54 protein-coding genes (1 of these 54 running past the window's edge) are annotated in these 57,671 nt (G+C 41.6%); 28 read left to right on the forward strand and 26 right to left on the reverse strand.

Annotation, left to right across the window (positions count from 1 at the left end; genetic code table 11):
* The first annotated feature begins 345 nt into the window (after positions 1–345).
* Positions 346–2,094, forward strand: a complete 1,749-nt coding sequence (locus tag V7K45_RS07030; RefSeq protein ID WP_335001746.1) for an endonuclease — start codon at positions 346–348, stop codon at positions 2,092–2,094.
* A 202-nt stretch (positions 2,095–2,296) separates the two neighbouring features.
* On the opposite strand, the gene V7K45_RS07035 is transcribed toward V7K45_RS07030, so the two are convergent.
* Positions 2,297–2,716 carry a hypothetical protein gene (locus tag V7K45_RS07035; protein ID WP_335001748.1) on the reverse strand — a complete coding sequence of 140 codons (420 nt, stop codon included), beginning with the start codon at positions 2,714–2,716 and terminating at the stop codon, positions 2,297–2,299.
* A gap of 52 nt (positions 2,717–2,768) precedes the next feature.
* Positions 2,769–3,344: a bifunctional adenosylcobinamide kinase/adenosylcobinamide-phosphate guanylyltransferase gene (gene cobU / locus V7K45_RS07040; RefSeq protein ID WP_335001750.1), complete on the reverse strand. Its 576-nt coding sequence runs from the start codon at positions 3,342–3,344 to the stop codon at positions 2,769–2,771.
* Between the two features lie 244 nt (positions 3,345–3,588).
* Here cobU and V7K45_RS07045 point away from each other — a divergent pair, with 244 nt between their 5' ends.
* The 6 genes from V7K45_RS07045 (at position 3,589) to V7K45_RS07070 (ending at position 10,535) form a co-directional block, all read left to right on the forward strand.
* Entirely contained in the window at positions 3,589–4,416 is an 828-nt protein-coding gene (locus V7K45_RS07045) for a hypothetical protein (protein ID WP_335001752.1), read from the forward strand.
* A gap of 182 nt (positions 4,417–4,598) precedes the next feature.
* The gene (locus V7K45_RS07050; protein ID WP_335001754.1) at positions 4,599–5,531 is read left to right on the forward strand and encodes a glycosyltransferase; all 933 of its coding nucleotides are present in this window, start codon (positions 4,599–4,601) and stop codon (positions 5,529–5,531) included.
* A 24-nt stretch (positions 5,532–5,555) separates the two neighbouring features.
* A complete protein-coding gene (locus tag V7K45_RS07055) occupies positions 5,556–6,512 on the forward strand; it encodes a glycosyltransferase family 2 protein (protein WP_335001756.1) in 957 nt (318 codons plus the stop codon).
* A 2-nt stretch (positions 6,513–6,514) separates the two neighbouring features.
* Positions 6,515–7,093 (forward strand): hormogonium polysaccharide biosynthesis acetyltransferase HpsU, encoded by a 579-nt coding sequence (gene hpsU, locus V7K45_RS07060; RefSeq protein WP_335001759.1) that lies wholly within the window; start codon positions 6,515–6,517, stop codon positions 7,091–7,093.
* A 450-nt stretch (positions 7,094–7,543) separates the two neighbouring features.
* Positions 7,544–9,940, forward strand: a complete 2,397-nt coding sequence (locus tag V7K45_RS07065) for a hybrid sensor histidine kinase/response regulator (RefSeq protein WP_335001761.1) — start codon at positions 7,544–7,546, stop codon at positions 9,938–9,940.
* A gap of 118 nt (positions 9,941–10,058) precedes the next feature.
* A complete protein-coding gene (locus V7K45_RS07070; RefSeq protein ID WP_335001763.1) occupies positions 10,059–10,535 on the forward strand; it encodes a hypothetical protein in 477 nt (158 codons plus the stop codon).
* Between the two features lie 36 nt (positions 10,536–10,571).
* Here the strand turns inward: V7K45_RS07070 and V7K45_RS07075 are convergent, their stop codons facing one another.
* The 3 genes from V7K45_RS07075 to V7K45_RS07085 form a co-directional block, all read right to left on the reverse strand.
* Positions 10,572–10,970 (reverse strand): nuclear transport factor 2 family protein, encoded by a 399-nt coding sequence (locus tag V7K45_RS07075; protein ID WP_335001765.1) that lies wholly within the window; start codon positions 10,968–10,970, stop codon positions 10,572–10,574.
* Positions 10,971–11,008: 38 nt separating this feature from the next.
* Positions 11,009–12,016, reverse strand: coding sequence for a zinc-binding dehydrogenase (locus tag V7K45_RS07080; protein WP_335001767.1), 1,008 nt, complete (start codon positions 12,014–12,016; stop codon positions 11,009–11,011).
* Between the two features lie 88 nt (positions 12,017–12,104).
* A complete protein-coding gene (locus V7K45_RS07085) occupies positions 12,105–12,899 on the reverse strand; it encodes an aspartyl/asparaginyl beta-hydroxylase domain-containing protein (RefSeq protein ID WP_335001976.1) in 795 nt (264 codons plus the stop codon).
* Between the two features lie 117 nt (positions 12,900–13,016).
* Here V7K45_RS07085 and V7K45_RS07090 point away from each other — a divergent pair, with 117 nt between their 5' ends.
* Entirely contained in the window at positions 13,017–14,516 is a 1,500-nt protein-coding gene (locus V7K45_RS07090; RefSeq protein WP_335001769.1) for an amidohydrolase family protein, read from the forward strand.
* Between the two features lie 4 nt (positions 14,517–14,520).
* Here the strand turns inward: V7K45_RS07090 and V7K45_RS07095 are convergent, their stop codons facing one another.
* The 4 genes from V7K45_RS07095 to V7K45_RS07110 form a co-directional block, all read right to left on the reverse strand.
* Positions 14,521–15,453 carry a DUF4437 domain-containing protein gene (locus tag V7K45_RS07095; RefSeq protein ID WP_335001771.1) on the reverse strand — a complete coding sequence of 311 codons (933 nt, stop codon included), beginning with the start codon at positions 15,451–15,453 and terminating at the stop codon, positions 14,521–14,523.
* Between the two features lie 63 nt (positions 15,454–15,516).
* On the reverse strand, positions 15,517–15,816 hold the full coding sequence (locus tag V7K45_RS07100; RefSeq protein ID WP_335001773.1) for a protealysin inhibitor emfourin: 300 nt from the start codon (positions 15,814–15,816) through the stop codon (positions 15,517–15,519).
* A 131-nt stretch (positions 15,817–15,947) separates the two neighbouring features.
* Positions 15,948–17,027, reverse strand: coding sequence for a M4 family metallopeptidase (locus tag V7K45_RS07105; protein ID WP_335001775.1), 1,080 nt, complete (start codon positions 17,025–17,027; stop codon positions 15,948–15,950).
* Positions 17,028–17,441: 414 nt separating this feature from the next.
* Positions 17,442–18,158: a methyltransferase domain-containing protein gene (locus V7K45_RS07110; protein WP_335001777.1), complete on the reverse strand. Its 717-nt coding sequence runs from the start codon at positions 18,156–18,158 to the stop codon at positions 17,442–17,444.
* Positions 18,159–18,732: 574 nt separating this feature from the next.
* Between V7K45_RS07110 and V7K45_RS07115 the strand changes: the two genes are divergently transcribed.
* Entirely contained in the window at positions 18,733–19,935 is a 1,203-nt protein-coding gene (locus V7K45_RS07115) for a HAMP domain-containing sensor histidine kinase (RefSeq protein ID WP_335001779.1), read from the forward strand.
* A gap of 79 nt (positions 19,936–20,014) precedes the next feature.
* On the opposite strand, the gene V7K45_RS07120 is transcribed toward V7K45_RS07115, so the two are convergent.
* A complete protein-coding gene (locus tag V7K45_RS07120; protein WP_335001781.1) occupies positions 20,015–22,285 on the reverse strand; it encodes a RelA/SpoT family protein in 2,271 nt (756 codons plus the stop codon).
* Between the two features lie 371 nt (positions 22,286–22,656).
* Here V7K45_RS07120 and patD point away from each other — a divergent pair, with 371 nt between their 5' ends.
* A complete protein-coding gene (patD, locus tag V7K45_RS07125; protein WP_335001783.1) occupies positions 22,657–23,010 on the forward strand; it encodes a heterocyst frequency control protein PatD in 354 nt (117 codons plus the stop codon).
* Between the two features lie 164 nt (positions 23,011–23,174).
* Here the strand turns inward: patD and V7K45_RS07130 are convergent, their stop codons facing one another.
* Positions 23,175–23,768 carry a TetR/AcrR family transcriptional regulator gene (locus tag V7K45_RS07130; RefSeq protein WP_335001785.1) on the reverse strand — a complete coding sequence of 198 codons (594 nt, stop codon included), beginning with the start codon at positions 23,766–23,768 and terminating at the stop codon, positions 23,175–23,177.
* 278 nt (positions 23,769–24,046) lie between these two features.
* On the opposite strand from V7K45_RS07130, the gene V7K45_RS07135 reads away from it, so the two are divergent.
* The 11 genes from V7K45_RS07135 (at position 24,047) to pstB (ending at position 35,132) form a co-directional block, all read left to right on the forward strand.
* The gene (locus V7K45_RS07135) at positions 24,047–25,636 is read left to right on the forward strand and encodes a DHA2 family efflux MFS transporter permease subunit (protein ID WP_335001787.1); all 1,590 of its coding nucleotides are present in this window, start codon (positions 24,047–24,049) and stop codon (positions 25,634–25,636) included.
* Positions 25,637–26,331: 695 nt separating this feature from the next.
* A complete protein-coding gene (gene cysH / locus V7K45_RS07140) occupies positions 26,332–27,057 on the forward strand; it encodes a phosphoadenosine phosphosulfate reductase (RefSeq protein ID WP_335001789.1) in 726 nt (241 codons plus the stop codon).
* A 68-nt stretch (positions 27,058–27,125) separates the two neighbouring features.
* On the forward strand, positions 27,126–28,379 hold the full coding sequence (locus tag V7K45_RS07145) for an exonuclease SbcCD subunit D (RefSeq protein ID WP_335001791.1): 1,254 nt from the start codon (positions 27,126–27,128) through the stop codon (positions 28,377–28,379).
* 172 nt (positions 28,380–28,551) lie between these two features.
* The gene (locus V7K45_RS07150) at positions 28,552–29,181 is read left to right on the forward strand and encodes a restriction endonuclease subunit R (RefSeq protein WP_335001793.1); all 630 of its coding nucleotides are present in this window, start codon (positions 28,552–28,554) and stop codon (positions 29,179–29,181) included.
* Positions 29,182–29,275: 94 nt separating this feature from the next.
* Positions 29,276–29,494: a type II toxin-antitoxin system HicB family antitoxin gene (locus V7K45_RS07155; protein WP_335001795.1), complete on the forward strand. Its 219-nt coding sequence runs from the start codon at positions 29,276–29,278 to the stop codon at positions 29,492–29,494.
* Positions 29,491–29,658, forward strand: coding sequence for a type II toxin-antitoxin system HicA family toxin (locus V7K45_RS07160; protein ID WP_335001797.1), 168 nt, complete (start codon positions 29,491–29,493; stop codon positions 29,656–29,658). The genes V7K45_RS07155 and V7K45_RS07160 overlap by 4 nt, the downstream gene beginning before the upstream one ends.
* A gap of 456 nt (positions 29,659–30,114) precedes the next feature.
* Positions 30,115–31,272: a sulfate ABC transporter substrate-binding protein gene (locus V7K45_RS07165; protein WP_335001799.1), complete on the forward strand. Its 1,158-nt coding sequence runs from the start codon at positions 30,115–30,117 to the stop codon at positions 31,270–31,272.
* A gap of 82 nt (positions 31,273–31,354) precedes the next feature.
* Positions 31,355–32,356 (forward strand): PstS family phosphate ABC transporter substrate-binding protein, encoded by a 1,002-nt coding sequence (locus V7K45_RS07170; protein WP_335001801.1) that lies wholly within the window; start codon positions 31,355–31,357, stop codon positions 32,354–32,356.
* Between the two features lie 49 nt (positions 32,357–32,405).
* On the forward strand, positions 32,406–33,347 hold the full coding sequence (gene pstC, locus V7K45_RS07175; RefSeq protein WP_335001803.1) for a phosphate ABC transporter permease subunit PstC: 942 nt from the start codon (positions 32,406–32,408) through the stop codon (positions 33,345–33,347).
* Positions 33,348–33,353: 6 nt separating this feature from the next.
* Positions 33,354–34,253 (forward strand): phosphate ABC transporter permease PstA, encoded by a 900-nt coding sequence (pstA, locus tag V7K45_RS07180; protein ID WP_335001805.1) that lies wholly within the window; start codon positions 33,354–33,356, stop codon positions 34,251–34,253.
* A 51-nt stretch (positions 34,254–34,304) separates the two neighbouring features.
* Complete coding sequence (gene pstB, locus V7K45_RS07185; protein WP_335001807.1) at positions 34,305–35,132, forward strand: phosphate ABC transporter ATP-binding protein PstB; 828 nt, start codon at positions 34,305–34,307, stop codon at positions 35,130–35,132.
* Between the two features lie 116 nt (positions 35,133–35,248).
* Here the strand turns inward: pstB and V7K45_RS07190 are convergent, their stop codons facing one another.
* A complete protein-coding gene (locus V7K45_RS07190) occupies positions 35,249–35,719 on the reverse strand; it encodes a pentapeptide repeat-containing protein (RefSeq protein ID WP_335001809.1) in 471 nt (156 codons plus the stop codon).
* A gap of 246 nt (positions 35,720–35,965) precedes the next feature.
* Between V7K45_RS07190 and V7K45_RS07195 the strand changes: the two genes are divergently transcribed.
* On the forward strand, positions 35,966–36,391 hold the full coding sequence (locus V7K45_RS07195) for a hypothetical protein (RefSeq protein WP_335001811.1): 426 nt from the start codon (positions 35,966–35,968) through the stop codon (positions 36,389–36,391).
* A 137-nt stretch (positions 36,392–36,528) separates the two neighbouring features.
* The gene (locus tag V7K45_RS07200; RefSeq protein ID WP_335001813.1) at positions 36,529–38,643 is read left to right on the forward strand and encodes a single-stranded-DNA-specific exonuclease RecJ; all 2,115 of its coding nucleotides are present in this window, start codon (positions 36,529–36,531) and stop codon (positions 38,641–38,643) included.
* 152 nt (positions 38,644–38,795) lie between these two features.
* On the opposite strand, the gene psb30 is transcribed toward V7K45_RS07200, so the two are convergent.
* Positions 38,796–38,930, reverse strand: a complete 135-nt coding sequence (gene psb30, locus V7K45_RS07205; protein WP_335001815.1) for a photosystem II reaction center protein Ycf12/Psb30 — start codon at positions 38,928–38,930, stop codon at positions 38,796–38,798.
* Positions 38,931–39,238: 308 nt separating this feature from the next.
* On the opposite strand from psb30, the gene V7K45_RS07210 reads away from it, so the two are divergent.
* From V7K45_RS07210 to V7K45_RS07220, 3 genes are all read left to right on the forward strand, one after another.
* Complete coding sequence (locus V7K45_RS07210) at positions 39,239–39,589, forward strand: YkgJ family cysteine cluster protein (RefSeq protein WP_335001817.1); 351 nt, start codon at positions 39,239–39,241, stop codon at positions 39,587–39,589.
* A gap of 101 nt (positions 39,590–39,690) precedes the next feature.
* Positions 39,691–40,122, forward strand: coding sequence for a TMEM165/GDT1 family protein (locus V7K45_RS07215; protein ID WP_335001819.1), 432 nt, complete (start codon positions 39,691–39,693; stop codon positions 40,120–40,122).
* Positions 40,123–40,163: 41 nt separating this feature from the next.
* On the forward strand, positions 40,164–40,466 hold the full coding sequence (locus V7K45_RS07220; RefSeq protein WP_335001821.1) for a TMEM165/GDT1 family protein: 303 nt from the start codon (positions 40,164–40,166) through the stop codon (positions 40,464–40,466).
* A 197-nt stretch (positions 40,467–40,663) separates the two neighbouring features.
* On the opposite strand, the gene V7K45_RS07225 is transcribed toward V7K45_RS07220, so the two are convergent.
* Positions 40,664–41,590: a cobalamin-binding protein gene (locus tag V7K45_RS07225; protein ID WP_335001823.1), complete on the reverse strand. Its 927-nt coding sequence runs from the start codon at positions 41,588–41,590 to the stop codon at positions 40,664–40,666.
* 448 nt (positions 41,591–42,038) lie between these two features.
* Between V7K45_RS07225 and V7K45_RS07230 the strand changes: the two genes are divergently transcribed.
* On the forward strand, positions 42,039–44,267 hold the full coding sequence (locus tag V7K45_RS07230; protein ID WP_335001826.1) for a hybrid sensor histidine kinase/response regulator: 2,229 nt from the start codon (positions 42,039–42,041) through the stop codon (positions 44,265–44,267).
* Between the two features lie 110 nt (positions 44,268–44,377).
* On the opposite strand, the gene V7K45_RS07235 is transcribed toward V7K45_RS07230, so the two are convergent.
* The 3 genes from V7K45_RS07235 to V7K45_RS07245 form a co-directional block, all read right to left on the reverse strand.
* A complete protein-coding gene (locus tag V7K45_RS07235; RefSeq protein WP_442941969.1) occupies positions 44,378–44,635 on the reverse strand; it encodes a GNAT family N-acetyltransferase in 258 nt (85 codons plus the stop codon).
* A 350-nt stretch (positions 44,636–44,985) separates the two neighbouring features.
* Positions 44,986–47,958: an L-glutamate gamma-semialdehyde dehydrogenase gene (gene pruA, locus V7K45_RS07240; RefSeq protein WP_335001827.1), complete on the reverse strand. Its 2,973-nt coding sequence runs from the start codon at positions 47,956–47,958 to the stop codon at positions 44,986–44,988.
* Between the two features lie 148 nt (positions 47,959–48,106).
* Positions 48,107–49,474, reverse strand: a complete 1,368-nt coding sequence (locus V7K45_RS07245; protein WP_335001829.1) for a protein kinase domain-containing protein — start codon at positions 49,472–49,474, stop codon at positions 48,107–48,109.
* A 249-nt stretch (positions 49,475–49,723) separates the two neighbouring features.
* On the opposite strand from V7K45_RS07245, the gene V7K45_RS07250 reads away from it, so the two are divergent.
* Positions 49,724–50,374: an HD domain-containing protein gene (locus V7K45_RS07250; protein WP_335001831.1), complete on the forward strand. Its 651-nt coding sequence runs from the start codon at positions 49,724–49,726 to the stop codon at positions 50,372–50,374.
* 146 nt (positions 50,375–50,520) lie between these two features.
* Here the strand turns inward: V7K45_RS07250 and V7K45_RS07255 are convergent, their stop codons facing one another.
* The 9 genes from V7K45_RS07255 to hpnH all read right to left on the reverse strand — a co-directional run.
* The gene (locus V7K45_RS07255) at positions 50,521–51,276 is read right to left on the reverse strand and encodes a HEAT repeat domain-containing protein (protein WP_335001833.1); all 756 of its coding nucleotides are present in this window, start codon (positions 51,274–51,276) and stop codon (positions 50,521–50,523) included.
* 180 nt (positions 51,277–51,456) lie between these two features.
* On the reverse strand, positions 51,457–52,302 hold the full coding sequence (locus tag V7K45_RS07260) for a HEAT repeat domain-containing protein (RefSeq protein WP_335001835.1): 846 nt from the start codon (positions 52,300–52,302) through the stop codon (positions 51,457–51,459).
* On the reverse strand, positions 52,302–52,556 hold the full coding sequence (locus tag V7K45_RS07265) for a phycobilisome linker polypeptide (protein WP_335001837.1): 255 nt from the start codon (positions 52,554–52,556) through the stop codon (positions 52,302–52,304). The genes V7K45_RS07260 and V7K45_RS07265 overlap by 1 nt, the downstream gene beginning before the upstream one ends.
* Positions 52,557–52,638: 82 nt before the next feature.
* Positions 52,639–53,508 carry a phycobilisome linker polypeptide gene (locus V7K45_RS07270; RefSeq protein ID WP_335001839.1) on the reverse strand — a complete coding sequence of 290 codons (870 nt, stop codon included), beginning with the start codon at positions 53,506–53,508 and terminating at the stop codon, positions 52,639–52,641.
* A gap of 173 nt (positions 53,509–53,681) precedes the next feature.
* Positions 53,682–54,494, reverse strand: a complete 813-nt coding sequence (locus V7K45_RS07275) for a phycobilisome linker polypeptide (protein ID WP_335001841.1) — start codon at positions 54,492–54,494, stop codon at positions 53,682–53,684.
* Positions 54,495–55,187: 693 nt separating this feature from the next.
* A complete protein-coding gene (gene cpcA / locus V7K45_RS07280) occupies positions 55,188–55,679 on the reverse strand; it encodes a phycocyanin subunit alpha (RefSeq protein ID WP_335001843.1) in 492 nt (163 codons plus the stop codon).
* A 97-nt stretch (positions 55,680–55,776) separates the two neighbouring features.
* Positions 55,777–56,298, reverse strand: a complete 522-nt coding sequence (locus V7K45_RS07285; protein ID WP_099099077.1) for a phycocyanin subunit beta — start codon at positions 56,296–56,298, stop codon at positions 55,777–55,779.
* Positions 56,299–56,653: 355 nt separating this feature from the next.
* A complete protein-coding gene (locus V7K45_RS07290) occupies positions 56,654–56,779 on the reverse strand; it encodes a hypothetical protein (protein ID WP_335001845.1) in 126 nt (41 codons plus the stop codon).
* A 509-nt stretch (positions 56,780–57,288) separates the two neighbouring features.
* Positions 57,289–57,671, reverse strand: partial view of an adenosyl-hopene transferase HpnH gene (hpnH, locus tag V7K45_RS07295; RefSeq protein WP_335001978.1) — the 3' end only. 637 nt of this gene lie beyond the right edge of the window; only the last 383 of its 1,020 coding nucleotides appear in the window; its start codon lies off the right edge, out of view; its stop codon occupies positions 57,289–57,291.

Consider the following 57,671-nt stretch of genomic DNA (forward strand, 5'->3'; position numbering starts at 1 on the left):
TAGGACTCTCGCCAACTTTAATTAAATCCCATCCTAACTATCAAAACCTACGTTCTTACGGGGTTATTGCTGCCTAATTTTGTCCGCAGCATTGTAAATAAGAAGTTGATAAATATCAAATGATTGCTGTATTATTGGTTATGTTATGACTTCTTCTTGGGAATCGAAGTACATCTCTTAATACAAACATAAGCTTGCACTCAATACTTGATTTTGGACTGAAACAGATAGATTGTTTTTCTTAGTCAAATGGCTTTAGAAAAACTTGAATTTCTTTTCTTCTCATATCTTCGGAATAGCGCTCCAACTGAGTTAAGTCTCTATTTGCAATTAAGGAGAATGTTCATGAGTTCTTTCCGAAAAGTCTTGCAGGCACTGTGCTTTATCGTTTTTCTTGTATTCTCGCTTCCTTCAGGAATCGCTCATGGTGTACAAGTTACATCTTTGGTAGGAAGCCCTACGCAATTAACAATTACCACCTTTAACGTCGAAAACCTCGATCCTAAAAAGGAAAACGTCTCTAAGGTTGATCAAAGGTCGGCGAGAAACGTCGATGATGATGTAAAAAACGGTAAGTTTACAGGTTTGGCAAACCAAATTGTTACTAATCTTGAAGCACCAGACATTATTGCTTTGCAAGAAGTACAAGACAATGATGGAGCTGAGTTAAGTTCTGTAGTTGATGCTACTCTGACTGCTGACACTCTAATCAGTTCTATCCAATCTGTAGGAGGCCCAGCTTATGAATATCAAGAAATTCCTCCTCAGAACGGACTTGATGGAGGCCAACCAGGTGGCAATATTCGGGTAGGCTTTTTGTTCAATCCTCAACGAGTTGAGCTACAAAAGCTTGAACGCTTTGCGGACGATCCCGCTTTTTTAAACAGTCGCAAACCTTTAGTGGGTGAATTTATTTTCAACAATATTCCTATCACCCTGATAAACAATCACTTTGCGTCTAAAAGCGGAGGATCAGATTCCAACTCGAAACGGATAGAGCAGGCAACAATTGTTAACAAATTTGTCGAAAATCGCTTAACTACTGACCCAAATGCAAATATTGTCGTTCTTGGCGATCTAAACGATACTCCAGACTCCCAGCCGATCAAAATCCTTGAAGGAAATCAGCTGAACAATTTGGTAAACAAAATTCCTCAAGATGACCGCTTCTCTTATGTCTTTCGAGGGAATAAGGAACAAATTGACCAAATCCTGATTACCCCAAATTTGTTTAACAATGGAAATCCTGAGATCAATGCTGTTCACGTTAACGCAGGGATTTCTAAAGGAGTCAGCGATCACGACCCTGTAATTGCTCGATTTACTCTATCAGCGATTGGTGAGACTACTCCCATTCCATCAGTCCCAGTTACCAGTCCTGAACCACCAGTTACACTAGGCACAATTCTTTCTGGTGTTGCAGGAGACGATTTACTGGAAAAACTAGATAGCCTTTACTCCCCTCGTGCTAGCCTCGGATATGGTAGCGCTCGTGATTTGCTCTACACCAAAATAGATAACCAAGGCGGTATAGTAACAGACATCTACGCTGGTTACAGTGTTCCAATCGACCCAAATTCAGAGAAACCCAGAGATGAAGCTGCACAACGCAAAATCAATGCTGAACATGTCTGGCCGCAGAGTATGGGAGCTGAAGGCCCAGCAAAAAGCGATTTGCATAACCTCTTTTCTTCACGTGCAGAAATTAACAGCGATCGCGCAAACTTTCCATTTGGAGATATTCCTGATAATCAAACTACGTCTTGGTATCTCGATGATGATGAACTAAGTTTCAAACCGAGTCCGCAGGATATTGACAAATACAGTGAATTCAAACGGGGATTCTTTGAACCACGGGAGGCAAAGAAAGGAGATATTGCTCGCGTAATTTTCTATTTCCGCACAGTCTATCCAGAACTGGCGAATGCAAGCTTCTTTGAAGCACAAAAGGATACTCTCTGTAAGTGGCAAGCAGACGATCTAATTGATGCTGGTGAGGTAGCACGCAGTCATGCGATCGCTAAAACACCCCAAGGTAATGATAATCCCTTTGTGTTAGATTCTACCCTGCCACAACGAACCTACTGCAACTAAAAAATACAGAGGTCTTAACTCTATCCTGGTGGGAAGAGTTTTAGACCTCTGTTTTTGAGAAATTGAGCAGATAGGTTTTTCGACAGTGGTTGAAGTTGCGATTGGTTTGATAAGGAACTCCAAGAAATAAAGTATCCCGCTTGAAGTTCCTGAGTGTTAATTGTGGGATATTTTTTTATTTGGAAGTCCCATAGCAATTTTTTTATGTAATATTCTTTACAAGCCGATTGCAAATTGTTTGGAGTTGGTCTTGAGTTTTAATTGGCTCTCGCGGTGCTGGCAATTCAGTATTCGGCCAGTTAGGTAAATCATTGCAGGGACATAACAACGCCGGCATCCCGACGTTTCGCGCGGCTACTGGCATACTGCATCGGCTGCAAGGTAGCATATTCCATGCGGGCGTCAACAATTCAGCAATAGTTTCATGTGTACCCTCAAGGTAACAATCACCTGATTGCGGTGAAATAATTTTTTGCCAGCATTCTTCAAATTCTTGACTATAGCGATCGCCATTTAGCACCGATTGGGGCAAAAAGCTTGCCTCACCGTTGCCCGTAATCACTTTCTTACCTAACTGAAACCAGTAGGCAAGGTATTTTCTAACTTCTTGTTTGGTTGCCATATTACAATTCTAGATTTTAGATTTTAGATTTTGGATTAATTTGAATCAACAGTTAAGAATCTTGACTCCTGAATGTTCCAGCATCAGCTCTATTTGGCAATGGCGAACCAAGGATGCTGAGATTGAGAACATGGCCGCCAGTCACTAAATAAACAGCTTCGCTAAGTGTTGCTAGCTGGCGTACTAAAGAACCGAGGCGATCGCGGAACGCCCTCCCAAGTGGATAAGCTGGTATCACACCCCAACCCACCTCTTCTGCCACAAACAGCATATCAGCAGCAACCAATTCCACCGTCTCTAAAAACTCTGCAAGGGTATTTTCCCAGCTAGATTCATCCTGTTCTAGGAGATTGGCAACCCAAGTCCCTAAAGAATCAACTAAAAGACAAGTATAGGGTTTGGCATCAGCAAGGGTAGCAGACAGTTCCACAGGTACAGATAAAGTTACCCAGTCTTGGGGACGACGTTGTTGGTGTTCTAAAATGCGTTGGTGCCATTCTTCATCGTCTGGGTTATCGGTGGCTGTTGCTATATAAACAACTGCTTTTCCTGAATGCATAGCTAAAGTTTCTGCCCATTCGCTTTTACCAGATCGTGCTGGCCCTGTTACTAAGATGATTTTACCCAAAGTTTTTTACTGAGTATTTTAACAAAAGAGGCCGGAGGCAGTGTTTCGGCTACATACCCACGGTTACAATTGATCGCTACATTTTTTTACTTCATCGGTGAGATTTTTGGTTTCAAATAACTTTTAAGGGATAAAATTAGCACCAGCATCATTAGATGTTACAACTGGCAAAAGCCAAAAATCCCAACTACCCCATTCTTAATTATTCAATACTACTGGGGACAGCAAACTTTAGGATGTCTTTATGAACGCAGGCTTAAAACGCATTGAAGCAACTCTACACGATTTAGGGAATCGCGGCACTGCCTCTACTGCCGAAACAACTGATTCGACAACAAAACGGCCTTTCTCTTTTAGAATCAGCGTCGGAGCTAACGAACCTACAGAAAATACACAAATTCCATCCTCTGAGGATGGGGAAGTAAAGTCACAAGGACAAACAGTTGACTTAAATGTAAATACTAATAGCAATTATCCTTCTGACCAAAATTTCTTTCCTCACCATGAATCTGTGCAGACCTTTCAAGCAGAAGAGAATGGTAACAAAACACCCAGCTTACCCAAGTTGAAAACTCCGACCTTTAGTAGCCATCGCCACGGTGCGAATCCAGCATTGGCGATGAATCTATTGCAAGAAATTCAGGAAACTGTTGCTGGTTGGCAAACAGAATTGCAAAATATTTTGAAACAAATTCAGGATATTTACTTAGAAGGGCCAATTGTCAATGGCTGGTTAGAATCCAATCCCACCGAACCAGAACCAGGAGGAACTGCGACACTGCGTCATGCAGAAGTTGACCGCCTGATGAACTACGTAGAAGAAATTTGTGCTAATGGTGGAAAAGTATCTTATCAATCATCTATTACTGGCTATCGCCTCTGTGGCGTAGACGATGCTGGTAAAGTTTGGTCGCGTCCATGTCCACCGGATCAGGTTCCCAATGTTAGTATGGCGATCGCTCGTTACCAAAAGTTACGTCAACTGTTAGGGCGCAAGCAATCTTTGGAAACCCGCCTTAGTCAACTGGCGCAAACTCTTGTAGTTTTACACAGTCATATTCAACAAACGTAAAGTTTTAAAGATTATTTCCGAATAAACTCGGTTGGTAGGTCGGTAACTTTTGGTTTAGATTAACTCTCAGCAGTTATAGCGTTGGATTTAGATTTTAATCTAAAATCGTTCGACTGAGCGACTTGCCTTGAGCGGAGTCGAAAGGAGCCGAAGTCCCAAATCTCAAATCCAAAATTCAATCTATGCCAGACATCCAAATCTCTGCCATTATCTGTACTCACAATCGAGATACCTATTTAGGGGCTGCAATTGATAGTCTTTTAGAGCAAGATTTTGCTGCTGACTTTGAAATTGTGGTAGTTGATAATGGATCTAGCGATCGCACTCGTGAGGTTGTAGAAGAAAGGGCCCACAATCCGCGCCTGAAGTATGTTTTTGAACCCACCATTGGTTTATCTGTCGCCCGCAACACGGGTGCAAAGGTAGCCAGTGGTGATATTCTTGCTTATCTAGATGACGATGCCGTTGCCAGTCAGGGCTGGCTACAAGTTTTATATTCTGCCTATTACAATAATTCTAAGCTAGCGATCGCAGGTGGCAAAGTCACTCTCCTATGGCCCCCAGGAATTCAACAACCACGGTGGCTATCTCCGGGATTAGCTGCAAATTTGGGTGCATACGACTTAGGTGACAGTAATATCTACATTGAGCAACCTGGCTTAACACCCAGAGGCTTAAATTATTCCATCCGCCGCAGTTTCTTAGAAGAAATTGGCGGTTTCGATCCCCATCTCGGTCGAGTGGGTAAAAATTTATTATCTAACGAAGAACTGCAAATGACCGAATTCGCCCTACAGCGTGATTGGCAAGTTGCTTATCTTCCCGAAGCACTCGTCGCTCACAATGTAGCCCCAGAGCGCCTCCAACGCTCCTGGTTTTTAAACCGGGGCTGGTGGCAGGGTATCAGTGAATGCTATCGAGAACAACTCGCTGGTAAAGCTGGGATCGCTCAATTACAGCGAGGTAGCGAACGGTTTGTGCGAGGCTTGTATAAGGCTTTACAGTATTTCTCCGATCCAGCAGAACGGTTTGACAAACTGGTGTATGCTTACGGTCAGATTGGTTACTTAAATGCTGCTATTCAGGGTCTTTTATCTACATCAAATAAGAAATAACCAGTAACATAATTTTTACTCAATATGTCATCTAAAATACCAGTTTCAGTACTAATTCCGGCAAAAAACGAACAAGCTAACTTGCCTGCTTGCCTTACTAGCCTCAGCAGAGCAGATGAAATATTTGTAGTAGATTCTCAAAGTTCCGACAACAGTATTGAAATTGCTAAAAGTTACGGTGTAAATGTCGTACAATTCAACTTCAATGGACGCTGGCCTAAAAAGAAAAATTGGTCTTTAGATAATTTGCCTTTTCGTAATGAATGGGTGCTAATTGTAGATTGTGATGAGCGCATCACCCCCGAACTTTGGGAAGAAATTGAGCAAGCAATTCAAAATGATGAATATACAGGTTATTATCTCAACCGCCGCGTATTTTTCTTAGGAAAATGGATTCGTTATGGCGGTAAATATCCTGATTGGAATCTACGTTTATTTCAACATAAAAAAGGTCGCTACGAAAATCTCAATACAGAAGATATTCCTAATACTGGTGATAACGAAGTTCACGAACACGTGATTTTGCAAGGGAAAGTTGGGTATCTCAAAAATGATATGCTCCACGAAGACTTCCGCGACCTTTACCACTGGTTAGAACGCCACAACAGATATTCTAACTGGGAAGCCAGTGTTTATTTTAATATTCTTACAGGTAAAGATGATAGCGGTACTATCGGCGCAAATCTATTTGGTGATGCCGTACAACGCAAAAGATTTTTGAAAAAAGTTTGGGTACGCCTGCCATTTAAACCCGTTTTGCGATTTGTTTTATTCTATATAATTCAACGCGGTTTTTTAGATGGCAAAGCAGGATATATCTATGCACGTTTACTGAGTCAATATGAATATCAAATTGGCGTTAAACTTTACGAATTACGCAACTGTGGTGGTCACTTAAATACTGCAACTACGCCAAAAGAGGGAGCAGAGGAGCAGAAGAGTAGAGAAGCAGAAGCAAAGCTATTGACCATTGATTCCTGATAATGACTAATGACCCTTTCGTAGATTTACGCAAATATGACCAATCTTGGTTTGACCGGGGGCGTCCAAGTTGGTATGTTTTGTTATGGTGGTTTGTACAAGCGATCGCCTTTCCTCTAACTCCTCAACCGTTAAATATTCTACGTTGTGCTTTGCTACGATTATTTGGCGCTCGTATCGGCAAAGGTGTATTAATTCGACCCACAGCCCGCTTCACCTACCCCTGGAAAGTCACCATTGGCAACTACAGTTGGATTGGAGATAACGTAGTTTTATATAGCCTCGACCAGATCCATATCGGCGAACATTGCGTAATTTCTCAAAAAAGTTATCTGTGTACTGGTACTCACGATCTCCAAGATCCTGCCTTTGGGTTGAAAACAGCGAGTATTACCATTGAGAATGGTGCATGGGTAGCGGCAGATTGTTTTATTGGGCCAGGAGTGCAAATCGGGGCGAATGCTGTGATTGGCGCTCGGAGTAGTGTTTTTACTAATATGCCTTCTGGGCAGGTTTGTTGGGGAAGCCCCTGTCACCCCAAAACGGCTCGGATAAAACTCGATCCCTCCACAACCCCATAGATTTTTTATAGATAAACATATTAAGGGCGCGCAGCTAGCTGTGCGCCCTTAACTTTTCCATATATATCCATATATATGTATTTGTTTTTGGGAAGAGAATAAAAGTGCGATTATCTCTGAGGAACTAAACCCAACATTTCCGGGGCTTTGTTAAGTTGGGCTTTTCTTAACCCAACCGTATTGATACACACCCATTCTGTGGAAATAGTTTACTTTTAATTAAATCTTTTTAATTTCAAGTCCATAATTTGTACATATCTAAAAAAATTGGCAGAAAATATGATATACCAAATCAGCCAATAAATAGTCTAAATAGCAAAATTTTTTTGCCATTCCAACAAGTAGGCGATAAAGTGCCATCTGCCACAGATGTTCATCAACTTGCCAAAGATTTTATTTTAAAGGCAAATAAATTCGATAATTTTTAAAAAAATTTAATAAGAGGCAAGCATGAATTTTAATAAAAATGAAAAGCCTGTTGTTTTAATAGTCGATGATACTCCTGTTAATTTACAAGTATTATTTGACTTTTTAGAATATTACAGCTTTCAAGTTTTAGTATCTGAAGATGGTCAAAGTGCCATTCAGATGGCAGAATATACTTCACCTGATCTGATTTTACTAGATGTATTAATGCCGGGAATTGACGGTTTTGAAACTTGTAGACTTTTGAAAAAAAATCCAGCCACTCAAGATATTCCCGTGATATTTATAACTGCCATGAGTGACAAGGTAGATAAAGTCAAAGGTTTGAATCTTGGCGCAGTAGATTACATTACCAAACCTCTAGAATATCAAGAGGTTTTAGCTAGGGTAAATACCCATTTGCGTTTACGAAACCTCACAAAAAAACTCACAGAGCAAAATAAGCGTCTAGAGATCGAAATCTTGGAGCGCCAGCGGGTAGAGGAAAAACTACGATGTCATTCAGATGCATTAGATGAGTGGAACAATCGCTATCAAGCACTAATTCAAGCAAGTGGTCAGATTCTCTACGACTGGCACTTGCAGACCAATGAGATTAAATATGATGGCAGTGTAGAGCGAATATTAGGTTACTCTATGCCTGAGATGTTAGGAGGCTTGAACCGCTGGCTAGAATTGGTTCATCCTGACGATCGCAGCTTTTTTAATAAAGAGATTAACCGCGTTTTATCCACAAAAGAGCGATTCCACCTTGAATTTCGTGTATGTCGTAAAGATGGCACTTATATCACAGTTGAGGACAATGGGTATATCTTTTTAGACTCTACAGGCAAAGTTGCTCGAATGGCGGGCTTTCTAATTGATATTACCGAACAGCAAGCTGCGCTACGCGATCGCAAAGATGCAGAACAGAAAATCCGCGAGCAAGCTGCTTTACTTGACATCACCACAGACGCGATTATCGTTCAAAATTTGATTAACCAAATTCAATTTTGGAATAAAGGGGCTGAACATCTCTACGGTTGGATGGCAGAAGAAGTAGCGAGCAAGAATGCCAATCAGCTTTTTTATCGAAAGCAAAGTTTTTGCCAATTGAAAAACATCCAGGAAACTTTAGCTGAGAGTGGTTCGTGGCAAGGTGAGTTATATCAAGTTACAAAACAAGGCAAAGAAATCATCGTTGCTAGTCGCTGGACACTAGTAAATGACGATCGAGGGCAAGCCAAATCCATCCTAATTGTCAACTCTGACATCACAGAGAAAAAGCAACTTGAAGCCCAGTTTCTCCGGGACCAGCGCATGGAAAGTCTTGGCACCCTAGCAAGTGGCATCGCCCATGACCTCAACAATGCACTGACACCGATGATGATGACAGTACAACTTTTAGAGGCAAAGCTGCCGGATGAAAAAAGTCAGAAATGGCTCACAATTATGGAAACAAATATTAAACGTGCAGCAGATTTAGTTAAACAAGTGCTATGGTTTTCACGCGGATCTGTAGGTAACTTTAAAACCTTACAAATACGGAATTCAATTTTAGAAATCGAAAATATTATTAAGCAAACATTTTCCAGAGCTATTGAAATCCACATTGATGTTCCTGGGCAAAACCTGTGGGATGTCTTTGGTGATGCAACTCAGATACACCAAGTGCTGATGAACCTCTGCATTAATGCTCGTGATGCTATGCCTCATGGCGGTATCCTAAAGATTTCTGCAAAGAATTTCTGGGTTGATAGCCACTATGCCCGGATGAATATTGATGCTAAGGCGGGTTCTTATGTGATGATTAGCGTGCGTGATACAGGTACAGGAATTAAAAGAGAAATAATAGATAGAATTTTTGAGCCATTTTTCACAACAAAAGAAGTGGGTAAAGGCACAGGGCTTGGTCTTTCAACAGTCCTTGGCATTATCAAAAGCCACAATGGTTTTGTAAATGTAGTTAGTGAAGTGGGCAAAGGTACAGAGTTTCAAGTTTGCTTACCCGTAACGCAGACAATCGAAGCAGATAGTAAATTAGCTAGATATCAGGAATTACCAGCAGGGCATGGAGAATTAATTCTCGTTGTTGATGATGAAGATTCAATTCGAGAGGTTACTCAAACCTGGTTAGAACAAAATGCCTATAAAGTTTTAGTGGCTGGTGATGGTATTGATGCGATCGCACTATATACAAAACATCAACAAGAAATTAGTGTGGTGTTAGTTGATATGATGATGCCATGTATGGATGGGCCAACAACTATCAATGTATTGAAAAAAATTAATCCCGATATCAAAATTATTGGTGTTAGTGGATTAGCCTCCAATCATGAAATGATTAAAAACCTTGGTAATAGTGTTAAAACCCTTTTGTCCAAGCCCTACACCTCAAGCGACTTATTAATAAATTTACAGATGGTGATTAGCACAAAGTAGAGTTTGTCATTAGTCATTAGTCATTTGTCATTAGTGAATAAGCAATTTCCAATGCCCAAGCAAAATGGTCAGTAGCAGTGGTAATATGTTTTTATGGCTGCTCTAATCCTTGCTATTGATGAACAAACTATTGGATGAAACGCTGTCAATCAAAATTGCTGAACAGATAAACAGCAGAGCTAGCACTCCGTTTGATAATGCTTATAAAGCAGCATTATCTACTGAGGGAGCAAGGTATATTCAGGGATTTTTAGCTTTTGCGGGGAAGCCATATAGACCAATTGAACACAGTTGGATTGAGCTAGACGACGCCTCCGATGTCCGTATTATCGATCCCACGTTACCTCACCTAAACAAAAATCCCCAAGAAATCTGGTATTTTGCAGCACATAGTCTGACTGTTAAAAAACTGAAAGCCATCATTGAAGAATCAAAAGAAGATTATCCAGAAGACGATCCATTGCCAATTTATGGCGATCCACCTTATGAATATTACGGTGATGTAATGTTGGGTGGTCAAGACTATCTGGCAGCATATCAAGCCGCAGAGGCTAAGTGCAGAGAAATCAACGAACTCAACCCTGAGAGTAACTAATAAAAATCAATTAAATAATTCATAATTACGACTTATTTAATACGATTTACCATCGCTGCCAAAGTATTCCCTATAGCCACAAATTTTGTCTTCACGCACATCAAAAGAAACCGCTACCCGATTTCTGTAAGGCTGTCCGAATAAAAGGCCCTCGTCCCGAAACTCAAAGACAACAGTAGTTTCATTGCTGGTAACACGGTCTAAACCAGTCAGCTTCAACCCAGGACTAAAGGATTCAGAAACGTACTCGAAAAATTCTCTAGCTCGCTCTTTTCCCACGTTTAAACCGTGGAATTTCGCCATTGGAAACCAAAGGGTGAAATCTTCTGTGAGCATATCTAACAATGCTTCCCACTCTCCTGTTGCCATCCCATGTGTAAGATGCTCAAATGCCTGTTGAGCAACTTTTAAAGTATTTTCTGAATTTTGTGTCATTCTCACCCTTGATTGGATATCAACTAATACCGTGTTATTTAAAATCTCACAACTACTTTGCCACAATTCTGACCACTGAGGAGATATTCTACAGCTTCGGGAATTGATTCTATGCCGTTAAAGTGGCTGGGGTCAACGGAAACTTTGAGTTTGTCTGTGTAGAACAGGTTTAATAAGCGATCGCGTGCCTCTGCCATATATTCTTTATAATGAGGCATGAGAAAGCCTCTCACAGAAGCAGCTTTCCAAAATAGCTGGTGATAAAGACGTGGTTGTGTAATTTGTTCTACCTTTTTTGCGTATTCGGAGATAAAACCAACTACAACTAAGCGTCCCCGCACTGCCAAGTTTTCAACGCAGGTATCAAAAACCTTTTTACCTACACAGTCAAAAATTAAATTAATCCCATTAGGGTATTCTTGCTTGAGGACTTGATTGAGGTTTTCTGTGCGATAGTTGATAATGCGATCGCACCCTAATTCTCTGAGTAACTTTGCCTTCGCCTCAGAACTACAAGTACCAATGACATGATTCCCGGCTAACTTTGCCAATTGCACCGCAATATGACCGGTTCCTCCTGCTGCTGCTGTCACTAGAACCACTTCATCACTTTTCATCTCTCCCACTTGTTCCAATGCAACAAAAGCTGATACACCTGTAGGTATTAGTGTTAGCACCTCTGGCGTTGCTTCCCACACCTTTACTGCTAAGTTTGCATCGATAAGCTGATATTCTCGATAACCGCCACCACGCGCCGTAGTTATTACAGCATCATCTATTTGAAAATCTTTAACATTTTCACCTACAGCAACAACTTTTCCTACTGCTTCCACACCCAAATCAAAGGGAGGAATCAAGTTAATATATGGAACATCACCACGACACAGTAAGGTGTCAAAGCCACCGTTAACGCCAGCAAATTTGTTTTGAATTAAAAGTTCACTAGACGCAGGTTTAGAAATAGGAACTTCCACAAGTTCAATAGCAGATTTAAAATCTTGATTAAGTTGCTTTGCTATTAACTTTTTGTAAAATTTTGCGTTCATTTACCTATATTAATTTAAAAAATATAAATGTAGGGTGCATTAGCTGAAAGCATAATGCACCATCAACAATCTATGCATTACACTAAGCTTATAAAGCTTTATCCCACTCTAATTGATGAGCTAAACCATACTTGATAAAATCTTCTTCTTTAGCTTTATCGCTTTTACCAAAAACACCTAAGCTGTAAGGATTATCTTGCATCCGTTGTGTAACTTGCTCTTTCTCAAATCGGATAACTTCATCTCTAGGTTTATCCGGTTTAAAAAAGTCTACAACCAAGACAGTTCTATCATAATTAGTGTAATTATGTGGACAATGTGGATAACTATGATCTAAAACTAGGAATTTTCCTTCATGCCAATAAAGTTGATCGTGGCATATTTTCATAGCCACATCTCCCTCTGGCACGATTAATCCTAAATAGCCACGATTCATGTGAGGATTATAGTTTACATGCAGTTTGATATCCAAGCCTGGATGGAATGTTCCAAAATACACATTTCTGATGATTCCATCATCGCTAAAATTAACTTTTTCTATTACTTTAGCCAAATTTGGGAAATATTTTTCTCTTAATATAAGTGCTTTTTGTGATGCATCATCTGGGCCATAATCAGGATATTGTATTTGATGCGCCTGAATATATTTATCAATAAACATACCTTGAAATAAAATCCCAAAAGCACTGTATTTTGAATCACCTTTGGTTTTAATTGTTTGACTTTTAGGGCCCAAAATATCATAAGTTAACTTTAACTCGTCATCAGATGCATTCTTAATAAAACGTGTAAACTCATCTCTGATCGCTTGCCAGTTATCTTCAAAACTTTTGAGGAAAGTAAATTTTTTGGGGTCTATATGATACTCATTAAAACTTTCCATTGTCTTTGCTCCTGAAGATGATTTCATAAAAAACCGTTATATAATGATGGGATTTGGTCTTCATCCCGATTCGATGTTGGAATTCCTGACTAAACTCATTTTAGTGTGAGGTCTACTGTGTCTGAAACTCCCGTATTAGATAAAATTATCAAAAATGTGCGGGTAGTTCGTCCCCATCAGGATGCAATTGAACTACTTGATTTAGGCATTAAGGATGGAAAATTTGCTCAGATTGCCCCTAATATTAGCCCAGACACAGGTAAAGAGGTTTTTGATGGCAAAAACCTGCTAGGCTTTCCTGGGGTCGTGGATGCCCACATGCACATCGGTATCTATCAACCTCTGGACAAAGATGCTGTAACTGAAACCAAAGCAGCCGCAATGGGAGGCGTGACTACCAGCTTAAATTACATCCGTACAGGGCAGTATTATCTTAACAAAGGTGGCTCCTACCGCGATTTTTTTCCAGAGGTATTAGCGTTATCGGCGGGTAATTTTTTTGTAGATTACAGCTATCACATCGCACCTATAGCTAGCCAGCATATTGACGAAATACCTTTTTTGTTTGAAGAACACGGTATCTCTTCGTTTAAAATCTTCATGTTTTATGGCGGTTATGGGTTGCATGGTTTGTCAGACCAGCAAAACCTCTTTTTGATGATTAATAAAGAGGAACGGTACGATTTCGCCCATTTTGAATTTATTATGCGTGGTTTAACTCGCTTGATGGAAAAGCATCCAGAAGCGCGAGATACTATCAGCTTGAGTTTGCACTGCGAAGTTGCAGAAATTCTCAACGCCTACACCAAAATAGTTGAAAACGATTCTAGTCTTAGTGGATTACACGCTTATAGTGCAGCGCGTCCACCTCATTCTGAAGGTTTAGCAATTTGTATTGCTTCTTATTTAGCTCATGAGACAAACTGTGCAAATATCAATTTGTTACACCTGAGTTCGCGCAAAGCAATGGAAGCAGCTTTGACTATGCAAACTGCTTTTCCTCATATCAACTTTCGGCGAGAAGTTACTATCGGACATTTGTTATTAGATGTCGATACTCCCAATACAACTTGGGCAAAAGTCAACCCTCCTATTCGTCCCCGTGCCGATGTGGAATACTTATGGCAAGCAGTACTCAACAATCAAGTAGATTGGATAGTTAGCGACCACGCTTGCTGTTCTGCTGAACAAAAAAGAAGTGCTAAACACCCGAATAATATTTGGTTAGCAAAGTCTGGTTTTGGCGGTACAGAATATTTACTTTCTGGTGTATTTAGTGAAGGTAGTAAGCGGGGGATGTCCTACAATCACATGGCTAAATTGCTATCTTGGAACCCATCGCGGCGCTTTGGTTTGTTAGAAAAAGGCGATATTGCCATTGGTTATAATGCTGATTTGGTGCTATTAGACCCTAATGAAACCTTTGTGGTACGTGCTGCTGAGTCGGAGTCGCAGCAAGGTTACACACCTTTTGAAGGAGTGGAGTTAACTGGAAGGGTAAAAAGTACGTTTTTGCGTGGAAATCTTATTTACAACAATGGAGAGGTTATAGGTTCACCTATTGGGCGTTATTTAAAAAGACTTTCTAGTAATCCACATGGAAACCTTACTGCTTAAAAACCTATGTGTCTTGAGGTGCGTATGACAAGACTGTTGCAACTTGTGATAAATCTCTATCAACTCGAATAAAGAATAAGCAACCATCATCTGTTCTGTGCCAAGGAGAGGTGGTAAAAGTGGGGACATAGCCAAAGTAATCCTTTAGAAATCGGTAGTCTCCAATATCACAGTATCCAGCTAGGCAATAGCCCTCCTCGTTATAACATTGAATCATTGGGGACTTGCCATCATAATGTGGCAAAATAGCAAGCAGCCAGACTCCACCCCCGTTACTATCCTTCCTTAGCCACTTCTTATTTGCTTGCACAAATTGAACTGTTTCTGTATTGCCCCACGGTAGCAATTTGCTATCCAATGTTGGGATAAAGCCACTTAACCTAGCATCTGGATGATTATTTAGTGCATATTTATACTTGAGAAAGCCGTTTTCCATCCAGAGGATTTCCGCTTCCTCATCACCTAGCACTTTCCAAGGGCCTACTCTTACTCCTGCGGGAATAAAGGAGTAGCCATGCTTGCTTAACTGCCACTCTCCCACTTGGATTGCGCCCCTAAGTACGAAAATCTCCAAATCAGAAGTAAAGAAGCCAGACGGTGCTTCAAACTGCCGTGGTATTACAACTCTTGAGGTTGATGCACCATTGTCATGCCAAGTAAGTAATCGACGGCTTCCAGCTACTACATTCTCTGGCATTCCACTGACGCGCCACGCGTGTTCTTCTGGTACAGCATTTGTATCAAAGTACTGGTGCTGGCGGGGTACATACTCTTTCGAGATTGCTGTACGCCTTCCCGATAAATTCATGCGCCCTCTGCCGTCTCCACCCCAATCCTCTTTTACAGAGGCTACGTGCAAAAAATCATCAGTTTGGTTTTCTTCTGCGGAATTAAAATTTATATTTTCTTCGCCCACGACTTTACATTCTCCTGGCATATTCAATTTTAGATGGCGTTGACTGGAATTTTTATCTAAAAATTTAATTGCTAATTCAGGAAATTACCTTTTTTGTGCTATGTTTTGCAACCATTCAATCAACGGTCTTAAAGTTCCTGGCAATGCTGCTTCACTGACAGTCACCGTATGCTGCTTGCCGTTATCTTCTACTGTTAACTTATATTGAAAGCGATCGCTCTGAGGATTTGGCGAGGTAATCTGTTCAGGTAGCCTAAATAAATCAGCAACTTCCACCAGTCGCACAAGGGTGCTGGCTTCATTTGGCGGGAGAGTATCTGTATCAACGCTTGTTTTCTTAGTAATCCCAGCAAAGCCACCCGTGCGTTCAAAGGATATTCGCATTTTTTTGCTCTCCGTTGTGCTACTTAGTTGGGAGAAATACAAATACTGGGAGATGATAGTTTTCAACTCCCAGTTTAGCAATAACAAATAGTACATCTAAAAGTTAGAAGTTAAGAAAAAACTCCTAACTCCTAAATAACTCCTACCTTTTTCCAAGCGTTCTGTACAGCTTTTTGCTCATCACTGTCATTACCATAGAGTTCGCCAGCAACTTGAATGGTAACGTTGGCAGCTTTTTTAAAATCTGCTTTGGCATTCAAGCGATCGCGTAAAGCTATGTACCATATTTTGCCAGCTTTTTCCCAGGCATAGCCACCAATCTCAACAGCCGCTAGATAAAAGGCATAGTTAGGGATTCCTGAGTTGATATGCACCCCGCCGTTATCATCAGTACCTGTATATTTATCTTTTATATGGGCTGGTTGGGGATCTTTACCCAATACCGAATCATCATAAGCTGTTCCTGGTGCTTTCATTGAGCGGAGGGCAGTACCTTTGACAGTTGGGACTAAAAGACCTTCACCAATCAGCCAATCTGCCTCTTGTGCAGTCTGATTTTTGGTCTTTTGTTTCACCAAGGAACCAAAGACATCAGAAAACGATTCATTTAGTGCCCCAGGTTCGCCATAATACTGCAAACCTGCTTCATACTGAGTTATCCCATGAGCTAACTCATGCCCAATCACATCAATTGACTTCGTAAAACGTTGAAACAGTTCTCCGTCGCCATCACCATAAACCATTTGGTCGCCGTTCCAAAAGGCGTTGTCATATTTGACGCCATAATGCACGGTGGAGTCTAAACGTAGTCCTTTGTCGTCAATGGAATTGCGATCGAATATTTCATGAAATAAGTCATAAGTAGCACCAGCAGCATCGTAAGCTTCATTCACTGCTGCATCACTGCTTGGTGGATCTCCTTCACCACGCACTAGTGTACCAGGAAGTTGCTGACCATATTTTGCATCGTAAATGGTGCGGCGCTTTTCACCCGGAGAAGGCGCAAACGAGATATTACCTACGACGTTTCTTCGTCCCAAAAATTGCGCCGAAATATTTAATGTATGAAAAGCCCAAGTACGTTGCTGGGGATTGCCATTCACCACGACATTTTTAAGTATATGCGGTGGGACAATACAACAAATAGGGCATCTAGAGTCAAGTGAATGCTCATATTTGAACCCGGCTGATTTCTTTTTATTTCGAGCCATCCAAGATATTCTCCTTTTGAAACTAAGTGATGGCAAACAGTGGCTTTAACTCCACTTTTGAAACGAGCAGAAAAACGAATCTAAATTGCGTGTCCCTGGTTTCTTTATGAATAAAATTTTCTACTCTGTATTTTCGGATAGGTCTGTGGAGGATTGATAGTACCCTCACGGGTACTTCTGATGGGTAAATATTGCATAACAACATAAAGCTAGCTTAATTAACGCAAATTTCAGCCAAAAAGCTTACGTGAGTTAGCAAGACCTCCTTTACAGACCTAATGCGTTTATATATTAGTTCCGATCGAGAGAAATAATGTTATTTATTGCTGTTTTGTTACTATCAAGCTGTTAATGCTATAAATACCCATGAGAGACAGGTGAATTCCAAATCTAGACATCCAAAACCTTAAATTTTCACAACCACCCACCAAATACCGCCAGACCGTAATATTTCCAAGGTACTGCAACTGTCTTAAATCCAGCTTTGCTCAACATTTGTAAATGAGCATCCAAGGTAGCTAGCTGGTCCTGACTGGAGTAACCTTGGGTAGTGCTAGAGCCACGTTTAGCGCGAATTTCTGTTAAACTAATTCCCTGTTGAAGTGACCATTCCTCTCGTGCGGCTTTGTAAACTTCTGCTAAGGCTGGCGATTCTGGTAAAGTAGGGTCTGCATTCCAAAAACAGCCGTCTTGAGTCAGACTAGCAGCAATTTGCTCAAATAACTTCAATTTCATCTCATCTTGGAGATGGTGAATTGCCAATGATGAAACACAAGCATCAAATTCGCTACCAATATCCAAGTTCTCTGGATTATTTGCCCAGTCGCCAAAGTCTGCTTGTATGCCAGTCCAGCGTTGTTGATATCCAACTGCTGTGATTTTATCTTGGGCAAATTGCAGCATTCGAGGTGAGTAATCTAGGGCAATTACTTGGGCATTTGGAAAGCGGTTGAGTATCTTGAGACTAAGTTCGCCTGTACCACAGCCTAATTCTAAAATACGCTGACTTGTGGGATTTAGACAACGAGCAATTACCTCTAACATCTCATCGTATCGCGGTAATAGTTGGCGAATACCAGTGTCAAAATCAGCAGTGTTAACGAATACCTCTCCGGGAAATACATTTTGCATGGGAGTTGAAACTTATAGGTACAATAATCAATATTAATCATTCATCATTACACGCAAAGCATCTTTAATAGTGCTATCTGGATAAACAAGTTTGCCGCTAGGTATTTTATAATCTGCTCAATTTAGCTGCTACATCACGTATAGGAATCCGGTTTGATTACTGAAATCACTTGCGTAGGTAGGCAATAGGCAATAGGCAAGAGGCAAGAGGATTTCAGAAGATTAAGGTGTACCGAATTTTTTTCACGCAATCAAATATGAGTCCTATATATAACCTCAGTTTAAATACAAATAAAAATCCAATTTGTTTTAGGAAGTGTGTAAAAACTAAGAGACGCGATTAATTGCTTCTGTACAAAAAATATCTATATAAATCAAATCACAATTTTAGTGATGTTGAGTTGTAGTATTATGTCTGTCACACAACCCGTTTTGTAAAGCGATCGCTCTTGCATTGATGGTGAAAAATGCCCTCTTTTCACTAATTTATATCTTATGCTAGGTGCGAACTAACATCAAACGTACTAACCTACCTCTAGTGGAAGAGGCTTCGCTGTGTTTGGTTGAGCAAAAGATGGATTTTAGTCAGACTCTAATTGCAAAAAGTGATGCCATTCTCGATCAATGGGTAGAAGCAGTTTACCAGGATCAACAAATTGAAGCTACTAATGAACTTACTTTCAAAGCTGTACGGGATAGCTTACCCCGCGTTTTAAAAGCATTAGCAACAGTACTTTCTGAATCGGAAACGAGCGATTTGCAAACAGTTGTAGATGCAAGTTTAGAACACGGCACACTTCGCGCCCAACAAGGATTTGAACCAGCAGAAATTGCACGAGAGTATCGGTTACTGCGGTTTGTGATTTTTTCCTTTTTAGAAGAAGATTTATTACAGGGATCGGCACAAGATGTGCTGAGGGCTGTTCGTCTGATTGATACAGTAATTGATGAAGCGATCGCTCGTTGCTTTAATAGTTATACTCAAGGACGATTACAAGAGCTTAAACAACTCCAAAGTCAGTTGCGGTTGACTAACCAAGAACTAACTCGTTTGGTTCGCGCTAATAAAGATAGTCTCTCTCATTTGGCTCATGAACTGAAAACGCCCCTGACTTCAATCATCGGTTACGCAGACTTATTTCTGCGCCAGCAGCGTCAACAATCAGAACTCAAAGATAGCTATGCAAATCTTGAAAGTATTGAGCGAGTTCTCAAGAGTGGTAGACTTCTTGTGCGGTTAATTAACGATACTCTGGAAATTTCGCGCTATGATGCCGGACAGATGAAATTGCAGCCTACTTTAACCGATGTGCGTAGTTTAATCAACTTTGTTTTAGAGATGGTTGAGCCATTAGCGCGTACTAAAGAATTATCCTTGGTTGTTGAATGCGAACGCGCTCCAAGTCAAGTTACCACAGATCCTCTTCGGCTTCAGCAAATTCTGACAAATCTGCTGAGTAACGCTATTCGCTACACAGAATCTGGTTCAATTCATTTGGAGTGCTGGACGGTATCTCAACAGCAGTGGGCTATCTCTGTTACTGATAGTGGTATTGGTATTTCTGCTGATGCTCAAGCACAAATTTTCAATCCCTATTTTCGGGAAGTAACTGCTCCCCAAGTCCGAAGTTCTGATGGTACAGGATTAGGTTTAGCAATAGTCTCGCGATTGGTTCAGTTAATGGATGGTGAAATTAAAGTAGATTCACAGCTAGGAAAAGGATCTACATTTACTGTAATTTTGCCATTAGAAGCGCTCACCTATAACCACGGCTGACTATTTCAGCGAAATTTGAAAGTGAAATCGCAACTTAAACTGGTGCGTTAACGCAGTGTAACGCACCTAACTGGCGCATCTACTCGTCAATTTGACCGACGCGGCGAATATTCAAAATGTCGCTCATTTTCTTAATTTGGACGAAGACTTGCTCTAGTTGAGAGCGATCGCGTATATCTATTCCTAAGTCGATCAATGCTGGTTGGCCAGTAGAGGTTTTTACCTGGGCATGACGGACATTGATCCCTTGATCGCTTAACCGTGACAAAATATCCTTTAGCACTCCTACGCGATCCAGAGCTTCAATTTGAACATCTACTGGGTACGTGTGCGGACGACCACTATTTTCGGCGGCTGGGTTCCATCTAACTGGTACTAAGCGTTCATACTCCACAGTCTCCAGATTATGGCAGCCTTGGCGATGAATTGAAATCCCCCTACCTCGCGTTACCACACCAATAATTGGTTCGCCAGGAATCGGGGTACAACACCCAGCTAAATAATATACCAAACCTTCCACCCCAAATATTGGCGAATCAGTGGAACGTGAGGTAGTTGGAGGTGCATCTCGCAAAGCTTTTGATGTCGCTGGTTCTCTGGGAATAAATGGCGACACAGTGGCAACTGGTTGTTGTCCCTTCGCTACTTCTCGCCAGCGATTTAGCACTAGGTTCAACGTAATTTCTCCGTAACCCAAACCGGCGAGTAAATCTTCCACGCTGTGGTAGTTACACTTTTCGGCGACAATCTGCATCGCATCCGACTTCAGCAAACTATCAAAACCAGTTTTACCAAGTTCTTTTTCTAACAACTCCCGTCCACGGGCGACATTTTCTTCCCGGCGCGATCGCTTGTACCATTGTTTTATGCGATATTTCGCCGCCGAAGTTCTGACAAAGTTCAACCAATCTAAACTCGGATGGCAGTTCTTTTGGGTGAGAACTTCTACAATATCGCCATTGTGCAGCCGCGTTGACAGTGGCACCATTCGCCCATTCACCCGCGCCCCCGAACAGTGGTTTCCCACTTCTGTATGAATGCGATAAGCAAAATCTACAGTGGTAGCACCAGGACTTAAAGGAACAACATCCCCCTTAGGGGTGAAGACATAGACATCATCTTCAAATAGATTATCTTTGACGCTATCAAGATATTCTTGGGCATCCTTAAGATCGGTTTGCCATTCCAGCAGTTGCCGCAGCCAAGTAAACTTGTCATCTGTGCCTGTCAAATGGCTAATGCTAGAACCACCTGTTTCTTTATACTTCCAATGGGCGGCAATCCCATACTCGGCGATATGATGCATTTCGATTGTCCGAATTTGCACCTCTAAAGGACGGCCAGTTAATCCAATCACCCCAGTATGCAACGACTGGTAACGGTTAGGCTTTGGCAGTCCAATGTAGTCTTTAAATCTCCCAGGAATTGGGCGAAAAGCATCATGAACCACCGCCAACGCCCGATAGCATTCTTCATTGGTTTGAACAATTATTCGCAGCGCCGCCAAATCGTAAATTTCATGAAATTCCTTTTGCTGGCGGTGCATTTTTTGGTAAATGCTATAAAGGTGCTTGGGGCGACCGCTAATCTCCTGAAAGTGGATTCCGGCTTGCTGCAAACGCTCTTGCAACATATTCGTAGCTCTAGCCAATTTCTCTTCTCGCGCCGTCCGTTTTTCAGAAACATGCTCTTGCATTTGGCGGTAAGCTTCCGGTTCCAAATACTTGAAAGCCAAATCTTCCAGTTCCCATTTAATTCGCCAAATTCCCAAGCGATTGGCTAAGGGTGCGAATATATCTCGCGTTTCCTGGGCACTGCGGCGGCGGCTGGCCTCTGACATATATTGTAAAGTTCGCATATTATGCAAACGATCTGCCAATTTCACCACAATTACCCGAATATCTTGCGCCATTGCCAAAAACATCCGCCGGAAGTTTTCGGCTTGGCTTTCGGTTTTGCTGGTGAAATTGATTTTAGAAAGCTTGGTGACACCTTCAACCAATTGCCGCACTTCAGCGCCAAAGCGTTCTTCTATTTCTTGACTTGTAACTTCTGTATCTTCAACGACATCATGGAGAAATCCAGCTGCTATCATAGCAGCACTGCCTCCCAAGTCACGCAACAATTCAGCCACAGCAATGGGGTGGGCGATGTATGGTTCTCCCGATTTGCGGTATTGACCTTCATGCAGTTGGTAAGCAAATTCAAATGCTCGACCAATTAAGACGGCATCATTATGCCTTCGGTCATCTTCCCCTGCGCCGCTAGTTGTCGATGACTCCTTCAAACATTTTTTTAACCATTCGGGAATGGCAAGGTCAACTGATGAATTTATCGCTATACTGCTCATACAATTTGGGTTTGAATGGATCGGTAGATAAGTGAATGATAAATAAAACTAGCAGCATCGCCCTGAAAAGATGCTGTTGCCCAAAAAAGGGTGGAAAAAGCAGTGTAAGAATGATTCTCCAATTGCAATAGCGCAGTGTAAAGTCTTTGGTATAGCAACTCTTAGAGAGGCTGCGCCAAAGCGTAGAGCGACGCAGGAGCGTTTGGTAGTCATCCAGTTTGAGTTTCAAGGATCGTTAAAGAAAGAAAATCCATTGATGGCAAACAAAGCCCCAAATCGAGATTTGAGGCTTTTAGTGCTGATAAGTCTTTAAGAAAGTTTATTGTAGAAGAAAAATAACTTGACATTAATACTATCTTAACTAGCACTGGATGTCTTTAAACCCTGAGAAATATCTGGCATTCGTAACTTTGATAGAGCAATTACGCTCCGATGCCACAACTACCCAAATCGTTGCGTCAGAACTGCGGCAGCGTGTAGCCACGTTGCAGCAATTTTTTGGGCAACAGATTGTGCCTTTGGCTGATGAAAACTGGCGAGTGCAGTCTTATCAAACGGAGATGAGCAAGCAATTGCGCCTGTTGGAAATAGATGTGATGTTTTTCCAAGGAGCGCGGCAAGCATCTACTGTACAAACGAGACTTCAAACGATTAGCGATCGCTTGACAACCCTCATTCAATATTGTGATGCCATTCTGCAACCAGAAGCGGAGGGAGAAAAATAACAATTGTTCACCTTTTTCTCTAATTTCTCCATCATCTCATTTATGACCTATGATGGAAAGTTATTTTGCTAACAAGTTGGAATTGGGGAATGGGGAATGGGGAATGGGGAAAGGTTAAATTTATCCCTTTACCCTTTAACCTTTTTCCCTGTCCCTCACCTCCCCTACTCCCTACTCCCTACTCCCTTCATCAGAAGATTCATAGTGCGGCGCATGTATGCTTCTACTGGCTCGGTTGTGGGTTTGAAGATTAGTGCATAATATAATGAACCGCTTACAAGGTCGATAATTAAGTCTACGTCTGCGTCCTTGTGAATTTCGCCTCTGGACTTGGCACGCTCAAGTATTTTAGAAAAGGCTTCACGTCGAAGTTTTGTATATTTTGTCCAATAGACCTCGGCAAATTGAGGATTGCTAGACGCTGTACTAACTATAAGTGCAAGTGTCTGACGACCAAGGGGACTATCTATTTTTTTGGCGGCATTCTTAATCAAGATGTCCATGTCTCCCCAAAAGCTGCCGGTATTGGGGATCGCTAAATCATCTCTCAAACTTTCTATCGCGTCTGCAACTAGTTCTTCTTTGGAAGTGTAACGCCGATAGATAGTTGTTTTACCAACTCCAGCACGAGAAGCGATCGCTTCTATACTCATACTTTCATATCCTACCTCTGCAAGCAGATCCAAAGTTGCTTGCAGAATCGCTTGGTCGGCGTGGATGCTGCGTGGGCGTCCAGAGGTGCTGTTGTGCTTACTCATAAAAATATCATCCCCAAGCAATATCTTCTTGGCCATTTGCTTCTACTTTTGGGCATAGAACATCGCTTCTGGGAAAGGAAATAAGCCTCATAACCCAATTCTCATGCACTAAAACAGCAGCAATGACTATCCATCTTTAGCATAGGTATTTCTGCTGCTTTTCAGGAAAAACTCTCTTGACCGTTTTTATATGATACGCTACCGTAGCGTATATATACAATACTTAATTTTAGCTTTGGCATTGCTTGACATCTCCCAAATATTATTTGTGCTAAATAATGGCTACCAACATTAAAGGTTCTAGTATTGACCAATTTGGTTATGTCCACGGCCCATTGAAATGGGCGATCGCATTTACGGCTTCTCTGGGTGCGATACTAGAAGTAATTGATACTAGTATTGTTAACGTCGCTCTCACTGATATCCAAGCTACCTTGGGTGCAACTGTCAGTGAGGTGGGTTGGGTAGTTAGCGGATATGCGATCGCTAACGTCGTCTTAATTCCCTTATCTGCATGGTTGGGAGACTACTTTGGACGTAAAACCTACTTTATCTTCTCGCTAGTTGGTTTTACGATTTCCTCTGTTTTATGTGGGCTGTCCTTCAATCTACCGATGTTGATTGCGGCTCGAATTCTCCAAGGTTTATGCGGTGGCGGATTGCTAGCGAAAGCCCAAGCGATTTTGTTCGAGACTTTTCCCCCAGCTGAACAAGGTTTGGCCCAAGCAGTTTTTGGCGTGGGTGTAATTGCTGGCCCAGCAATTGGCCCAACCTTAGGAGGATTCTTAGTAGATGGTTTAGGCTGGCGCTGGATTTTCTTTGTCAACATTCCCTTCGGGATCGTCGCAGTCGCGATGTCTTTGGCGTTTTTGCCAAAAAATAAGGATAAGAGCGATACAAAGAACCAAGCTGTTGATTGGTGGGGAATTGGCTTTTTAATCGTGGCTGTGGGTAGCATACAAACTGTATTAGAAGAAGGGGAAACAGACGACTGGTTTTCCTCTAGTTTCATCGTCTCTTTGACTATCCTCGGTATTATCGGCCTGGGGTTGTTTATTTGGCGAGAACTGAAAACAGATCACCCGGCTGTGGATTTGAGAGTTTTGCGTCACCGTTCTTTAGCTGCGGGAAGCGTTCTTTCAGCAGTGGTGGGTATGGGGCTTTATGGCGCACTGTTTGCTGTACCGATATTTGCTCAGAGCGTGCTGCAATTTACGGCAACACAAACAGGACTATTATTAGCACCTGGGGCTTTAGCGTCTGCGATCGGTATGATTTTATTAGGCAAACTGACTAGTATAGTTGATGCCCGATTTTTAATTGCGATCGGCGCTGTCGGCTCATCTGGAGTCATGTTTCAATTAGCAGCAATTACCCCACAAAGCGGCACAGACGATTTATTTTGGCCATTAGTATGGCGCGGAGCTTTTACTGTATTTATGTTTCTCCCTTTGAGTTTGGCAGTTTTAGGCCCGCTACCCAAAAAAGATATTTCTGCTGGTTCTGGTTTCTACAACCTGACTCGACAACTAGGTGGTAGTATTGGCATTGCCCTACTTACTACCCTGCTTGACCAAAGACAGACTTTTCATCGAGCTATTCTGTTAGCAAAACTTAGCCCTTATGACCCAGAAACCAATCAACGTCTCGACTTGCTCAATGGGGCACTTCAAAGCCAAGGCATGGATGCGGCAACAGCGCAACAACAAGCACTAGCTTTATTAAGTCAAACAGTAGATATTCAAGCTGCTGTTTTGTCTTACGCAGATTGCTTTCGAGTCGTAGGCATAGGATTTCTTTGCTCATTACCCTTATTATTATTCCTGGGTAAAGGTGGTGCAGGAGTGAAAGCGCCAGTCGCTCACTAGGTTAAAGGAAATAGCGATCGCATCCCTATTCTAAATTTTCTGATGGCAAAACTGCGTAAAAACACGGCTTCAGAATTATTCTTTAGCGAAAGTCACAGCAGAAGGTCAATACGCACGGATTGATTTGGGTGAAAAAAATAAAAGTCCCACTCAGTTTTGAGCGGGACTATATGAAGTCTTATTGCTAAAATGAGAAATCTTAATCTTAGAAAAAGTTCATTATTGTAATAACGCCAATGCTGGTTAACATCATTAAAGCACCCATAATTATAGATTGGCCTAATGGGTTGCTAAATTTTGCATTGTTCATTTAAGTAAAATCCCTTTTATTAATAGTTCCTTAACCATATCAAAATCCGTATAAATATCTATAAAAGTGCTGTAAAACTTAAATTACTGTAACATTTCTTAGTAAATAATTTATTTTTGCTGATGTGACAATTTTTACTGGGCATTGGGCATTAGGAGTGCTGAGTGCTGAGTTAGGAGTTAGGAGTTAAGAGTTAGGAGTTTTGTTTATCTTCTTGTCCCCTTGTCCCCTCATCTCCCTGCTCCCCTGCTTCGTCCCCATTCCCCATTTCTAAAATGTAGTAATTTCCACACAAAATAATTACCTTATCTCCGAGCGGAATACGCGTCTTGATGGAGTAAGATCGATCTTAATCAAGGTAGAAATATTTGAATAGAAGATTATCATGACAGTCTCCACGGCATCTAGAAACCAAGCGATCGCTTTTGACTTAGAAAAATTAAATGAGCAATTTGAAACTGCCAGTCCCAAAGAAATACTGGCATGGTCTATAGAGAATATCCCAACGGGACTGGTGCAAACAAGCGCCTTTAACGTAGATGACATGATAATTACCCATATTCTTTACAGCGAACTGAAGCATCCCGTTCCTGTAATCTTTCTCGACACCTTGCACCACTTCCCTGAAAGCCTAGAATTGGTAGCCAAAGCCAAACAAATCTACAACCTAGATTTGCAAACTTTCAAAACTCCAGACCTAGACACCCGCGAAGCCTTTGAAGCCAAATACGGCGACAAACTCTGGGACACGGATATTGCCAAATTCCACCACATTACAAAAATTGAACCACTACTACGGGGTTTAGACGAACTCAACAGCCTCGCTTGGATTACCGGACGCCGCCGTGACCAAGCAGTAACCCGTGCAAATATGCCCATATTTGAATTTGATGGTAAAGGTCGGCTGAAAGTAAATCCTATCGCTACCTGGACACGTCAAGATAGTTGGGTTTATGTAGCTGAACATGGAGTCATCTACAACCCCCTCCACGACCAAGGTTATCCCAGCATCGGCGACCAACCCATTACTACCAAAGTAGGCGAAGGTGAAGACGAACGCGCCGGACGCTGGCGGGGAAGTGATAAAACAGAATGTGGAATTCATATTTAGTCATTGGTCATTTGTCATTTGTAATTAGTATTAGACAAAGGGCAAATGACTAAGAACAAAGGACAAATATGATTAAAATCCTCCATCTCTCCGATATCCACATGGGAAGCGGCTTCTCCCACGGACGAATTAATCCGGCAACGGGATTAAATACACGATTGGAGGATTTTGTCAATACTCTATCTATATGTATTGACAGAGCGCTGACAGATGCTGTTGATATGGTGATATTTGGTGGTGATGCTTTCCCGGATGCTACACCACCGCCTTATGTACAGCAAGCTTTTGCTAGCCAATTTCGCCGTCTGATGGATGCTAATATTCCGACAGTGCTGTTGGTAGGCAACCACGACCAACATTCCCAAGGGCAGGGAGGGGCGAGTTTAAATATTTACCGCACTTTGGGAGTGCCAGGGTTTGTAGTTGGTGATACATTAACTACGCACTGCATCGAAACCCGTAATGGCAAAGTGCAAGTAATCACCCTACCTTGGCTAACCCGTTCCACCTTGATGACTCGCCAAGAGACTGAAGGTTTATCTTTGGCGGAAGTCAACCAACTATTAACGGAACGTCTGCGAGTTGTTCTAGAAGGGGAAGTTCGCCGTCTTGACCCAGATGTACCTACTATCCTTTTGGCTCACTTGATGGCTGACAATGCTAGCTTGGGTGCAGAAAGATTTTTGGCGGTGGGTAAAGGTTTTACTCTGCCCTTATCTTTGCTAACGCGACCTTGTTTTGATTATGTAGCGTTGGGACACGTCCACCGCCACCAAAATCTGAATAAATCTAACAACCCGCCAGTGATTTATCCAGGAAGTATTGAGCGGGTAGATTTTAGTGAAGAAAAAGAAGACAAAGGCTATGTGATGATAGAACTGGAGCGGGGGAAGGCTGAATGGGAATTTTGCCCTTTAACAGTTCGGACTTTTCGTACCATTGAAGTGGATGTCTCAAAAGCAGACGATCCGCAAGCGGTGTTAATGAAAGCGATCGCCAAGTATGATATTCAAGATGCTGTAGTGCGGCTAATTTACAAACTCCGCTCTGAACAGATGGATTTAATTGACAGTTCCTCTCTACATACTGCTTTAAGTCCCGCTCACACCTACACCATTCAAGCAGAATTAGTGAGTCAATTAGCCAGGCCCCGCATTCCTGAATTGAGTGCGAGTAGTAGCATCGACCCAATGGAAGCGTTGAAAACTTACTTGAACAATCGCGAAGACCTCAAAGACATCGCAACATCAATGATGGATGCAGCACAAAAGTTGCTAGCAGATGATGTGGAAGTTTGGCTGGAAGCAGCAACTAATGAGTAGGTTAAAATAATTTGTAATTAACAATTAATTATTATGGAATAACGTAGACGCTTCTCTACGAGACGCTACGCGAAAGGCTTGCCGTAGGCTACCGCAGAGGCGCAGAGGGCATGGAGAAATCAGAGTTTTAGAGGTATTTTGTGTAAGCCCTATTTTCCACTCTCCAAAATCTATGACGCAAACAATCCAAGCAAAGGTCATCGACTTACGCTATTTAATCGATAACTTTGGTATTGAGTTAGTTTTGGATGGCTCATTCTTTCATGAATGGCAAGAAGATTTACCAGAAATAAATGATTTAGATAAACAACTTTTAGATAAGGTAAAAACGGGTTATTTTAATCTTCTTAATTACCCACTTTTACTAGAAGATGTAGTCAGAATGGCAGTTGTAGTCCCATTGCTTTTTATTGGGAATTTTTATCTAGCGACCTTTTATGTAAAATCAGAAGAATCTATATATATTGCTGTGCCAGATGAAGATGTAATTATCAAAGGTAAAATAGATACCTTAGTTTTAAAAGAGCAATTTTGGGTGATGATTATTGAGTCTAAAAGAGCTTCGTTTTCAGTCGAACAAGGACTCGCACAGATTCTTGCTTATCTGTTAGGAAATCGGGATAACGATAAACCTAGTTTTGGTATGATTGCCACGGGAAGCGAGTTCATTTTCATCAAATTAGTGAAAGGAAATCCACCACGTTATGCTTTATCAAAGGGTTTTTTGATGCGTAACCCTGGAAATGAATTGTACGACGTGCTACGTATATTGAAACGCCTGACTCAGTTGGTGGGTGGTTAAATCTTATTGCCTGATTATATATTCTCACAACAGGGGCGATCGCTATTTCAATAATGAGAGAATAATTAATATACTATAAATTCAGAAAAGAAGAGTGATTAAGCGAGAATTTAATCTAATTATCGAACGAGATGCTGATGGCTACTTTGTTGCTTCCGTTCCTAATCTTCCTGGTTGTCATACGCAAGCCCAAACTTTAGATGAGTTAATGGAGCGTATTAGAGAAGCGATTGAACTTTGTTTAGAATTTGAGGAAGAACAACAGCATTCACTGGACTTTGTTGGTATTGGGCGAGTCGCAGTTGAGATATGAGTCAATTCCCAAGCATCACAGGACGTGAAGTTATTGCAGCCCTTAAGAAAGTAGGTTTTGAAGTGGCTAGAGTTCGTGGCAGTCATTATATTATGATACATAGTGATGGGCGTAGGACAGTAGTTCCTATACATTCAAGTGAAACAATTGGTCTGGTTTGCTAGCATAAATAATACGTGATTGCCAAATAACTCGTGAATAATTTACGGACTTATTGGAAATATCGATGCCTTTGATAGTTAGACATTATATACAGATACTTGATCGTCTTAATGAAGGCGATCGCTAAATATAATACTTAAGATACTATGGTGCGGCTACTTTATTTTAAAAGCAGCTTTACTGGCTAAAGAAAGTCGAGTTTTTACTACTGTTTTGTATTACTAATCACATATTTTTTAGCAAATATTATGTATGCAACCGGATTGTTTCGCTTTCCAGCAGAAAAACCCGTTTTTTGAAATGCCTTGGTAAATCAGATTTATTTGCTACTTTCGATCGTTAATTGCTCATTGAGTAAAAAAAAATTAATTCAGATGATAAATATTATTCTATATACCCTATAATTCTCCTAATCACGGTATGCATGTAGAAATACCGTAGATTTAGGGGTGATTCTAATGAGCAAGTCGCAACAACCGACACAATTAAGTAAATTTCTAAGTGAAGCGATACAGGCTGATGTCATGAAAGCTTTGCAGAGTATACAACTCCGGTATCAACATACAATTAAAAGTTGGTTGAATAGACGCAGTGTACAAAGCTTTGTGAGTCTGTTTTTAACAAGTATTTTTTTGAGTATAGCAGTTGCCTCCTGTTCTGGAAGCAGTTCAGCTAGCAAAAATGATGTTAAGTTAAAACTTGTTTCATTCTCTGTCACTAAAGCCGCTCATGACCAGATAATCCCCAAATTTATCGAAAAGTGGAAGCAAGAACATAACCAAAACGTCACATTTGAGCAAAGTTATGGAGGTTCTGGCGCTCAAGCGGCTGCTGTCATTAACGGTTCGCAAGAAGCAGATATAGTACATTTGGCACTTCCGCTGGATGTCAGCAAAATTGCTCTTGCAGGTTTGATTAAATCGGGTTGGGAAACCGAAGCTCCCAGAAATGGTATTGTTAGCAAATCGGTTGCTGCGATCGTTACTCGCGAAGGCAATCCAAAAGGTATCAATACTTGGGCAGACTTGGCAAAAGATGGCGTGAAAGTGATTGCAGCTAACCCAAAAACTTCTGGTATTGCTATCTGGGAATTCTTAGCTTTTTGGGGTTCGGTGAGTCTAACGGGAGGCGACGAAGCCACAGCATTAAATTATGTCACTAAAGTTTATAAAAACACCCCTGTTCTGACAAAAGATGCCCGTGAAGCAAGCGATTTATTTTTCCAAAAAGGTCAGGGAGATGTCTTAATTAACTACGAAAATGAAGTAATTTTGGCGGGTAAAAATGGGACAAAGTTGCCTTATGTTGTACCCCAAGTCAATATTTCCATTGATAATCCTGTAGCAGTAGTTGATAAAAACGCCGATAAGCACGGTACAAGAGAAGTTGCACAAGCATTTGTTGATTTTCTTTACTCTACAGAAGCTCAACGGGAATTTGCAAAATTACAATATCGTCCTGTTAATCCCACCGTTAGCCAAGAAGTAGCATCACAACATCCGCCAATTAAAACTTTATTCACATCTCAGGATTTAGGTGGCTGGGATATTATTCAGAAAAAGTTTTTTGGAAATGGGGCAATTTTTGATAAAGTTCAAGCTGCAAGCAAAGCATGATATGTATTTTTTAATGCAGCATTCTTTACTTGCAGATAGCCAAGCATAAGCAATTTACAGTCATTTTAAAATTGATAATTTTATGAGCTTTCGTAGCCGATTTAAGGATAGCTTTTTTCTGACATCTTTAATGCTTATTGCCAGCAGTATCAGTGGTTGTAACGGCGGGCAAGAATTGAAAAGTCAAGTGAGTATTGATGGTGCAGCTGTAGGCTTTCCTATTTCTTTAGCAGTTGCAGAAGAATACGGAAAGGTTAAGCCTGATGCTCAAGTTAGCGTTGCCTCAAGTGGCACTGGTGGTGGTTTCAGTAAATTTTGTAATGGCGATATTGATATAGCTGGTGCTTCTCGCACTATTAGAGATGAAGAAATCAAAAAATGTAAAAGTAAGAATATTCAATTTGTCGAGTTGCCTGTAGCTTTAGATGGCATCGCCGTGATTGCAAACCGTAAAAATAACTTTGCCAAATGTCTAACTATTAAGGAACTGGGCAAGATTTGGGGCGGCAAATCAGACGGCAAAATATTGGCATGGAATCAAGTTAATCCCAAGTTTCCTAACGAAAAGCTAAAGCTATATGCTCCATCTTCTGATACGGGAACATTCGATTATATGACTCAAGCTGTGACTGGCAAAGCCAAGAATGGCCGTACAGACTACACTGCCACTCAAAATCAAAACCTTCTCGTACAAGGAGTATCAGGTGATGTAACAGCCTTGGGTTATGTTGGGATATCTTACTACATTCAAAATCAAGAAAAACTGAATCTAGTTGCTGTAGAAAGTCTGACTGGAAAGTGTGAAAAACCAGTTCCGGTGGATAATGTAATTAAAAATATCTATACACCTTTGTCTCGTCCTCTCTTCATCTATGTCAGCAAAAAGTCTTTAGATACTAAGCCAGCAGTCAAAGAATTTGTAGATTTTTATCTAGAAAATTCTTGGAAGTGGGTAGATAGTGTAGGTTATGTAGCATTACCTGATGAAGCTTACCTCAAAGTCAAGCAAAAATTTGCTACTGGTGAAACTGGGACAAAGTTTAAAAAAGCAAAACCAGGTGAACCGATCACAAACTTTATTTAAATAAAGTCTCAGGCATAGTAGTTTAATTTTAGTGAGAAGTTAATTGTTTATGCAAAATACTAATTTTCAAGATGCTCCTTATCGACAATCCAGAGAATCACTGGAGAAAAATGCATCTGAAGATATTTCAGAAAAGATTGTTGCGGTAATTTTATTTGCTTGTGCTTTAGTTTCTGTTTTGACTACTTTTGGTATTGTCGTAATTATTTTTCAGGAGACATTCAGTTTTTTCCAAGAAGTTTCCTTTGCCAAATTCTTTCTTGATACTAAATGGACACCTCTATTTGCAGAGAAACACTTTGGCATTTGGCCTTTAATTAATGGCACTTTCTTGACTACAGCTATTGCAATGGCAGTTGCTATCCCTCTAGGTTTATCTTCTGCCATTTATTTAAGTGAATATGCTCAACCCAAAGTAGCAGCTGTTTTACGTCCGGCAGTGGAACTTTTGGCGGGAGTACCTACAGTAGTATATGGTTACTTTGCCCTGTTATTCCTAACACCATTGCTGCGAAATGTTATCCCTTTAGAAATATTCAATGCTTTGAGTGCGGGGTTAATGATGGGGGTAATGATTACTCCTACCGTTGGTTCTATCAGTTTAGATGCTATTCGAGCAGTTCCACGTTCTTTGCGAGAAGGATCTTATGCTTTAGGTATCACTAAACTGGAAACTATTTTTAAAGTTGTTTTACCAGCCGCGCTTTCTGGAATCATAGCCTCGATTATTTTGGGTATTTCTCGCGCTGTGGGTGAAACAATGACTGTTCTCATCGCCGCCGGACAGCAACCAAGACTAACTGTCAACTTTGCAGAATCAGTAGAAACAATGACAGCCTACATGGCACAGATTTCTGGTGGAGATAGTCCGCGTGGTAGTCTCAATTTCAAAACATTATATGCTGTAGGTGCTGTTTTATTTCTACTTACCCTTGTTTTGAATATTGTTAGTTTCTGGATTGCTAATCGCTTTAAAGAAAAATACGACTAAATAAATATGGCTACAAGTTATCAACAAGATGATTCTCTAAATTCTGCGGCAGAATTTACCGATAATGTTGAAAGTAGAGAGACATTGGGGAAAGTCTTTGAAGTACTTTTTTTGTTAGGATTGCTGATTGGTTTATTTATCCTAGCGTTGCTACTTTTTGATATTTTGAAAGACGGATTAGCCAGATTTTTATCACCCGGCTTTCTCACGGAAACTCCTTCTCGTTTTCCTGACCAAGGTGGTATCCGTCCTGCAATTATCAGCAGCATTCTTTTAGGATTGGTTGTGATTTTAGTTACTGTTCCCATTGGTGTCGGAGCAGCTTTATATCTAGAAGAGTATGCACCTAAAGCTTGGTGGACAGCGATTATTGAGATTAATATCAGTAATCTGGCGGGTGTACCTTCTATTGTCTATGGATTGCTGGGTTTAGGGGTTTTCAATTATCTGCTTGGGTTTGGGCCCGCTTTGATTTCCGGTGCATTGACTTTATCTTTGTTGTCTTTACCAGTAATTATTGTGACGGCTAGAGAAGCAATTCGCTCTGTCCCAGATTCCCTGAGAAATGCTTCTTACGGATTAGGTGTCACAAAATGGCGAACTATTAGCAATCATGTCATACCTTATGCTGTTCCCGGTATTCTGACGGGGGTGATTATCTCTGTATCCCGCGCTATAGGTGATGCAGCTTCTCTAATTGTTGTCGGTGCTGTGGGTTTTCTCACCTTTAACCCTGGTTTGTTTCAGAGGTTTATGGCATTACCCATTCAAATTTACAGTTATATAACTCGTCCTGAACCGGGTTTTGCTAGTGCAGCAGCAGCCACAATTATTGCGTTGTTAATCTTGATTTTAGCTTTAAATGGTGTTGCAATTTATATTCGCCAACGCTTCTCAATAAATTAGGTAATTAAATATCTAATTTGGATAGATTCACAGATATTGGAGTTCAACCAAATGACTTATAGCAATAGTAGAAGTAAATCAGATAGTGCCACAATTGACCAAGATAAGAGCGTCTTCAATGTTGAAGGTGTAAAGGTGTTGTATGGAGGATTTCTGGCACTTTTAGATGTATATCTAAAGATTCCTGAAAAACAAATTATTGCTTTTATTGGGCCTTCAGGATGTGGTAAAAGTACCTTACTACGTTGCTTCAATCGGATGAATGATTTAATCCCTGGAGCTAGAGTTGAGGGTAGACTGAATTATCGCGATCGCAATATTTACGATCCTAAGATAAATTCTGTAAAATTACGCCGCCAAGTGGGAATGGTTTTTCAAAGACCAAATCCTTTCCCCAAGTCAATATACGAAAATATTTCCTTTGGGCCGCGGGCTAACGGTTACAAAGGTAACATCGATGAATTGGTGGAAGATTCCCTCAGACGCGCTGCTATTTGGGATGAAGTCAAAGACAAACTCAAAGAGAAGGGTACTGCATTATCTGGCGGACAACAGCAACGGCTTTGTATTGCTCGTGCGATCGCCATGAAGCCAGATGTATTATTGATGGATGAACCATGTTCTGCTCTCGACCCAATTTCTAGCCGCCAAGTAGAAGAACTTTGCTTAGAACTTAAAGAGCAATACACCATCATTATGGTGACTCACAATATGCAGCAAGCTTCTAGAGTCGCAGATTACACAGCTTTCTTCAATACAGAAATTGACGAGCATGGTAAACGTCGCGGAAAATTAGTTGAGTTTAATCCGACAGCCCAAATGTTCAGTTCTCCTCAAACTAAAGAAGCTGAAGACTATATCAGTGGACGTTTCGGTTAAAGAAATATCAGAGGGGAAGGGGAAAGCTATAGCGGTTTTTCTCCTCTCTCCAAACCTCTCTCCTACAAGGAGAGAGGCTTTGAGTCTTAATAACGATGAATAAACTAATAATTTATTTAAATAGTTCCATTGTAAATACTGCCATCTGGCATGATGGTTCTACAAAAAATAGAATCTTTAACCATCTCCTGAATAAACTCAATCTCAGCACCAGTCAAGTCAGCATCAGTCAAATTTGCACCCCGCATGACAACGTTTCGCAGACAAGCGTTAGTTAACTTGGCATCGGTCAAATCAGCACCATCAAGGTTAGCGTATCTGAGATCAGCACTAGTCAGATCAGCCCCTCGCAAGTTGGTGTTTCGCAAACAGGTTTGTCCCAACTGAGCGCCTTTGAGGTTAGCTCCACTCAGATTGCTCCCCTCCATAAAAATCTCGCCAACGGACGAGTTACTTAAATTGATTCCGCTCAAATTGGCTCGATACAATTCATCAGACCCCTCAATGTTAATGAAGGAGAAATCTCTTTCCCCTGACGCGTAAAGTTGCAACAACTCTTCAACATCGATATTTCTACTAATAGCCATAATGTCTCTTCAGATGTACGGAGTTTTTTCAGAAATCAAATACTAGTCCTATAACAGAATTATTTTTACAGTCGATATTGATTCTAAAGACATCGAAATTTACGCCATTGGTGCGAGAGGAGATGTTTATAAAAAATAATTAGTAATTTAAGAACTGAGAATTAGCAAAGTAATTCTGGAAAATACACTGAGGCTTGAAATCACTAAATAAAGTAATATTTTAATCAAGTACTTATACTGTGTATTATGTTTAAACCTCTGTCATTTGCTTTAGTTGCAGCTAGTATTTTAGTTACATCAATCAATAATCCCAGTGCTACTTTAGCTAGAACTTGTGCCTCTAAGTGTGGATCGCACCCAATTCAGTTTACACCTGGGCAATACATCCGGGTTGAAGTTATAAATAGCACACCGAACCTAATAAAAATCCAAAAACCCTCTGGGACTGATGCAATATCCTTGAGTCCGGGACAGAAATTAAATTTAGACGAAATAGAGGGTACTGAGCCAAATACATCTCTGATATTTTGGAGCGAAAAGGGTTTATCACTACAAGCAATTATCTCAAAACCCAACTTTGGCACATTGCGGCTGGAACTTCGTCCGACTTGGCGCTCTCCTGGCGATCGCTCGTTATATATTATGGATGATGGTAGGATAAACGTGTTTTAGATAGCAAATTAATGTTATTAGTTATGAGTTAAGAAACAATTTTGAATTAAAAACAGACGCGATTATCGCGTCTCTACTTCTAACTCTTGTACAGAGGCGATTAATCGCGTCTCTACTCCTAACTCCTAACTTTTATTGTGCTAGACCGAGCTGTATCTGAACTCTCAAAGCCTCACCGACGCTTACCCGACCAGCGCTGGCAAATTTATCCACAAAAACCAGAATTTGCCCAACAACTGGCGCTTTTGACAAACATTTCACCCATTGTCAGCCAGTTGTTGATTAATCGGGGTATGGAAACACCAGAACAGGTACAAGCATTTTTAAATCCAGAGTCCTTAGTTTTGCCTTCGCCGTTAGAAGATTTTCCAGATTTGGCGATTAGTTTGGAATTGTTGCAAAATGCGATCGCTTCTCAAACAAAAATTGCTATTTGTGGTGATTATGATGCTGATGGGATGACCAGCACTGCTCTACTTTTACGCAGTCTCCGCACTTTAGGCGCACAAGTAGATTATGCTATCCCCAGCCGGATGCACGAAGGTTATGGTATCAATAAACGCATAGTTGAAGAATTCCACAACGAGGGTGTGGGATTAATTCTCACTGTCGATAATGGCATCTCTGCGTTTGAACCAGTTGCGAGAGCTAGAGAACTTGGGGTTGCAGTGATTATCACCGATCACCACGATATCCCCCAAAAATTACCACCAGCTAACGCTATCCTCAACCCCAAACTAATAGCTGAATCCTCACCTTATCGGGGTGTTGCTGGTGTTGGTGTTGCCTATATCTTGGCAGTGTCTCTAGCACAACAGCTAGGGGAGACTAAGGGCTTGATCCAGCCGATGCTAGCACTATTTACGCTGGGAACGATCGCAGATTTAGCCCCCTTAACTGGTGTAAATCGTCGCTGGGTAAAACGCGGTTTACAACATTTACCCAAATCCCACTTACCTGGAATCCAAGCGTTAATTCAGGTAGGTGGCGTGCAGGCGAGGGGAGATGAGGGAGCAGGGGAGCAGGGGAGCAGGAGAGCAGAGGAGAAAATTCCTAATCCAAAATCCAAAATCCAAAATCCAAAATCGCTAAAGCCTGAAGATATCGGGTTTCGGTTAGGGCCGCGAATTAATGCTATTGGCCGGATTGGTAATCCCCAGACTGTGATTGAATTGCTGATTACAGATGATATGGGGGTGGCGCTGGAAAGAGCAATGCAGTGCGAACAAGTCAACGCTTCTCGCCAGGAGATGTGTCAGCAAATTGAACAAGAAGCGATCGCTTATGTGGAGACAGAATTTGTTGCATCTCTACAGCAAGATCGTGTATTAATTGTTGTTCAACCCAATTGGCATCATGGCGTTATTGGCATTGTCGCCTCCCGCTTGGTGGAACGCTACGGCGTTCCCGTGTTTATCGGTACTTATGAGGATGAGGGACATATACGCGGTTCTGCACGCTCAATTCCAGAGTTTCATGTGTTTGAAGCTTTGGAATATTGTCACGATTTACTAGGAAAATTTGGCGGACACAAAGCAGCCGGGGGATTCTCTCTACCAGCAGAAAATTTACAGATGTTGCGATCGCGTTTGATTGAGTTTGCTAACCAGTGTCTTGAACCACAGCATCTCAAACCTCTGCTCAAAATCGATGCTGAAGTCAACCTCAATCATCTCAATCAGCAGCTTTATCAACAGCTTAATGCTCTACATCCCTGCGGTATGGATAACCCCGATCCAGTTTTCTGGACACCTAATGTTCAAGTGGTTGAGCAAAAAATCGTTGGCAAGGGTCACATTAAACTGACAGTTGCCCAAACTGTTGATAATCAGGAGTATAAAATCAAAGCGATCGCCTGGCGTTGGGGTGACTATTTCCGCTTACCACCGCGAGTGGATATCGCTTACAAACTCCGAGAAAATTACTTTAATGGTAACACCACCATCGAGCTAGAATTAATAGGAGTCAGACTGCCAATTCAGCTTCAACAATTTTTTGCTTCGTCACCAAGTCCGTCAAGCACCACTTTTGAATACAATCAGCGACAGTATACTTGTGGTTTCTATAAAAACGGTATTGAAGCAGAATTAAGAATTAAAAATACTGAAGGCAAAGTCTTAGCCATACAGCCAGGACATATAATCGGTTTACTAGGCACTAATCGTCAAAATGCTAAAGAAGTTGATATCTCTGAGCCACAGTATGACAGTATTATCCAAGCTGCCTTTCAGGCGTTATCAGTTAATCGTTAGGAGTTATAAGTTAGCAGTTTGGAGTTCTTAATTAACTTATCACTTGTGACTATGACCCTGTAAGTGCTGATTTATGAGTGATGAGTATGAGTTGAGAATAATATTTAATTTTTCACTCCTCACTCTTAACTCTCAATCAGCACTCATAAATTTTATAGGTTGCCGTTGCGAAATGCCAGCAAAAAGATTACTGCTGGACCAGCAATCACAATTAGAGCCACGGATAGCAATTGGAAAATAACTTCCCAATTGATACTGGTAAAAGCGTTAAACAAAGAGTCAAACATTTTTCCTTTTCTCCTCTCAATTGCCTTAAAAAATTCAATAACTTAATTACAAAACCCGCAATTGATCATATCTGGCTATGGCCTGTTAGATTTAATTTACTTAACAAAATTATAAGAAAAGACATAAAAACGTAAAATAGGGGCATTGGGCATTGGGCACAAGAGGCAGAGGGGCAGAGAGGCAGAGAGGCAGAGGGGCAGAGGGGAAAAATAACCTACTGCAACTTTTCTCTGCTCCCCTGCTCCCCCTGCTTCCCCTGCCTCCCCCGCCTCCCCTGCTCACCCTATTCCCCACTCCCTAATTAAAAATGTCAACTTGGCAATGTGTAAAGCAATGTGGAGCCTGCTGTAATCTCGATCCAGCAGAGCGTCCAGACTTGGAAGAGTACCTCTCTCCACCAGAACTAGAACTCTACCTCAGTATGGTAGGCGAAGGAGGATGGTGCATTAATTTCGACCATACCACGCGAGAATGTCGCATCTACGCCAATCGTCCCCGCTTCTGCCGTGTGGAATCAGAAGTGTTTCAAGATATGTATGGGGTTGAACCAGAAGAAGTCAACGATTTTGCTATTGACTGCTGTCGCCAGCAAATAGAAGGAGTTTATGGCGATCGCAGTCTGGAAATACTACGCTTCAATAAAGCTGTTGGGCTGTGACGCTCCCATTGTTCATTTTAGTATCTGGAGTTGCAATTTATTACAACAATCTGAGAATATGATAGAAATATGAAAACAACCTCGTAACAAAACTATTGCTTGTGAAACTTGACTCTGTACCTTTGGAGATTTCTGGCATATCTCAGACTGAGATCGAGCTAGAACTGAAAGACACCAATGATTTTAACCTAACTCCTGCGATCGCTCCGTCAGTTCAGCCTGTAATTGCCGATAGTCCTCAAAAGCAGCAATCAACGTTGGTAGTTTTTGGTACGACTTTTATAACCATTTTTCTAGCAGAAATTGGAGATAAAACTCAGCTATCCACTCTCTTAATGAGCGCACAATCTCATTCGCCGTGGGTGGTATTTATCGGATCTGCGGCGGCGCTAATAACCACCAGTTTATTAGGCGTGCTTTTAGGTAGTTGGATAGCCACCCGACTCAGCCCAAAAACTGTAGAAAAATCAGCAGGCGTGATGTTGTTAGTAATTTCCCTAATGCTCTTTTGGGATGTATTTACTAGTCATTAGACATTAGTTATTCTCCCCCTGCCCCCTTCCCCCTTAATAATATGGATTGGCATCTTTTAGGACTGAGCTTTATTACGGTTTTTTTATCAGAATTGGGTGACAAAAGTCAGCTAGCGGCGATCGCACTTTCAGGACGTTCTAATTCTCCACGTGCAGTGTTTTTTGGTGCAGCAGGTGCATTGCTGTTGACAAGCCTGTTGGGATCGTTAGCAGGGGGTGCAGTAGCCGAATTATTACCTACACGTGTGTTAAAAGCGATCGCGGCTGTCGGATTTGCCATTCTTGCTGTACGTCTGCTGTTATTTAACAATGAAGCATCGCCAGATTCTGAGGAAACACCTTGAAGAATTCAGTATTCAGAATCCAGGAATCAGAATTATTCTTCGTAGGGTACTGGAACCCGGCAAAGTTTTAAACCAATATCACCAATACTTCTCTACGAGACGCTGCACGTAGCTTGCTTCCACAAAGTGGCACGACAAGCTTAGTAACCATCGGACTCGAATTCTTACTGTCTGACTCCTGAATTCTGAATTTTTATTTACAAAAGTTCCCAACCAGTTCCTTTGTAGCCGTATTGAAAAATTTCTGGATGTAAAATTTCTGCCAAAATTTCTAGAGAATCTACCAGTCGCGGCCCTGGACGATTAAAGTAAGAATTGCCATCAGTGATGTAGACCCTACCAGCTTTGGTAGCGTGTAGTTTTTCCCATTCTGGGCGTTGAGTTAATAAATTGGCTTCTTGGCGAGTACGATTTAAATCAAAGCCACAAGGCATGAAAACAATTATATCTGGATTAGTTGTTAATAGTGTTTCCCACGGCAAGACCGGAGAAGGCTGACCTGTAGTACAAAATAGAGAGTGTCCTCCTGCTAAGTTAACTAATTCAGGAATCCAATTAGCGGCGACCATTAAAGGATCGGTCCACTCAATACAGGCAACAGTAGGCAGTTCATCTAAAGAAAGTCCTTGGATTCTTTGCTGACAAATTTTGACGCGAGCTTCTAAATTTTCTAAGACTTTTACTGAGTCTACGCCAAAGATGTTGCCGACTCGCTCAATGTCTGCCCAAACATCCTGGAGAACATTGGGTTGTAAAGAAATAATTTGAGGTTTACTGTCAATCAGTGTCGCAACTGCCTTTTCCACTTCGTGTAAGCTGACAGCACAAACATCGCACTGGTCTTGAGTGAGAATGTGAGTAGGCTGCAACTGCTCTAAAACATCTGTTTTGATTTCATAAATACTCAGAGCAGATTGCAATAACTTGTTCACTTCATCGTTAATTTGGCTGCTGGAGGCATCACTGTTTAAACGTGCTTGGGTACAAATGGGGCGATTGAGGATTTCTGGAGGGTAATCGCATTCGTGCGATCGCCCCACAATAGCATTAACCAACCCCAGTGTCGCTAAAATCTCTGTTCCACCGGGAATCAGGGAAACAATTCTTACATCACTATCTGTCATCGCTCCACCTCCGTAAAAGCTGCCATTACCTTAAGTTTGGCAGAATTTGAGCCATTAGGTATCTTTCTCTAGGAGAATCAAGAGTATTTTGCTAGTCAGTATTCAGCACAAAATTCTATTGAAGATTGGGTATTGAAAAGAATCTTTACCACTCCCCAGTTTCAGATTAAAAATACTATACTACTTATACTACTTGATAGTAGAATTACTTAATAGTGAAATTACTTTAAATGTTAATTATCCCCTGGCAAAAATTAATCGGATGAAGTAACAGAATTAATCAGCAAAATCTAGCTTATAACTAATTAGCTAGAATTATAAAATTTGATTAGAAAAATTATACTTTCCGGTTATGAAAAACCATATCAAGTAATTGTAGTTATACAAAGACAGTTCTACTTTTTCCGTAGAACTGCAAGTCCAAATTATTTCTTCTTGAGGGCAACTAATGCAGGTGGTGTCAGCTAGAGATATTACAGAGCACAACCAGGCCCAAGAGGCTTTACGAATCAGAGAAAATAGTCGGCGAAAACAAAGCCAGACGTTGGTGCAACTGGCAAGAAGCAAGACATTTCAGCAAGGTAATCTCAATGCGGTGTTGAAAGAAATTACAGAAACTGCTGCTCAGACGCTGTTAGTCGAGCGAGTTGGGGTATGGTTATATAATGAAGAACGTTCAAAAATTGAATGCATCAATTTATATGATGTCAGGACTAAGGAGCATACCTTTGGTAACTCGCTTTTAAAAACAAGTTTTCCTACTTATTTCCAGGCTTTAGAAGAGGAGCGTACTATTGCCGCGGATGATGCCAGAAACGATCCCAGAACCCAAGAATTATCCGAGTCTTATTTTTCAGTTTTGGGCATCACATCTATACTAGACGCACCAATTTGGCTAGAGGGTCATTTGGTAGGCGTAGTTTGTCACGAACACATAGGCGAAGGTCGGCAATGGACTTTAGAAGAAGAGAGTTTTGCTGGCTCAATTGCAGATTTTGTGACACTGGCTATAGAGGCGAGCGAGCGAAACGTCGTACAGGAAGCACTGCGACAGAGTGAGGCACAATTTCGGGCGATTTTTGAGCGTTCCTCTATCGGCATTGGCCTGATAGATATGAAAGGACAGATAGTCGATACTAATCTGGCACTATGCGAGATTTTAGGATACAGCCGAGAAGAGTTATGCGGCAAGTGCTTTACAGATTACATTTCCATAGAAAGGGAGGATTTAAAACTTTACAAACAACTGATGTCAGGAATTCGCACAGACTTAAAGAGAACTGCGAAGGACGGTTTACAACCCTCCAAACATCAGAAACAGCTTGTCGAAAGACATCGCATTGAGATAGAAAGACGCTGCCAGCATCAAAATGGTAATTTACTTTGGACTCATATCTCTGTTTCTGTTATACCAGGCAGCAATGGTAAACCTGAGTTTTTTCTAGCGATGATTGAGGATATTACTGAACGTAAGCAAACAGAGTTGAAACTACGTGCCTCTCAAGAAGCAGCAGAAGCTGCCAGTCGAGCAAAAACTGAATTTTTAGCAACCATGAGCCATGAGTTGCGGACACCTCTCAATGCGATTATGGGTTTGTCACAGTTACTGCAACAAGAAATAGTTGGCTCTCTGAATGAAAAGCAGAACGAATATGTAAGTTGTATATATAGTAGTGGTGAACACCTGCTGGCAGTGATTAACGATATCCTTGACTTATCTAAGGTAGAAGCAGGTAAAGAGGAGCTGTTACTATCATCTTTATCAGTGGCAGATATATGTAATTATGCCATCTGGACAGTGCGCGATCGCGCCTCAGAAAAGGGATTGCAACTCACCTGTGAAATTGATTTAGAAGAGGATATTTGCATTGCTGATGAGCGGCGCATCAAGCAAATGCTACTCAACCTGCTCACTAATGCCATTAAATTTACCCCAGTAGGTGAAGTATCGCTGGTAGTCAAAAAAGTTCCACAAGGGATAACGTTTACAGTTTCAGATACTGGCATTGGTATAGATTCAAGCCAGTTTCAATTTCTATTTGAACCGTTTAAACAGCTTGACAGTCGGTTAAATCGGCAGTATGAAGGCACTGGTTTGGGTTTAGCCTTGACGCGGAAATTAGCGCGTTTACATGGTGGAGATGTTACCGTGACATCAACTGTAGGAAAGGGCAGTCAGTTCACTCTGTTTCTACCAAATCTAGAGCATCCGGGAAATGGAGAAGATGAGACAAATGAGATAGATAAGATAGATGAGACAGAAGAGGAAGCAAATTTTACCTCGTCGTCCTCTTCTTCAGTCATTCCCACAAATAAAACTATTTTGCTTGTAGAAGAAGAGGAAAACACAGCAACAGTATTGCAAGATTATCTGCACACAATTGGCTACCAAGTCAAGTGGATAGATAATAGTAACGACTTTTTGAAACAAGTACAAAACTTCCAACCAGATTTAGTTTTTTTTGATTTGCAGTTAGTAAAAGATGCTCATATCTTGAGTTTGCTGAATATCCTTGGGAAAGAGCCTTATCGGGAACATTTACCGATTGTAATGATGACCTTTAGCGAACCTTTAGAGGAGGAAATTACCATGCTACCAGGTAGTGTTGATGACTACCTTGTCAAGCCAATTCGCATAGTCCAGCTAGAGTCAATTTTAATTAAATATTTTAGTTAATTGCTCATAAAAATACATTTTTGTCTAAACAATTAGTGAAAATATACTACATAGTTTTACTTTAACTATGAAAATTTTTTCTCATTTTCACATGGAGAATACTAGCTTCTTCAAATGTTTCTCCTTCTTCTACAAAATACAGCTAACCTTTCTATTTTGGCAGTTTTTTCATCTAAATATCTGATTCTAGCAGTACCTACAGCTTCCACATTTAAATAAGCAATTAGATGATCGGATATTACATCTTTGCCATCAAATTCTAAAGCGGGATCTACCCCTTGTTCTTCTTGAAAAACTGATTTTCTAATTGCTTCAATTGCCGGAAAATCTTTAGGTAATTCAGCAACTTTTATAACTAAATTACTCATTAAACTCTCTTTGATGTTAATACTTATTGTAGTTTAATGTGAGTTTGATGCACCTCTCCCTGCTTTGAACGAAAGTGCAAGCCTGTCCTTCTCGTAGTCGGAGCTACGGTGTACACACAAGTCCTTCTAACCCCCTCTAACTCCCCCTTGGTAAGGGGAAGAACTGGATATTTCCCCCCAATACATCGGGGGGATTAAGGGGGGTAAATCCAGGATTGGGGCTTTATTACCAAGATGTGTGTACACCGTAGGACTCGGAGAGGGAGGGTTTTACGCAGTAAAATCAGGGAGAGGTGTTTTGATTGGGCTAATTAGACGGACGCTATATGAGCCGTGGAATTCACGTTTGTTTAATCTGCTCCTTCAATTGGTGCAAAACCTTGACGTTGAATATTTTCTGTCACCGCACGTGGTTCTAAAAATTGCAGTAAGTAATCAGGGCCGCCTGCTTTAGAACCTACTCCAGAAAGTTTGAATCCACCAAAGGGTTGTCGTCCAACGATCGCTCCTGTAATATTGCGGTTGATGTACAAATTCCCGACTTCAAATTCTGTCTGCGCCTGCTGAATGTGGGAAGGTGTTCTAGAATAAAGTCCTCCAGTTAAGGCGTAATTTGTACCGTTGGCGACTGCTAACGCTTCCTGGAAATCTTTCACCCGAATTACCGCCAGCACAGGGCCAAAAATTTCTTGCTGGGAAATTACCGCATTTGGCGAGACTTCACTAAAGATGACTGGGCCGATAAAGTAGCCTTGTTCGGGTGCTGGTAACTCCAAAGCTAATTGTGCTTCTGCCTTACCCTTCTCAATATACTCGCGGATGCGATCGCGGGCATTAGCATCAATTACCGGCCCAACTTGCGTACTCGGTAACTCTGCTTCCCCAATATTCAAGGATTTTGTCGCTTCTACCAATCGTTGCACAAAGGCATCATAAATCGGTTGCAGCACAATCACCCTAGAGGCGGCAGAACATTTTTGTCCACTGTAACCAAATGCTGACTGCACTACCCCCACAACAGCTTGGTCTAAATCAGCACTTTCATCGACAATAATGGCATTCTTGCCGCCCATTTCTGCAATCACTCGTTTCACGTGCTTCTGTCCGGGTTTGAGCGTTGCCGCTTCTGCGTAAATTCTACAACCGACTTCTTGGGAACCTGTAAAAGCAATCACATGAGTATCTGGATGATTTACCAAATAAGCGCCGACTTGCGAACCCTTCCCAGGTACGTATTGAAAGACACCTTTGGGAAAACCAGCGTCTACCAAGATTTCTGCGAGTTTCGCTGCAATTACAGAAGATGTTTCCGCAGGTTTGAGGAGAGTGCAATTGCCCGAAACCAAAGCTGCAACTGTCATTCCACAAGCGATCGCTAGCGGGAAATTCCAGGGAGAAATTACTACAGCAATCCCCCGTGGCTGGTAAATATAATGATTAGTTTCACCAGGAATGTCGTAATTCACACCTTTGTCTAACCGTTCTATCTCGTCAGCGTAGTAACGACAGAAGTCTATCGCTTCTGAAACCTCTCCATCAGCTTCCTTAACTGGTTTCCCAACTTCCAAAACTATCCAAACTGAAAGTTCGGCGCGGCGGAGTTCCATCAAATCACCCGCTTTCCGCAAAATATCAGCGCGTTGTTTAGCTGGTGTTTTCTTCCATTCAGGAAACGCCGCTTTCGCAGCTTGGATCGCCTGTTCCGCTTGTTCAACGCTAATCAACCCAACTTTACCAATTACCTCACTGAACTTAGAAGGATTGAGAGAATCAACAAATTCCGGTGGGTTAACATACTCGCCATTAATCAGTGGTAAATAAGTTTTACCCAACTGTTGACGAACGCTTTGGAAAGCTTGCGCCGCCTTCTTTCTCACCTCTTCCTCAGCGTAATCGGTATCAGCAGCACCGAGGAAATGAGAGTTAAGAGTTAAAGATTTCTTCTCCTCTTTGACAATCGGCGGCGCTAATAATTCTTCAATCGGTCGATTTTCTAGATTTTGCCGTAAAAAAGAACTATTAGCGGTATTTTCCAACAATCGGCGAATTAAATACGCCATCCCAGGTAATAATTCACCGTAGGGACAGTAAACTCTGACGCGATAACCTTTATCAACTAACGCCTTGGCAACTTTATCACCCATACCGTAGAGGACTTGCAATTCAAAGCGACGGCGCGGGACATTTAAACTTTCAGCAATGGCAATGGCGCGAGAGTGCGATCGCACATTATGGCTACCAATGGCAGAATAGACATATTGATGATTTTCTAACAACAACTGAGTTATGGTTTCAAAGTTAGCATCAGTTGCGGCTTTGTCGTTGTAAACTGGCTGTTTCCAATGCTTTTGGGCTGCTTTGATGGTTTCTTGATCCCAATATGCGCCTTTCACTAAGCGAATTGTCAGGGGATAACCACGCTGTTTCAACCAAGAAATTAGGTCTTCGGTATCTTGTTCGCTATCACGCAGATATGCCTGAATTGTCATGCCAATATCTGTGCGTTGCCGAAATTCTTCTTCTAGTAACAGTTTTTTCAGAATGCTGAGAGTTATGTCTTTGTAGGCATACTGTTCCATATCAAAATGTACAGCTGCGCCTAATTCTTTAGCACGACGTAAGAGAATGCGAATGCGATCGCTAACTCGCTCCTCACTACCTTTAGCATCTAATGGATCAAATTGGGAATAAAACGCCGTTAATTTCACAGAAACCTGAACTTTCGGGATGGGTTCGCCATCAGCCTCATCAATCGCCGGAATCGTTGTCCAATTCTTTGATGCTTCCACCAATTGTTGCATTAATTCTAGATAGCGTTCTAGATAAGACTGCGCTTCCGCTTCGGTAATTACGGCTTCACCAAGTAAGTCGATGGTGAAAGCCATTTTCTCTTTTCGCAGTCGTTCAACTGTTTTGATGACTTGTTTAATATTTTCCCCAGAAATATATTTATGGGCAAGTGTCTCAACTGCTGTTCCAACGGTTGTAGCAGCAACTTGTCCAGGCATCGAGTCGGGATTAGCAAAGTTTAGCATTCCCTTCAAAGCTGCCGGTAATTCTACAGATTCATCGCCTAAATATTCTTGTAAATGTGAGGCAATTTCTGATTTACTGTGCAAAGCAGGTAACGTATCTATAAAGCGAAATAGTTGCACCCGCAAGCCAGGGTTACTCATTGCCCAAGCTAGTAATTTATCATCCCAACGCATTTGATCTCGCAGGGAAGAAAAAAACGAACGATTTTCCTGCGTTGCGGCTAGAAGTTGTTTAGCAATTTCTTGGGTTTTAGCTTCGTAGGTGCTTGTTTGTACTTGTAATACCACTGATAATAACTCCGTTAATCAAGGCAAGGCTTTTTGTACAAAGCCTGTGTCTTCTATTTTGACGCTTTCATCTAGCTGTCACCATTATGTGGAATTCGTAATCGACGACAGATGTGGATTAAATAGATAAAAACTGCTATAAACTCGACTATGACAACGCATTTAACAATGCTCGCTTAAATTCAGCTGCACTCTTAAAGTGAATTTCTGGTTTATCAACCAACGCCAAATCAATCACCTGCGCTAAGGGTTGCATAATTGTTGCATCTCGTTGGCGAATTGGTATGGGATTATTCTGTAAAACTGCTAGAAAAGGATCGCCTGTGAAGTTGCGGGGGAAACAACCTGTGAGCATATTGTAGAGACAAGCCGCAACTGCCCAAACATCTACCTCCGGTTGGGCATATTTAAAGTTAAGCACCTGCTGTCGCGGCATAAAAACGGGAGTACCCGCTTGAGTCCCAGTCAAAGTTTGACCACTTAAACCAGCCAAGTCAAAGGCCTTGGATAAGCCATAATCACCGATTTTAGCCACCAGTTTTCCATCAATATTAGTCAGGAAAATATTACTCGGTTTTAGGTCGCGATGAACTATACCTTTACCTTTGCCAAACTTACCATCAGCCAGTTTGACATAAGGAAGTTCAACATTGTGGGCATATTCTAAAGCGTCTAAAATCTGGAGAATAATCGGTACAGCAATATCAACAGACAATCGCCCACCCAGTTGCTGCATGAAATCCCATACAGTACCGCCCTCACAATATTCCATTGTAAAAAAGAAGATGATTTCCGAGTAGCCACAATCCATCAGTTGCACTACATGAGGATGTTGCAAAGCCTTGGTGTTTTCCGTCTCCCGGAGAAACATCTGCACAGCGAATTCATTCGCCGCCACTGCTGGTAACATGACCTTTAAGGCTATGAACTTGCCAGACTGATTATGCTGTGCTAAATAAACTTCCCCGAATTCACTAGTGCTGAGAAGTTTGACAAGATTATAACCGCTAATTGCTTTGAGGTTGCGATCGCCACTCTCAGCCAAATTCAGAAAGTATTTGATGATGTCTAAGCAATAAACTTGTTGTAGTGGGTTATTTTTGATAGTAACATCATCAGGGATGAAGGTTGGTAGATTTACTTCATTTGGATGTGTTTCTATACTAACTTTAAAGACAGTGTGACCTAAATTGATTTCGTCGCCTGTTCGTAAGTCATGCTCTGGAAAGTTGCATTTTACAGCTTCTTCAGCCGTTTGATTTCGTTGGCGTTGTCCAATATTTTTACCGTTAATGTAAGTGCCATTTTTACTACCAAAGTCCCGCACCCGAATATCAGGAGGATTAATATCTAGTAGACAGTGATAGCGCGAGATGCCCCGATGATTCTCATCATCTGGTAACTGAGGATTGCAATCTGAACTTCTACCGATTATGCAGCTACTGCGGCAATCAAAAATATATTGCTGTCCTAATAATTGTCCTTGAATAACGGTAAGGATGATTTTAGCTGGCATTTGAACAATAAAAAATTAATGCCCACGATCATAACTTCCCTGTATCAGATATCACAGTGGTGAACCACTCATATCCCGCAAACTTTCTGAGATTAAATCCGGTTGAATACTGATTACAAATCTTGATGAAAAAGAAAACACCCACAACCCCACATAAAACTTTTACCTGTCGCTGCTGGAAGTCTTCTACTGGTGTTTTAACAGTATGTACTTATTTTTTCCAATACTCAGAATGGGTATACTGCCTCTATGCCTACAGAAAAGTTTATGGATATTTTATTTTATAACTGGCAACACACACTCCAACCCTTTGGCGTTGACCAGGTAGCGGCTGAGAAAGCCTTTAATCTCTTGGTTGAAGCTTATTCTACCCCTGGTCGCTATTACCATACACTCAAACACATCGATCGCGTCCTCAGCACAATTGAGATTTTGCAAGGCTATGCCAACAACCTAGCTGCTGTTCAACTAGCTGCCTGGTTTCACGATGTAGTGTATGACGCTGAAGCTAAGGATAACGAAGAACGAAGTGCAGACTATGCTTTTGAGTTGCTGAGTAATTTGGGTATTCCAGAAAGTACTATAACTAGTGTCACCCGTCTGATCCTGAACACTAAAGACCACCAAGCTGCGGTAAATGACTATGATAGCCAAGTCCTAGTTGATGCAGATTTAGCGATTTTGGCTACTAACTCAGTTGATTATGAAGAATACGCCCATGCTATTCGTCAGGAATATAGCTGGGTGGCAGAGGCAGAGTATATCACAGGCCGTCAGAAAATTTTAGAAAGATTTTTACAGCGATCGCGTATTTATTTTACGCCTTTAATGTCAGAGTTTGCCGAACCATCTGCTCGTGGGAATATCCAGGCAGAAATTCAATCTTTCTCGCCTGGTTAGTTTTACAAAAATTTAAGGTCTTGGGAACCAGGACTCTCCATCAAAGAAGCGAATGTAAGACCAATAAAACCAGGAGTTCTGAAGGCTATCCCCGATGAATTGGGAGACCTGACACCATACCGCAAGCGCGGTTGGTGTCTGGTGATTTACCGTCTGCCACCACCACGATGAGGTATTTCAGGCACTTCAGTATCTTCTAGCTTTCTTTTTGGTGCAAACATTTCTTGATGTTGTTGCTGTTGAATTTTTTGCTGTGCAAATTTTACACGGGTGCGAACTCCCACATCGGCATCAGTATCGAGTATTTGCTGAAGTTGATTTGTAATCCGCGATGCTTGCTCTGGTAAAGTGACTGCTATGGCGTTGCCGCTTTGCGGGTTGTCGCCAGACATCGCTAGTGTTTCTAAACTCGTCACTGCTGCATAGCGCACTATCCACTCTGGATCTTGAGAAATTAGTAATAGTGCCTCTAATACCTGAGTCTGAACAGATTCTACCTTCTCAGCAGGTAGTTGCTGCCAGCGCAAAGTGCCTAATCCCCTAGCAGCAGCTCGCCGCACGCTTAAGGAAAAATCAGTTTTTGCTGCCTCTAACAAGGTATCCAGCGCCCGGACATCACCAATTCCCGCTAAGGCGCGAATAGCCCAGGCTCTCGCACTGTAGTTGTAGTCATCAATTAGTTCCAATAGTGACGGTACTGCGACTTCGCCGATCGCAATTAGTCCATCTACTGCTGCCACTGCTGCCCCTGGATTGTTATAGCCCAAAGCTGCAATCAGAGTGGGAACAGATTCCTCAATACCAGCTGCCGCTAACTCCTGAACTGCGTCCAATAAGCGATCCGAGGAGTCTGCTTCTTCCACAGCACGAATTAATATTTGGGCAAGGTCACTGTTATTCATAATAATTTGCCATCAGTCATTAGGGATCTGCCAATTGTAGCTTAAGTCCTCCGTAGTTGACATCAGACATAAACCCCCTAGCCTTTATCTCGCAATTATGTTAGGGGTTTATGTGCGATAAACAATTGATTTAAGCGTATTAATAACGACTAATGCCTGAGAAATTATAACTACAATTAACTACAATAGCGAGTCCATCAAATTTATCACTTTAATCGCACCATCTGACAAAGTGCTTGTTACTGTGTGCTTAACTTGATGTTCTAGTAATCCTTTAAGAGAAATTAGCTTTAGACTATTTTCAGCAAGAGTTTCGGCGATCGCATCTGCTGCGGGTAGATAGCCAATCGCTCCCAAGTCTGCTAACACTGCTCGACGCAATTGCAATTTATCTCCTGCCAGAGCTTTTACTAACCGTTCTCCATAAACTGGTTCTTGGGTTAATTGATACATTGCTCGTGCGGCAGCATATTGTACCAATTCGATTGGATGCTCTAAAAATGGTTTTACCAAAGGGATGTACTCAGTCGCCCTCAATGTTCCCAAGGCTTCTAAAATGGCCTCGTAGGGTTGAGATAAATCAGGCTGCTTTGATATTAGCTGCTCTCCCTGCAAACCTACTTGTAATAATTCAATCAGGGCGGGAATACAAACCGGATCGCCCAGCATTTCTAAGGATTGTGCCGCCGCTTCCCGGACATAAAAATCTGAGCAGTTTAAACACGCAATTAAAGGTGAGACTGCCTGGCGATCGCCTAGTTTCCCTAAAGCCCTAGCTGCGTTACGTCGCAGAGGATATCCGCCTTCTGGTGTTCTGTCGGCTTCATCTTCTAACGCTTTAATCAATCCTGTAACCGCAGCTGCTTCACAGATCCGAAACCTACCCAACCACCAGGCAGCATAAAAGCGCAGACCTAAATCTGCACTCTCAAGGTTAGCGATCGCTTGCTCTACTGTTAAAGATTCACCATCGCCAGAGTTACCTGTCGGTGATAAATCTTCAAATTTCTGCGGACTAGAATTCATTATGAAGAAGGAGGATCGCTTTGTTCGCTATTTGTTTTAGCTTCAGCGTTCAATGGCTGAATGCTGACTATTTTGCCACCCAAGCGAGTAATCCGCTGCATTTCTTGATTCATCCGGTTCTCAGGTACTGTGAAAAACACAGTAGCACTAGAACGAATCGGATAGTTGGTTTTTTCAGTTTCTTCGCTTTGGCGCAGACCCACTACTTCATAGCGAAAGTAGCGACTACTCGTATTACTAGTTGCTCCAACCATAAAATTAATTTCCAATTTTAGATTGTCATTAGTCGTTTGCCCTTAATAATGACTATTGACTAATGACTATTGACTATTGATACTAAAGGGGTTTCACACTTGCTATTTTACCACCTTGTTTTACCACTCTCTGGAAGTAACTAGATAGTTCTTCATAAGGTATAACCACCGCTTGATTGACGCGGCGTGTGCTGGGATACCCAGCTCCAAAAACACCTGCTACTTCAATGCGGTAAAGTCTGCCTTCTTTACCAAAAGTTCCCGCACCACCAAAAGTGCTGCTGGGGGTAACGCCTTTTTCAGAAGCAACGTATGAAAAGCCTGAAGAAGCACCAGAGGGAGGAACAATGACGGATGCGCTGTTCCGGCCTAGTTCGCTAGCAAGACGAGAGTCTTTGCCTTTGAGTTGGGAGGTATCGCTACTGGCATAGCCGCGATAAAGTTGGAATATCCGGCTAAATCCCACAGTTTTTTGTCCTGTTTGGGTTTCAAAGCCGCGATAGTAAGGCACTATATTTTCACCAAAGTTTGATTGATACTCTGGCGAATCAATATAAGAATCGATGTCGGCTTCATATCCCTTGGTTTGATACAAGTCCAAGTGATAGACGACATCAGACTCATCATAAGGGGCACGACCCAACAAATGTTTGTAGTTCAGTTCGATAACGCGAGTTTGGAAGTTGTCGTAGAAAAACTTGGTTTTGTACAGTTCCGATTTAGCTAGCTGACGCACAAACTCTTGCACTGTAATTTTGCCATCGCGGAGGATCGATTCAGCACTTGTCAGGCGGTCTGATGCCAATATGTAGTTGTTGCCCAAAACTTGACGATAGACGGCAGCAATTACTCTTTCGATGTCTTCTTTGGTTGCATTCGGACGCAATTCCACAGGAGACTGATCGCTAAAAGGTTCTGTTCCCAGACGGGAAGCTGCTGTTGTAATAGCCATTGGTAATTTTCCTTTTGTAATTAGTAGTTGCAAAAATTAGGAGTTAGGAGTTAAGAGTTAGGAATTAAGGGTAGGGATATAGTTAGGAATTTAAAACTCATAACTTCTAACTCCTCACTCCTCACTTCTAACTCCTCACTCCTAACTCCTCACTTAATTCTCCAATTCCCTATTTATACGGCTGTAATGCTGATAACCTTACTACCCTTGCGATTCAACTGCTGTAATTTACTAGAAAGTTGCTCGTAGGGTACGATCAATTCCGCAGTACCGCGCCGGACTACAGCTGAGTTTGGGGAAGCTGCTTGTAGTACTCTGATCCGGTATGTTTCGCCGCGACCACCTGTTGAGAGTCCTGTTAAGGCTCCAGCAGAGACTGGGTAAATGGGTGAAGCTAGATTCTTAGCTACTTCCCAAGTGAGGCGTCCTTGTTTTTGCCCTTGAGCGCGATCGCTATTGGCATAACCCCGATACAGTTGGAACAGTCGGCTATAGCCAACGTTTTTCTGTCCTACTTGACTTTTAAAGCCTCTGTAGTAGGGCACAATATTTTCGCCAAAACTCTCTTGATATTCTAATGAGTCAATGTAGGAATTAATCTCAGCTTCATAACCTTGTGAGTTGTAAAGCTCAACATGGTACGAAATCTCTGACTCATCTTCTGGGGCACGCCCCAATAAATGCTTATAATTCAACTCGATAAACCGAGTTTGGGAGTTGGAGTAGAAAAACTTATCCCGATAGAGTTCTGATTGAGCAATGGCTAGCACAAATCCCCTAACGGTGATTGCACCTTGTTGCAACAGTGATTCTGCACTCTCTAGACGGTCTCCTTCTAGTAGATATGCATTACCCAAAACCTGACGGTAAGCCGCCCGGATAACCACTGCCACATCGGCTTCTGTTCTATCAGGGCGTAGTTCTACTGGTGCTGAATTTTCAAACGCTCCAATCCCTAATCTTGCTGCTTGTCCCAAAGCTGCCATCTTTAACCTCCTCAGTTTTAACTGCAAAACTGAAAACTTTTTAGAAAATTTTTTCTAGTCTTTTAACAGTCTTTTTGAAATTGACACTTACCTTACTTTCAAGTAAGGCGATTTTTAAGACATACCTGCCTTAATATCCTGTTTTCACAGGTAGGTTCCCAGGCTCACCTTATCAGTTTGGCAGTCCCTCATGGGGAGAAACCTCCGTTCTCTGCCGACACTGCGCGTAGCTTGCTTTTCCGTAGGGTATCTGACTCGCCAACGTTGCGCCAGCGTCTTTCCTTTGGAACGCTCTGCAAACACGTAACGTCTCGTAAGAGATGAGAGAAGATTGCACTCGCTGCCTCACCACATTTGCCACAAGGGCGTAGTGATATCTCCTTACGTTATTTCGGGCGTATACTTTCCCCCAGTCCGAGGGTAGGTTTTTAAATCTTGTACTGACAAAAATATTGTGCCAATTGACAGTAGCTTAAAAGAGGCACTGGGTTGTGAACTTTCCCAAACTTGTAGCAAATACCGTGCTACCTCAGCAGCTTTCATCCCCGTTCTAAAGCAAAAAATACAGAACTACGTTCCTCTTTCTCCAGGGTTTTCAGCTAGCTTTTCTTAAAAAACTGCCCGGAGAGGTAAACAACTCATAGAACTCACTTGTCATAAGAGCTGATTTCCTCTCCGGGCTAAAGAAACACTCTAGCTTAGAGTATTGATTACGTAGTCGATGTAGGAATTTGCTTCAACAGCTGGGTCGCCGCTGAGACCGTGGTTAGCTTTGATGTACTTGAGGGCTTCAATGTACCAGCTAGGAGACAGATCGAAAGTCCGGTTGATTTCAGCCAAGCCAGAAATCAAGAAATCATCCAAGGGGCCTGTGCCACCAACAACTAAAGCGTATGTGATAATCCGCAAGTAGTAGCCGATATCACGTACACACTTGCCTTTACCGCGCGCATCAGACGCGAAGTTAGGGCCTTGTTGTTGAGTGGTGTAAGGGAACTTGTTATAAACTGCTTGAGCAGCACCTTCGGTCAAGCGTTGAGCATTAGCGCTCAATGCTTTTGCTGCTTGTAAGCTAGCAGGAGCTTGGCGGAAGCGACCAAAAGCAACTTGAATTTCGGTGCTGCTGAGGTAGCGTCCTTGAGAATCAGCCGATGCAATTGCTTCAGTTAGAGGTGTTTTTGTCATTGTGGTATTTCCCTTTTACAAACGTTATGGTTGAAATTTTGTTTTGTCCTATAGACAGGACAATTATTTAGTCAACATCAGCAAAGCTTTGCTTTGCTTAAGCCACAGCAGCAGCAGCACGATCGAAATAGCTAGCTATTTCAGATGACAAAGCACTGCAATCGCCTCTGGTGATATTGTTTGTATCGTTGACAATTGCCAAAGAAGCTTGTTTTAGCTTCTGAATACCAACAGCAACTGAAGCTCCTGGAGTTCCCAATGCCAAGTAGGTTTCCCGCAATCCATTGAGGGCACGATCGTCTAGCACGCTAGAATCGCCAGCAAAGATAGCGTAGGTGATATAGCGAAGAATGATGTCCAAGTCTCTGATACAAGCAGCTGCACGACGGCTGGTGTAAGCATTACCACCGGGAGTGATCAATTGGGGTTGTTCTGCCCACAAATCACGAGCCGCAGCAGCAACAAGAGCTGACGCATTGCTGGTAATACGGTTAACAGCATCTGCACGCTTGTTACCATCTTTGACTAGTTCGCTCAATGCATCCAATTGTGCATCAGAGAGATATTCGCCGCGTGTATCAGCTTGGGAAACTACTTTTGCAAATGCATCTAAAACCATTGCGTTAAATCTCCTAATTTGCTTGGTTAAGAATAATTGGACTCAAAACTGAATGGTTCAGTTGATTTTTGATGTCAGCACTGCCTGACGAATTACGAAAGGTTTAAAACAGACATCCAAGAAATAAGTTTACGATCTCCAGGGTTTCAGATTAAAACTTTTGTTAAAAAACTTCAAACTTCTATGAACGACTGGAAAACCTGATTAAGATGTTGTTTTTTACTTCCAAGTTCTCTTTATACAATGCTGTCGTATCATATTTTATTACAAATTATTATTATGTTTGTGAAAATTGTTTACATAAATTCATATTTTTGTCTCTGTTTAGTTTACGAGCCGAGCGCCGATCGCTAGGCTAAGATTTCAATTCAAAGTGCGGGCCTAGTGGCGAGTCAAAAATAGTCGGCGATCGCTGCAAATCTACTCCAGTACCACTGATACTGAGCAGGCGTTGACCAGTGCCGCGAATCTTATAATACATTTGCAGGTCACGAACAGATACAAATGGCGTGGGTATTTTCCCTAATGCATTTCGGCTTATTTAGCTGAGGGAGCGATCGCAATATCTCTAAATAAGCATTCTCTTTTAACTATCGTATTTTGTTATACACATTCAAGTGCAATCAGAATGCTTAAAGGGTGCGCAAGTATAGCACCCTTTAATAAATAACCTGAGTTCGGGATAATAAATCCTCAAAAGCCTTGAATTATCGTTGTTCGGTCTAAAGCTCTGTTTTCATCTATTGTCAATAAGACATATTGCTGAGATTAGTTTCATTTGTGAACCTTATTGACAAAATGATTCCACTTTTATCCCTGCTTTGATCAATTCCAGTTTTATTCAATCCTGACAGAATAAGCTTTTTAGCTTCTGGCTTAACCCGAACTCAGGTTAAATATGTAGTATTCAGCCTACTCAACCCTGAATTCTGATTGCTGATTACTGAGTAAATTAAGAATTACTCAGCACTCAGCACTCTTGATTACTTCCTAATTCCTGCCAAACACACTACCAAGGGCACGCGCCATATTTTGCGGCTGCATTGCATCCATTGCGGCGGTAGGTTCGTAGCCGCAGTGAACCATACAATCGGCACATTTAGGATTACCACTCTTCTGTCCGTATTGACTCCAGTCAGTTTGGGCGAGTAATTCCTTGAAGGTAGAGTAATAACCTTCGTTCAGCAGATAGCAAGGTTTTTGCCAACCGAGAACGCTATAACTAGGGCTACCCCAAGGCGTGCATTCGTAGTCCTTATCACCAGTGAGAAAATCTAGGAACAACGGATTGTGATTGAAGTTCCAGTTTTTTTCACCACTTTTGTAAGGAGCCAGAATTTCTCGGAAGAGGGCGCGGGTTTGTTCGCGGTGGA

Source organism: Nostoc sp., assembly GCF_036917375.1.
Lineage (GTDB): Bacteria > Cyanobacteriota > Cyanobacteriia > Cyanobacteriales > Nostocaceae > Nostoc.

Coding starts and splice junctions, on each gene's coding strand:
- V7K45_RS07045 (WP_335001752.1), top strand. CDS start 3,589: ATGAACGCAGGCTTAAAACGCATTGAAGCAACTCTACACGATTTAGGG.
- V7K45_RS07250 (WP_335001831.1), top strand. CDS start 49,724: ATGCCTACAGAAAAGTTTATGGATATTTTATTTTATAACTGGCAACAC.
- V7K45_RS07100 (WP_335001773.1), bottom strand. CDS start 15,816: ATGCGAATATCCTTTGAACGCACGGGTGGCTTTGCTGGGATTACTAAG.
- hpsU (WP_335001759.1), top strand. CDS start 6,515: ATGACTAATGACCCTTTCGTAGATTTACGCAAATATGACCAATCTTGG.
- psb30 (WP_335001815.1), bottom strand. CDS start 38,930: ATGTTTGACTCTTTGTTTAACGCTTTTACCAGTATCAATTGGGAAGTT.
- V7K45_RS07095 (WP_335001771.1), bottom strand. CDS start 15,453: ATGCCAGGAGAATGTAAAGTCGTGGGCGAAGAAAATATAAATTTTAAT.
- V7K45_RS07195 (WP_335001811.1), top strand. CDS start 35,966: ATGTTTAAACCTCTGTCATTTGCTTTAGTTGCAGCTAGTATTTTAGTT.
- V7K45_RS07105 (WP_335001775.1), bottom strand. CDS start 17,027: ATGGCTCGAAATAAAAAGAAATCAGCCGGGTTCAAATATGAGCATTCA.
- V7K45_RS07225 (WP_335001823.1), bottom strand. CDS start 41,590: ATGACAGATAGTGATGTAAGAATTGTTTCCCTGATTCCCGGTGGAACA.
- V7K45_RS07220 (WP_335001821.1), top strand. CDS start 40,164: ATGGATTGGCATCTTTTAGGACTGAGCTTTATTACGGTTTTTTTATCA.
- V7K45_RS07160 (WP_335001797.1), top strand. CDS start 29,491: ATGAGTCAATTCCCAAGCATCACAGGACGTGAAGTTATTGCAGCCCTT.
- pstB (WP_335001807.1), top strand. CDS start 34,305: ATGACTTATAGCAATAGTAGAAGTAAATCAGATAGTGCCACAATTGAC.
- V7K45_RS07050 (WP_335001754.1), top strand. CDS start 4,599: ATGCCAGACATCCAAATCTCTGCCATTATCTGTACTCACAATCGAGAT.
- V7K45_RS07260 (WP_335001835.1), bottom strand. CDS start 52,302: ATGAATTCTAGTCCGCAGAAATTTGAAGATTTATCACCGACAGGTAAC.
- V7K45_RS07275 (WP_335001841.1), bottom strand. CDS start 54,494: ATGGCAGCTTTGGGACAAGCAGCAAGATTAGGGATTGGAGCGTTTGAA.
- V7K45_RS07135 (WP_335001787.1), top strand. CDS start 24,047: ATGGCTACCAACATTAAAGGTTCTAGTATTGACCAATTTGGTTATGTC.
- V7K45_RS07030 (WP_335001746.1), top strand. CDS start 346: ATGAGTTCTTTCCGAAAAGTCTTGCAGGCACTGTGCTTTATCGTTTTT.
- V7K45_RS07115 (WP_335001779.1), top strand. CDS start 18,733: ATGGATTTTAGTCAGACTCTAATTGCAAAAAGTGATGCCATTCTCGAT.
- V7K45_RS07145 (WP_335001791.1), top strand. CDS start 27,126: ATGATTAAAATCCTCCATCTCTCCGATATCCACATGGGAAGCGGCTTC.
- V7K45_RS07150 (WP_335001793.1), top strand. CDS start 28,552: ATGACGCAAACAATCCAAGCAAAGGTCATCGACTTACGCTATTTAATC.
- V7K45_RS07035 (WP_335001748.1), bottom strand. CDS start 2,716: ATGGCAACCAAACAAGAAGTTAGAAAATACCTTGCCTACTGGTTTCAG.
- V7K45_RS07170 (WP_335001801.1), top strand. CDS start 31,355: ATGAGCTTTCGTAGCCGATTTAAGGATAGCTTTTTTCTGACATCTTTA.
- V7K45_RS07055 (WP_335001756.1), top strand. CDS start 5,556: ATGTCATCTAAAATACCAGTTTCAGTACTAATTCCGGCAAAAAACGAA.
- V7K45_RS07065 (WP_335001761.1), top strand. CDS start 7,544: ATGAATTTTAATAAAAATGAAAAGCCTGTTGTTTTAATAGTCGATGAT.
- V7K45_RS07110 (WP_335001777.1), bottom strand. CDS start 18,158: ATGCAAAATGTATTTCCCGGAGAGGTATTCGTTAACACTGCTGATTTT.
- cpcA (WP_335001843.1), bottom strand. CDS start 55,679: ATGACAAAAACACCTCTAACTGAAGCAATTGCATCGGCTGATTCTCAA.
- V7K45_RS07285 (WP_099099077.1), bottom strand. CDS start 56,298: ATGGTTTTAGATGCATTTGCAAAAGTAGTTTCCCAAGCTGATACACGC.
- V7K45_RS07120 (WP_335001781.1), bottom strand. CDS start 22,285: ATGAGCAGTATAGCGATAAATTCATCAGTTGACCTTGCCATTCCCGAA.
- V7K45_RS07245 (WP_335001829.1), bottom strand. CDS start 49,474: ATGCCAGCTAAAATCATCCTTACCGTTATTCAAGGACAATTATTAGGA.
- V7K45_RS07190 (WP_335001809.1), bottom strand. CDS start 35,719: ATGGCTATTAGTAGAAATATCGATGTTGAAGAGTTGTTGCAACTTTAC.
- V7K45_RS07270 (WP_335001839.1), bottom strand. CDS start 53,508: ATGGCTATTACAACAGCAGCTTCCCGTCTGGGAACAGAACCTTTTAGC.
- cysH (WP_335001789.1), top strand. CDS start 26,332: ATGACAGTCTCCACGGCATCTAGAAACCAAGCGATCGCTTTTGACTTA.
- V7K45_RS07085 (WP_335001976.1), bottom strand. CDS start 12,899: ATGGAAAGTTTTAATGAGTATCATATAGACCCCAAAAAATTTACTTTC.
- V7K45_RS07075 (WP_335001765.1), bottom strand. CDS start 10,970: ATGACACAAAATTCAGAAAATACTTTAAAAGTTGCTCAACAGGCATTT.
- pstC (WP_335001803.1), top strand. CDS start 32,406: ATGCAAAATACTAATTTTCAAGATGCTCCTTATCGACAATCCAGAGAA.
- V7K45_RS07165 (WP_335001799.1), top strand. CDS start 30,115: ATGAGCAAGTCGCAACAACCGACACAATTAAGTAAATTTCTAAGTGAA.
- V7K45_RS07130 (WP_335001785.1), bottom strand. CDS start 23,768: ATGAGTAAGCACAACAGCACCTCTGGACGCCCACGCAGCATCCACGCC.
- pstA (WP_335001805.1), top strand. CDS start 33,354: ATGGCTACAAGTTATCAACAAGATGATTCTCTAAATTCTGCGGCAGAA.
- patD (WP_335001783.1), top strand. CDS start 22,657: ATGTCTTTAAACCCTGAGAAATATCTGGCATTCGTAACTTTGATAGAG.
- V7K45_RS07080 (WP_335001767.1), bottom strand. CDS start 12,016: ATGAACGCAAAATTTTACAAAAAGTTAATAGCAAAGCAACTTAATCAA.
- V7K45_RS07255 (WP_335001833.1), bottom strand. CDS start 51,276: ATGAATAACAGTGACCTTGCCCAAATATTAATTCGTGCTGTGGAAGAA.
- V7K45_RS07210 (WP_335001817.1), top strand. CDS start 39,239: ATGTCAACTTGGCAATGTGTAAAGCAATGTGGAGCCTGCTGTAATCTC.
- V7K45_RS07230 (WP_335001826.1), top strand. CDS start 42,039: ATGCAGGTGGTGTCAGCTAGAGATATTACAGAGCACAACCAGGCCCAA.
- V7K45_RS07265 (WP_335001837.1), bottom strand. CDS start 52,556: ATGGTTGGAGCAACTAGTAATACGAGTAGTCGCTACTTTCGCTATGAA.
- V7K45_RS07290 (WP_335001845.1), bottom strand. CDS start 56,779: ATGTATTATAAGATTCGCGGCACTGGTCAACGCCTGCTCAGTATCAGT.
- V7K45_RS07070 (WP_335001763.1), top strand. CDS start 10,059: ATGAACAAACTATTGGATGAAACGCTGTCAATCAAAATTGCTGAACAG.
- V7K45_RS07235 (WP_442941969.1), bottom strand. CDS start 44,635: ATGAGTAATTTAGTTATAAAAGTTGCTGAATTACCTAAAGATTTTCCG.